Origin of the sequence: Okeania sp. SIO3I5, from assembly GCF_010672085.1 — a bacterium.
Lineage (GTDB): Bacteria > Cyanobacteriota > Cyanobacteriia > Cyanobacteriales > Microcoleaceae > Trichodesmium.
The window spans coordinates 56,194-105,256 of the sequence record NZ_JAAHHT010000007.1 but is presented as its reverse complement, the minus strand read 5'-3'; the positions used below and the strand labels follow the sequence as shown (position 1 = coordinate 105,256).

The window sequence follows — 49,063 nt, the reverse complement described above, 5'->3', positions numbered from 1 at the left end:
TTGCATAAATTTCTAATATTGCACTGCGCAAATAGGTTAGGAAATTTATAAATGCTCAAACGAGCGTCAGGAATTAAGGCATGAATTTTGACTTTTGAATTTGGAATTTTCAAACGTCCCTACTTTTACATAAATTTCTAATATTGCACTGCGCAAATAGGTTAGGAAATTTATAAATGCTCAAACGAGCGTCAGGAATTAATGCCTGAATTTGGAATTTGGAATTTGGAATTTTAACTTGCTTAATCCTTTAAAGTTGAACGCATAGTCGGGAACATGATCGCATCCCGAATGCTTTGAGTATTAGTCAACAACATCACTACACGATCGACACCAATACCCATTCCACCACAGTTAGGCATTCCCAACGACAACGCCTGAATAAAGTCTTCATCCATTGGGTGCGCTTCATCATCTCCCGCTTCTCTTTGGGCGATCTGTTCCTCGAAACGTTGGCGTTGATCTTGGGGATCGTTTAACTCGGAGAAACCATTGGAATATTCGGTGCCGTGAATAAACAACTCAAATCTTTCCACAAAACCTGGTTTACTATGATGTCTTTTTGCTAACGGACTCACTTCAACAGGAAAATCAATTATAAAGGTAGGTTGAATTAAAGTTGACTCTACTTTTTGGTCAAAAACTGCATATAAAAGATAACCTAAACTTTGCGTTTCTAACTTGGATAATTTGAGGTTTAATTTTTCTGCTGCTTTAATAGCTTCTGGCAATTCTAAGTTGTCAAAATCTAGTCCGGTTTCATCCTTAACTGCTTCTACCATTGTTTTAACTTGCCAATGTTTGCCAGTGAAATTAGGATACTTTTGACTATGGTCATATTGGCGCTCTAAACTAATAGTTTCACCTTGATATTCTATCTCTTTTACATCACCTAAAACATTGGTTATACTGTAACAAATAACATCTTCTACCAAGCCCAAAATTTCAAAGTAATCTGCATAAGCTTGATAAACTTCTAGGGAAGTAAATTCAGGATTATGGGTACTATCAATTCCTTCATTTCTAAATACTCGCCCTAACTCAAATACCCGTTCAAAACCTCCACAAATTGCTCGTTTCAGAAATAATTCTGTAGCAATTCGCAAATATAAATCTACATCTAAAGCATTATGATGAGTCACAAAAGGTCGAGCAGCAGCACCACCATAAATTGACTGTAAAATTGGTGTTTCTATTTCATAAAAACCTGCATCCCAAAGATAAGTACGAATACTTTGCATAATTTGACTCCGCATTCTAAAACGCTGTAAAGATTCAGCATTTCCAGCTAAATCCATTTCCCGATGACGGCGACAAATTTCAGGGTCATTTACACCATAATAAGAATCAGGAAAAGGAATAATAGCTTTGGAGAGAATATCTAGTTTATTTACCTGAATTGATAACTCACCTCTATTAGTACGACAACCTATTCCTTCTGCACTAATAAAATCTCCTACATCTAACAATTTTTGAATTTGTTTAAAGCTTAAACCAGGGTCGCCCTTAACTAATTTTTTCTCAATTTTTAGTTGAATTTTTCCAGTTTCATCTGTTAGGTTAATAAAACCAATACTACCACTATCACGCTTAGAAGTAATTCGGCCACAAACTTTTAATAATTTTTCATCGGGGTCTGTTTCTCCTGCTTCTAATTCCTTTGCGGGTGGAGAAAATAAGTCGATAACTTGTTTCGTGGTGTGCGATCGCTCTACAGCTTTACTAGGATAGGGATCTATTCCTTGGGCGCGTAATTCATCGACTTTTTGTGAACGAACTTCTACTTCATTCCTGGTTTCGCTTTTAGGCATTAGTGATTTTACTCTCTAGATGATTATTGAAGTTAGTATCATACCATATATTTCTGCTTTTATAGTAGTTCTTGAAGAATCCCCCCTGCCCCCCTTTGAAAGGGGGGAGCAAACAAAAAGTCGCCCTCTTTGAAAGGGGGGAGCAAACAAAAAGTCCCCCTCTTTGAAAGGGGGGAGCAAACAAAAAGTCCCCCTCTTTGAAAGGGGGGAGCAAACAAAAAGTCGCCCTCTTTGAAAGGGGGGAGAACCTTCAAAGTCTCCCTCTTTGAAAGGGGAGAGAACCTTCAAAGTCTCCCTCTTTGAAAGGGGGAGCAAACAAAAAGTCGCCCTCTTTGAAAGGGGGGAGAACCTTCAAAGTCTCCCTCTTTGAAAGGGGAAAGAACCTTCAAAGTCTCCCTCTTTGAAAGGGGAGAGAACCTTCAAAGTCGCTCTCCTTGAAAGGGAGAATAACCTTCAAAGTCACCCTCTTTGAAAGGGAGAATAACCTTCAAAGTCCCCCTTACAAAGGGGGATTTAGGGGGATTGTAAAGTAACTTAGATTAAAGTAATTTCAATTTATCAATAACAGCAATGAATGAGGATTAAAAATTTATATAATAGTTGAAGATTCAGTAAAAATTGATATAATATTTACAGATTTAGGAGGAAAAAAATTATGAAAAGTGCAGTTGATATAGCTAGGTATTTTTTATGTTGTGTTGATAGAGAAGCAGGTGATACAATCTCTCCTTTAAAACTACAAAAACTTGTATATTACGCACAAGCTTGGAGTTTAGTATTTAGAAATAAACCTCTGTTTTTTCAAGATATTGAAGCGTGGGTTTCTGGACCGATTATTTGTGATGTTTGGGATGAATATAAACCTTACCATTATCGGGATATTCCACCACCTGAAGAGTTAGAAATAAAGTTTGCCAAAGATGAAGTAGAAGTTCTTGAGGAAGTATGGGATGCTTATGGAGAATTAAGCGCTAGACACTTAAAAGAATTAACGCATTCGGAAACTCCTTGGTTAAATGCTAGAAAAGATTTAGAACCAGCTCAACCATCGAATAATATTATTTCTCATTCAGAGATGAAAGCTTTCTATTCTGAAATGGTGGAGGCTTAATTCAGTTATCAGTTATCAGTTATCAGTTATCAGTTATCAGTTTAAAAATCCTAGCTTTATATTTACATACACAGATAAAAATCGTTGGATTTTGTCTGATTGGAATTCATCAGAAATTAATGACTTAATTCAAGGGTTAAAGAAAATAGAAAAGTATACTTGGGGGCAGATAAAAAAGCATGGTTCGACAAAACCTGGTTCATCAGTTGGAACAGGTTATAAATTAATTAGTATTCATCCATCTTTGCCAGAAAATATACCGAAAGATATTAAATTTTCAGAAATGAGAATAGATGAAAAAAAGCGAATTTTTGGATTTCGGGAAGATGCGGTTTACTATATAGTTTGGTTTGATAGAGACCATTCTGTTTGCCCTGAATAATTTATATCAAGCCAGGGATTGAAATCCTTGGCTCAAATTAATAATTAATAATTACCTCTTTTTATAAAGAACAGGATTTGCTAAAAGGAATTTTTTTCTTTTTTCTCAATGAATGGAGAGGCTTTATACCTTAATTTTTCGGTAAATATTAAGTTATTTCTAAGTTTTTTTAATGATTATTTTGTATTTGTTTTTACTCAGCATAATCCTTATTATTTTTGTCTTTATTAGATTTAGAGCAACACTAAAAATAAATTTATTATGATTTGATATATCATTTTAGTTCTTTCCTTTTTTCAATTTCAGCGATGGGTAAAAATAATTCGTCTTCGATTTTATCGCGCACTTCACGAGTAACGAAACAATCGCTCATTAAGCATTCTATGAGAATACCATTCGCATCATAATATTTTTGCAGTAATTCTATTTGTTCTTCATTAAATTGCATTTTTTCTTGGGTAAATTGCCACTTGTAACCAAGGTCTCTAGATTCCATCATTATCCCTCTTAATTCTTCAATCCAATCATAACCATATAAATCCCACCACCCTCTAATATTTGCTTTACTTGTTTCTAAACTAGGTAGTTTGTTGTTGAGGTTTTGAAGTGAATATTCAAGATTAGATTCAAGGTTAAAATTTAACAAGATATCCTGAATATATTCACAAACGGTATCATGATAGCGTGTGTTATAATACTGAGGAAAGTAGAAATTATTAATGATATCTTGATGAGCGTAATAAGCATGAGTAAATAAGCTCTGAAACTTCTTATCAAGCATTATGGAATTTTTAAAAGTATGATAATCATCTGGTGAAAAAGAGTGACGAAAGGAATCTAACTTGTAAGAATCTACTCCTCTAAGTTCTAAGAAATTAGAAACAACATCTGAAACTAGCCAGATCATTGCTCTGTCTGTATCATCAAGAGCGCATTCTTCTTCTAATTCCAAATAAAAAGTACGAATATGAGCAGTTTTTAATGGGAGCTTAATTGAACTAGCTTTTTGATGAGCCCAATTTAGAAATTTTTGTAATATTTCATCTGAAGCTAATAAATTATCAATTTTTTCCTTCATCAATAACAAAAATTCATCAGCATTTTGAAGCATACCAGCTACTAAGAGAAACACCTCACGCCAGCGAGTTTCACTAATATGATTTACCCAATTTTTTAAACCATTGGAAGTTGCATAAATTCCCCTTGCTGTAAAATATTCGTGAAAAGTTAAATGAGAAAAAGAATAAATACCACGCGCTCTTTCTACAAATAATCCATGCTGTGCTTCAATAGATTTCAACACTGCTTCACTATCTATCAACAAAGCTTCTGGATCGGTTTTAGCATCAGGTAAATTGTAAATATAAAGAGCAATATTTTCGTGTAATTCTCTTTGCTTAAAAAAGTAATCACCTCGTTCAAAAGTTTTCACAGCAACCTGACTAAGCAAATCTTCTTTTCGCCTCAGAGATAACCTTTTATAAACTTGGTCTCGTTCAATTCCACGTTTAGCATCCCACTTACTTAAAAGTACACCTACTCCTCTTTCATAAAGTTCAGAACGATTTGTGGGAAAATCCAAATAATCTTCAAATTCTAAACATAAAAGAGTTAACAATAAAGGGTTTGTAGCTAATTCTTTAACTGGTAGATTTTCCTCAAGTTTAGAAATAAATTTCTTACCTATCTCTGGATTTTTAGATTTAAACCAATTATTAGCAAAATTGTTTATTTGCTCATCATCAAAGTCCGCTACTTCTACATCTGTAAATTTCTCAAAGTTATATTCCCGTGCAGCGATTCGACAACTTATCACAAATTGGTTGTGAGAGTATCGAGTAGACATATCGCGAATTTGTTTTAATACATGATTATAATCTGCTTCTCTAACTTCATCTAAACCATCAAGTAAAATTAATGCTCTGCCATTTTTGCAAATGCTATCTATTTCTAGAGTAGAAACAGTATTATCAGAAAATATTTGAGTTATATATTCTAGTAAATCAGGTTGGTTCTCTGCCTCTGCAAACTGTCTGAGAGTAATAAAAATTGGCAGAAGATGTGTAAGTAAATCTCCGTCAATACATTGAATAGCTAAATATTTTAAAAATGTAGTTTTTCCTGCTCCTGGTTTACCTAAAACCATCAATTTTGAATAACGTTTAACAATTTCTATTCCTGGTATTCTTTCCTGACTAACTTTGCCAATTTCAAAACGTTCAAAATTTTCAGCATTGTACTCGTGATGAATTTGAGAAATATCTTTTCTTGTCCGACTGGTGATTTTTTCCAAGACATTTACGTTTGTATAAATATCATTTAAGCCGATAGATTGAGTCATATCTAATACTTTCATAGTGCCACAGTTGTCTAAAATAATTTCTCGAATATTTAGACGTACTTTGCCTACTAAATCATTAATATTTTCTAGGGAAAGCTCAACTTGATTAGATTCAGAGAAATTACTGGAACGATATTTATCTACCAAAAAGTTTAGTAGCTTAGTCCGTTTACCAGGTCCTTTACCTCCTATACTAAATTTCTTATACACATTGCTCATCCGAGTACGAAATGCTGAATCAGATATATGGAACTTTTGTGCTATTTCTGAGAGTGACTTTTTACTGCTAAAAACTTCTACAAAGACTTCTTCTTGTTCTGGGGAAAGTTCATATTCTCTAGCAATGTCAGTTAAAAATTCTTTTGGTAAAGACATCAGATAATTATTATTTCTATTCAAATAGTATTTCAAACTAGATCAACCATTATAAATCACAGATATTTAAAAGAATAAGTTTAGCCAAAAATTAGAGATATGTTAGCCTATGTCAGTCTATGTCAGTCTATGTTTTAAAGATATCTCCTAAAAATAACTGCAATAGTATATTCAGACATTCAAATTAGGAGATATTCAAATGTTTTTAAACACTAATTCCCATTGGGAAAATACTGATCCCTTTAACTGTCAAGGAGTTATTCTTGGCAAAGAGCAACATCGTTATTTACTCCTCAAAACCCTACGCCAAGCTCAAGAAAAAATCATTATTGTTTGCCCTTGGTTAACCCGTCATAGTCTCGACAATAATATGATTCAAGAATTCAAAAACACCCTTAACCGCCAAGTCAAAATAGAGATTGGTTGGGGATGGCAAAAAGATATTGGTAATATAATTATCCCTGGTAATGGTTGGTGGGAATTAACACCTGCTAATACTTGGAAATATAATGCTATGTTTAAGCTACAAGAACTTAAACGACTTTACCCTGAATATTTTCAACTCAAATTAATGGGAACCCACTCTAAATATTGGGTATGTGATGATAAATTTGTTGTAGTTACTAGCGCAAATATTCTCTGTTCTCAACCTGGAAAAACTAATAAATACTATGAAGAAACTGGACTATGGACAAATAACATTAACCAGATTAAAAATTTCATTAACTCTTTTACCCAAGTACCTAACTTAGCAACCAAAAAAGCTATCTAGAAAATCAATTAAAGTGGGCAAATATCCAATAGACTTCTTGCAGAAGTCAGGGAATAGGGAATAGGGAATAGGGAATAGGGAATGAAATTGTTGATTTCATATCTTGAATTTATTTCATTTTTGATTTTTGGAGATGTCTAATTTTTAACAGAAAATCAAGAAGCAGGTTTAATCGTTGCAGGATCTTGTGGTACTGCCATTATTATTTATGCTATTTCTCATGTTGCTGCTAAACTGATTCGCGGTATTCGTGGGTAGTATCAAATCCAGATGAAAAGTCGTCATTGTGACGATAGGAAGCAATCTCCTAAAACCCTGAGATTGCTTCCTTCCACGAGTGTAAGTCGCAATGACTTGGATATAGTAATTATCCGGATTTTATATCAGAGATTATTTTTAATTTTTGACTTCCGTGAAATGATCTAATACCAATTTTAAAAAAGAATGTTACGAATAGTAAGGGCAATAAAAATATTTTTCAGGATATGTCTATTTGACAAAAAAGATGGTTTACTACCTAAAAAATGGTATTGAAACGATTCATTCTGACTCCTGACTCCTGACTCCTGACTCTTAAAAGCATTTATCAAACTGGTATAAGTGCCAAAATTGCATAGATTTATCACACCTAACTCTATATAGAAATAACAAACAATTTCATCTATATCCATTTATAGATTTAGGAGAAATTGTTGATGTGTATTAAAAGGAGTCAGGAATAACAACTATGACTGCTCAGTACTGGAAGTTTGTAGAAGTTGCCACTAATGGAAAGTGTCGAATTCGGGAAATTGAAACTGCTAGAAATTTCTTACTTGAGCAATTTCCTGAGCTGGCAAATTTATCGGAAATCTCAAAAGATAAAGAGAGAGAAATTCAAAGCTATCTGATAGAAAGATGGCGAATTTATTCCCACGCTGAACTTTGTTTACGTTGTTTTATTTCTCATAAAATTCGGGAGCATTGTCTATATTTGGAAAAGCAGTTTGGAGTGAAACATGGCTTCACCCACAATGACTTATTTCCTATCTTACTTGATGATACTATTACAACCAACCAAACAAGTAGTTATCAATCTTTAGCTACTGAAATTTTGGCAACATTTAAACTTGATGGAGGAGGTAGTTTATCAACTTGGATAAGTTGGATAGTAAAATGCCATCAACCACTCAAGGATTTTTTGCTACAACATGGTATTTATCTAGCTACAGATTGGGGAATTCTTAATAGAGCTACTCCCAATGAATTAGAGTTTTTAGGATTGACATTAAAACAGCTTCAGCAAGATAAATTATTATTGGAAAATTACCATGCTGTTTATCGTCAAGATCGTTTACAAACTAGAGTTAGAGGTAAATGTCAACCACCAACATTAGGGCAACTAAAACGAATTGCTAATCTCTCGCCGAATACCCAGAATTTATCACCAGAAAATATTCTCAAAAAACTCCAAAATCTTGCCCAAGGTTTACGGGAATATAGGATAGCAATAAAAGGGGGAGTACCACCTGTTGTAAATATAGAAAATCCTGAAATAAATCAGACAATTGAACAAATTCCTGACCCCAATTCCGAGCAGAATGAACAACAAATTTTTTTGAAAGATTATACCCGAATAGTTAAAGATTGTTTAGATAGGTCTGTGGAACAGGTGATTGATAATCGTGTCATTAAATTCCAGAAAAAAAAGCCACCTAAACATCAGGATTTTATCATAGCACTGACACTGTTTTATCAAGGTATTGATATGGGAGAAATTGCATTTAAAATTGGCTATAAAGCACAGTATCAAGTTAGTCGTTTACTCAAACTAGAGGAATTTCAGGAGGATGTTGGTCAACAGATTCTTGTATATTTAAAGCCACAAGTAAAAGAATTGGCAAAATACTATACTAGCTCTGAAAGATTGCAAAATTTAGAACAACAATTAAACGAAATATTGAATGAGGAGGTAGACAAAATAATTCAGACTGCCAAAACTGAATCTGGTGGCAGAAAGACAAAAAGTCGTCAATTTAATAGTTTATTTGCTGATGCTGTTCGTAAATGTATTAGACTTCTTGCAGAAGTCAGGGAATAGGGAATAGAGAATAGGGAATAGGGAATAAAATTGTTGATTTCATATCTTTAATTTATTTCATTTTTGATTTTTGGATATGTCTATTAGTGAAGCAAAAAGTAGGTGTTCAACAATTAATAATGAATAATGAATAATGAATAATTATTTCTCAGGTTTGGGAAGGAAACTTTGACAGTAACTTTTTGTTTAAACTCAATTTCAAAGGTTGCTTTTACCTTCCCCAACATTACAGCAATTTCGGAGGCGCGTGAGGTACAAAATTTCATTTAGTAATTATGGTAACATAAGCATCCTGCTTGTTACAGCCTTGAAGGCTGTGTTACACTGTACCTCACCATCCTCATGCATTTCTGTAATAGCTTTTTACGCATCATTTCGCAGGAAATACTTACAAATAATCCAAGGAAAAAATTACTATGAGCTATAAACAATTTTCGGAATTTTCTCTAGAGTTTGAGAATTTTTCGACTGGGGAAATTAGCCTCAAATCTGAAAATATTGAGGCAGCTTTAGAACTGGTTAGTAATATCAAAGACTCTGAACAAAAATGGCAAACTTATATTCATGCTTTAGCTTTTTTTGCTTGTGAAGAATGGTTGGCAGAAAGAGCGCCTGAATTATCTATAAATAAAAATGACTGTTCAATTTTTCAACCAGAATATGCCAATTTAATTCCGGCTGTTTCTAATATTAAAGTAGGGGATTTTAAGGTCTGTTTGATAGTGGCAAATCTATCGGAACAGGTAAATATTCCCAATTCTATAATTACTTTGCCAGAATTTACTGCTCATTTTTATCTAGTAGTTGAAGTGGAAGAGGAGTCTGATTTGGCTGCTATTCGCGGATTTTTACCATACAATCAATTAGCAACGCAAAAATCACAGGAACAATCGGATAATTTTTCTCAAATATCAGTTAGTTTATTTAATAGTAAATTAGATGAACTATTGCTAAATTTACGTTGTTTAGAACCTACAGCTATTGCTTTACCGAAAGCTTCAGTAAATTTATCTGAAATGAGTAAAGAAAAGGCTAATACCTATTTATCCGATTTACTAAAACTGGTTAGTCAAAAAGCTGTAAATGTCAAATATTGGTGGCAAAACCAAACAGATGTAGTTGCCAATTCACTATCCTGGAATTTATTACCTGAACCGTCACTTTTACGGCAAAAAGTTGTGAGAAATCATGGGGAAAAATTAGAGCAAATTCTTAACCAAATTAACCATGACAATAGAATGAAAATTCCTACTACTATGGGGCGTGGTTATAAACAGTTTAATTTAGCTGGTAATGAAGTTTATCTTTATGCAGTTACCTGGTTAATTTCTGAATCTGAAAAAGAGTGGAGTTTACTGTTAATTTTGAGTAGTGCTGAGGGTGAAAAATTACCACCGGGGATAAAATTACGGATTAGCGATCGCACAGGTATTTTAATTGAAAAAGAGCAAAATCCAAACAAGGAAAATACTTATCCATACGCTCGTATAGTAGGTAATTTGAATGAAGAATTTTTGGTAACTATTGTGGCACCAAATAATCAGGAAAAAACATCTGTTGTATTTAAGTGGAATGAAATAAATTAAAGTAAACATTCAGCTTAAAAATGTAGGTTGGGTTGAACGACAGTGAAACCCAACAACTCCTAATCCGTGTATCCGTGGCATAATTCGTGTGAGCGAACCTATATATTATATGATTTCTCTTGCTGAAAATGAAGTGAAACCCAACAACTCCTAATCCGCGTATCCGTGGCATAATCCGTGTGAGCGAACCTATATATTATATGATTTCTCTTGCTGAAAATGAAGTAAAACCCAACAACTCCTAATCCGCGTATCCGTGGCATAATCCGTGTGAGCGAACCTATATATTATATGATTTCTCTTGCTGAAAATGAAGTGAAACCCAACAACTCTTAATCCGCGTATCCGTGGCATAATCCGTGTGAGCGAACCTATATATTATATGATTTCTCTTGCTGAAAATGAAGTGAAACCCAACAACTCCTAATCCGCGTATCCGTGGCATAATCCGTGTGAGCGAACCTATATATTATATGATTTCTCTTGCTGAAAATGAAGTGAAACCCAACAACTCCTAATCCGCGTATCCGTGGCATAATTCGTGTGAGCGAACCTATATATTATATGATTTCTCTTGCTGAAAATGAAGTGAAACCCAACAACTCCTAATCCGCGTATCCGTGGCATAATTCGTGTGAGCGAACCTATTATATTATTTCTCTTACTGACAATGAAATATTTTAATTTAGAAGTAGAAATTACATCTGTAAATGCAGATAATTTAGACAAACAAAACTGTTCATTTAAGTTATCTTGGCAAGATAGTCGCAGACTTTCTGCTACTCTTAAATATCCGACTAAACTGATAGAAAATTACGCCCGCTGGCAAAATGCTTATCACAACTACTACACTCAAAATTCACGGGGAAAAGTGATAGATGAAGGTGATATTCCAGCGCCAGAAATTGACTGGTTAGCAAAACTAAATGAGGAACAAAAAACTCTCGTAACCGAATTTAACGAATGGTTGCGTGACAAAAATTTATATGACATCAGAGAAGAAATCAAAAATGCTACTAACAAACCTAATTCCCACTGGATTGATATTTTTCTTTCTTGTAATTCTGAGGAGTTAGCACGTTTACCTTGGGAAGCGTGGGAAATAAGTGGTAGTTTTGGTGCATCAGGGAAAATTAGAATTTCTCGCACTCCTACAAATATCTTGGAAAAACCAGTGCAACCTATTCGTCGCAAAGCACGAATTTTGACAATTATTGGAGACGATAACTGTCTAAATTTTCAAGCAGATCGCGAAGCTGTAAAATCTCTTTCTCAGATGACAAATATTCAGTTTATTGGTTGGCAACCAGGAGTTAATATTGATGAGCTAAAAAATCAGATTTGGCAGGCGATCGCTGACTCTAATGGTTGGGATATTTTGTTTTTTGCTGGACATAGTGATGAAACTAATTTGACTGGGGGTCAATTTAGTATTGCTCCTGGTGTTTTTGTGTCTATTAACCAACTAGAAAATCCGTTAAAAATAGCAATCAAAAATGGTTTACAAGCTGCAATTTTTAATTCTTGTCAAGGTATTAGTATTGCTGAATCTCTGATTAGCTTGGGGTTAACTCAAGTTGTTGTAATGCGGGAGTTGATTCATAATAAGGTTGCCCATGAATTTATCATTAATTTTACTCAAAGTTTAGCAGCACATAAAGATATACATGAGGCTTTATTGGATACTTGTCGTATTTTTTGTCAAACTGAAAAATCTCTAACTTATCCTTCTGCTTATCTGATTCCTTCTCTATTTCGTCGCCCTAATTCGGAGCTTTTTAAAATTGAACCTTTTGGATTCAAACAATGGTTAAAAAGCTATTTACCAACTACCAAAGAAGCTATAGTTTTACTATCCTTTCTGATTATTGCTTGGCAGTTACCAATGCAGCAATTTTTGTTAGATTGGCGAATTTTTGTACAAGCCATTTATCGTCAGTTAACTGGTCAAAATTTGACTAATAAAACTCCACCTGTGCTGTTAGTGGAAATTGATAATGAGTCGATTAGGAAAGCAAAAATTACTGATACTACGATAATGGATAGAGGTTATTTAGCTAAATTAGTAGAAGAAATTTCTCAGTCAGAAGCAAAGATAATTGGCATTGATTATTTATTAGACCGTTTTAATGGTGGGGAAAGCGATCGCCTCTTAGCTACAGCACTTCAAACAGCAGTAAAAAAACAGAAATGGATTGTTTTTGCTAAATATGAGTATGGTGTAAATTCAGAATTTGCTAGTTTGAATTGGAGTCTAGAAGGAGATATGACCGTACTTGGTGATGGTAGATATTTAACGACTATAGATTTTTCTGGCTCAAATGATTTAACTTTCGCCTCTATGTTGGCATTGGTTTATCAACTAAATAATGACAATAAATATAATGATTTGCTATTACCTAACTTGGAAAGTAAAAATGATTTATTTAATCAGTTATCTGATTATCTGGAGCCAAAAAAAGTAGTTAAGAATGAAAAATTATTTTCTCCTGCTGCTCGCTTGAATTTACTGACGATTCTTTCTTATTGGTTGAGGCAAATGTGGCTCCATCCAATTGTGGATTTTTCTATTAGTTATGACCAAGTATATGACTCTATTCCGGCTTGGCAAATTTTGGAATCTAATAATTCTCTAATTAGGGATAAAATTAAAGAACAAGTAGTAATAATAGCTCCTGGTGGATATGAGAATGCCGGGGTAAAATTTGGGGAGGATAATATCGAGCATCCACCAATTGCTTTTCGTGATGAAAAATTAACAGGGGGTAAAATTCATGCTTATTTATTACATCATTTTTTGACTAATAGATTAGTTGTTCCTATCCCCGATTTATGGATGATTTTGATGGCTGCTTTTTTGGGAAAAAGTGTTATTTTGATATTGAATGATTGTACAGATTATCCACAAAAGCATAATCGGTGGGTGGTTGTTTTTGCCGTTGGTAATTTAGGATATTTAATGGTTAGTTTACAGGTTTATATTTCTGGCGCTATTTTGTTACCTATTCTGTCACCTTCGGCGATTTTCTGGATTTATTTTTTGCTAAATAAAAGGATGCGCTCACACGGATTATGCCACGGATACACGGATTAAGTTGTTATAAAATGTAGGTTGGGTTGAGCGAGAGCGAAACCCAACAAAGAGTTATAGCAAATCTACATTAGTAAAAGGGTATTTAAAAAAGTTGAATCTTTGCTATACATTAAATTACTGGTGTTGGGTTTCATTCTTCAACCCAACCTACGCTTGATAACTAATAACGGATAGCTCACACAGATTATGCCGCGGATAGCTCACACGGATTATGCCACGGATACACGGATTAAGTTGTTATAAAATGTAGGTTGGGTTGAGCGAGAGCGAAACCCAACAAAGAGTTATAGCAAATCCACATTAGTAAAAGGGTATTTAAAAAAGTTGAACCTTTGCTATACATTAAATTACTGGTGTTGGGTTTCATTCTTCAACCCAACCTACGCTTGATAACTAATAATTGATAACTAAAATGACAATAGAAAAGCTAGGAGAAAAATACCAAATTATAATTCCTCAAGAAGTTCGAGAAGTGCTAAATTTACAACCAGGCGATCGCTTGGAAATAAAAGTAGTAAATGGCACCGTTGTTATGACTCCAGCAACTAGAAAAGCTTCTCGTTTTTTGGGAAAACATCGTCAACTTTGGCAAAGAGAAAATGCTGTTAATTATATTCGGAAACAACGAGAATCATGGCGAGATTAGAAAATGTAGAAAATGTAGGTTGGGTTAAGCGACAGCGTTAGCGCAGCTTATCCGTAGGATAAACCCAACAAAAAATTATTGGTGTTGGGTTTCATTCTTCAACCCAACCTACGCCTAATAGATTAAAGAACCGCTATATTGAAAATTAAAAGGTGAAAATATGTCTCATAAATTTAAGTCATTTCTATTTTTTTTCCTGCTATTATTTTCTGTTTCTTTCTGGGTGAATTATTATCCTCTAAGTGGGAGACTTTTAGCTGAAACTTCCACTCAAGAAAAATCATCCACTCAAAAGATTTTTGATAAGCTACGGGAGTTTATTTCTAAAGCAAAACCTCCTGCAAAAAAAAAGGCAGGAGGGTCTCGTACTGATAATTTTTGTATAATTACTCCTTGGTTATATAAATTGCCTAACCAACAGCAACAAAAACCAAATTTTGTAGAAGTTTTCCAGGAGGAACCTATGTTTATTTGGCAGGGAGAAATAGCAGAAATTTTTATACAAGTTCCTTCTGAAAATCAGCAAGAAATCTGGGCAGAAAATATAAATAGAAAAAACCAAATTATTTATCAAGGTAAAAGTTTAGAGCGAGGCAAAATTTATGAGCTTTTCTTTCACAAAGGGGATACAACTAGCTTGCCTTTTCCTTTTAAAATTATAGATGGCGATCGCCGAGAAATTATTGAGTCAGAATTGAAGGTTTTGTCAGAAAAATATCCTGGTATTTCTGCTGAGGAAATGGCTTTATTACGAGCTAATTATTTTATGGAAAAAGGTTTATTTGGGGATGCTTATCAGGAGTTATTTTCTGTGGCAAAACCTTCCGCAGAATTGAAAGAAAATTTGGAGGAAATAAAAAAAGCTGAGTTTTGTCCTGAAAAAATAGTTACCCAATAAAAAAGATGGTGCAGAAACCGGGTTTATCGAGGAAATTTCGTGCAAAATAATAATTAGAGCAATAAACCCGATTTCTTGTTTGGGTGCGTAAGTCTGGAATTAATTAAATTCTTGGTTAACAATTATCCGAACTTCAACAAGCAACTCTGGTACTTTAGTCTGGACAATATCCCAAATCATCTCATCTTGTAAACTAAAATAAGCATGAGCTAAGACATCGCGCAACCCGGCAATTTTACGCCATTCAATTTGCGGGTAGCGCAACCTCATCTCTGATGGAATTTGTTTGACTGCTTCACCAATAATCTGCAAGTTTCGCACTACAGCATCAAAGGTGCGTTCGTCTGCTACAAATTCTCTTAATCCCATTCCCTCTGTGTAGCGTATGACTTTTTCACTCGCTACGATAATATCTTCAAAATATAGCCGTAAATTACGAGACATAAACCGCCTCTCGTAACACTGTTTCTTGTATTTGAGGTTTTAACATATTTTTCATCACTAAATCTATGGGTTGCCCTAAGTTATCTTCTAGATAAAATTTCAAATCCATGTAGCGATCGAATGTTACTACTCCATCAAATTCTACTAATAAATCAATGTCACTTGTTGGCGTTGCTTCATCCCTTGCTACAGAGCCAAATACTGCTATCGATTTGACTCCATATTGGACCAACTTTGGGTGATATTCCTGTAACAAAGCTAATAATTTAGATTTTTTCATTTTGCTATTGCTTGGTACTATAGCAATTGTTACAGTTATGAAGTACATTGACAATCCCCCTAAATCCACCTTTCTAAGGGGGACTTTTTGTTGACTCCCCAGCAATTGTTACAGTTCTGAAGTACATTGACAATCCCCCTAAATCCCCCTTTCTAAGGGGGACTTTTTGTTGACTCCTCCCTTACAAAGGGGGGCAGGGGGGGATATAAAACTGTTGTTAAAGAACTGCTAGAATACTCAATAGTAAATAATTGACAAGCTCAATTTTATTCAATTATAAAACTGCCTTAATTAAAAATGGTAAGTATGAGCAAGCACTGCTTCATAAAACTAATATAAAACGTCACAATTAGTGATGTTTTAATGTTTACTTCCTGCTTCAACTGAGGCCGTCGGCGGTTACTCATCCACAGGCATTCACGGTTAAGCCAACCGCATTTGTTAAGTCTATACTTAGATATAAGTCTTTGTCAATAGATATAATTAACATTTGGTTCTCCAATCCTCACTGGGCTTTTCCTAGTAGCGAGTGGGATTTTTGGAGAAGTCTACTAGATAGACTGCCAGTAATGTTTAAGCAGCGATTAGTGCAGAAGATACAAATGTGCGACTCATTAACTTACAAATGTGTGAAGAGAACTACTGTATTATATCGCTTACAGGTGACACAACAGTTAAATTCTAGGGAAGGCCAGAAACTAGCCGAAGCAATCTCTACTATCCAACTTAATAGAATGAGACGGCTTTGTTGCATAGTTTCCCCAGGCTAACTTCTATAAAGGAAAAGATAACTATTTTATGGAGAAATTTTGATTATGCGCCGTCATTTTAAGTCTGTTATTTTCCTATTGTCATTTTTGCTGTTGTGGGGTTTTCCCGTGCAACTGGTGGAAACAAATCTGAGAATGTCCTTACTTGCTCAAGCGCAGGAGGAAAGGAGTCAAGAGCGAAATGCTGAGGCGTTGCGACTTTATGAAGAAGGTCAGCAACTACTAAGTACAGGTCAGTTTCAGGAAGCGTTGGGGAAGTTTGAACAAGCTTTAGTTATTGTGAGAGAAATCAGTGAACGTCAAGGCGAAGGAGCTATTCTCGACAATATTGGGAGTGTTTACAAGAGTTTAGGTAACTACAAGCAAGCACTTAATTACCACCAACAATCCTTGAATATTCGCACAGAAATAAGCGATCGCTCTGGGGAAGGCACTACTCTCAACAATATTGGGTTAGTTTACCATAGCCTAGGTAAGTACGAGAAAGCACTAGATTACTATCAGGACTCTTTGAAGATTCTCCGAGCAATAGGCGATCCTTCTAGGGAAGGCACTACTCTCAACAATATTGGGGGTGTTTACGAGAGTCTAGGTAAGTATGAAAAAGCACTTAATTACTATCAGGACTCTTTGAAGATTCACCGAGCAATAGGCTATCTTTCTGGGGAAGGCACTACTCTTAACAATATTGGGCTAGTTTACCAAAGTCTAGGTAAATATCAACAAGCACTTGATTACTTTCAACAATCTTTGAAGATTGATCGAGCAATAGGCGATCCTTCTGGGGAAGGCACTACTCTCAACAATATTGGAAGTGTTTACGATAACCTAGGTAAGTATGATCGAGCAGTTGATTACTTTCAACAATCTTTGAATATTAGCATCGAAATAGGATACCGCCCTGGCCAAGCCGCTTCTCTGAACAATATGGGGTTAGTTGACAGGAGTATAGGTAACTACAAGCAAGCACTTGATTACTTTCAACAATCTTTGAAGATCAAACAAGAAATAGGCGATCGTTTTGGGGAAGCGACTTCTCTCAACAATATTGGTAGTGTTTACGAGAGTCTAGGTAAATATGATCGAGCAGTTGATTACTATCAACAATCTTTGAAGATTTACCGAGAAATAGGCGTCCGCTCTGGGGAAGGCACTACTCTCAATAATATTGGGAGTGTTTACGATAACCTAGGTAAATATCAGCAAGCACTTGATTACTATCAACAATCTTTGAATATTGACCGAGAAATAGGTACTCGCTCTGGGGAAGGCACCACTCTCAACAATATGGGGTTAGTTTACGAGAGTCTAGGTAAATATCAGCAAGCACTTGATTACTATCAACAATCTTTGAAGATTCACCAAGAAACAGGCGATCGCTCTGGAGAAGGCATCACTCTCAACAATATGGGGTTAGTTTACCAAAGTCTAGGTAAATATCAGCAAGCACTCTCTTACTACCAACAATCTTTGAATATTGACCGAGAAATAGGCAAGCGTGACACCAAAGCAAACACTCTTAACAATATAGCTCTACTACTAAAACAACAAAACAAACCTGAATTAGCCATTGTTTTCTATAAGCAATTCGTCAATACCATCGAATCTATTCGCCAAGACCTCCACCAACTACCTCAAGACCTCCAAAAATCTTACGAAGACACCATTGCAAACAGATATCGCGATCTCGCCAACATCCTAATAGAAAAAGACCGCATCCTGGAAGCACAACGAGTTACCGATTTGCTCAAACTCCAAGAAATCGCAGAATTTAACCGCCGTGGTATCCGTGGTAACGAAGACACCCGCACTGGTATTGAGCCACTATCCTTAGAAACAGAAATCTGGGCAGGTTACAAACAAATACTTAACAACAACAATACAAACCAACTCGGCACAAAACTTACCAGTCTCCGCATCATTCCCGAAACTGAGCGTACCCCTACTCAAAAGGAGCGCATCAAAGAATTAGAAAATCTGGAGCAAAAGTTAGTTCAACAACTCACCGAATACCTGGAAAGCAACTCAGTCACAGAAAAAGTAGCAACACTCAGTCAAAAAGCAAAAGAGCAAAGCATACACCTAGAATATTTTGACATCTTGCAAGATAAATTAGGCAAACTCGATCAAAACGCTGTCCTGCTATATCCTCTAGTTTCCGACGATCGCATTGAATTAATTATCACCACCCTAGACAAACCTCCCATCCGTCGCACCGTCAAAATCACCAGGATAGAATTAAATCAAGCCATATTAGAATTTCGGCAAGCAGTATCCAGCACCAGAAAAGACCCCACCATACCAGGGCAAAAACTGTACAACTGGTTAATTAAACCCATCGAACAAGACCTCATTGATGCCAACATCCAAACCATCATCTATGCACCCGATCGCCAACTGCGCTATATCCCCCTAGCAGGATTACACGACGGCAAACAATGGTTAATCGAACGTTGGCGCGTCAACAATATTACCGCCCTGAGTCTCACCAACTTAAACAAACTTCCTTCTCAAAAACCACAAGTATTAGCAGGTGCCACATCCCTCCCCTACAAAGTTGAAAAAGATTATCTACCGGAATCCTATGATTTCGATGGTTTAGATTTTGTGGAGAGTGAAGTCAAGCAAATCAAATCCATGATTCCCAATACCAAAGTTCTGATCAATCAGGATTTTACTCCCACAAATACAGTACCAGAAATGAGCAAATATCAAATCGTACACTTTGCCACCCACGGAAAATTTGTTTTTGGTAATCCCGAATTTTCATTTATCTTGTTTGGCAATGGGGATATTGCGACTCTCAGAGACATGGAAGACTGGAAACTCAAAGACGTAGAATTAGTAGTATTGAGTGCTTGCGAAACCGCACTTGTAGAGGGAGGAGGAGCCGAAATATTGGGATTAGGTTATGCAATTCAGAAAGCAGGTTCAAGGGCAGCGATCGCTACTTTATGGGAAGTCGAAGATGATAGTACAGAAACATTAATGACCACTTTTTATGAATTACAGAATAATAATCCAGACCTTACCACAGCCGAGGCGTTACGTCAAGCCCAAATTCGTTTAATAAACAGTAGCGATAGTAATCATCCTTATTATTGGTCTCCGTTTTTGTTAATTGGTAATGGATTGTAATCAATTCAAAATTCAAAATTCAAAATTCAAAACTTAAAAGTTAAATTCTCAGCACAGACTAAATTTGAGAGTATAAAAGTTTCAACCTCTCCAGTGCGGGCATCTTGCCCGCTAGTACCTATATTGTAATCAATTCAAAATTCAAAATTCAAAACTTAAATTCTCAGCACGGACTAAATTTGAGAGTGTGAAAGTTTCAACCTTTGTAGTGCGGGCATCTTGCCCGCTAGTACCTATATTGTAATCAATTCAAAATTCAAAATTCAAAATTCAAAACTTAAATTCTCAGCACGGACTAAATTTGAGAGTGTGAAAGTTTCAACCTTTGTAGTGCGGGCATCTTGCCCGCTAGTACCTATATTGTAATCAATTCAAAATTCAAAATTCAAAATTCAAAATTCAAAACTTAAAAGTTAAATTCTCAGCACAGACTAAATTTGAGAGTATAAAAGTTTCAACCTCTCCAGTGCGGGCATCTTGCCCGCTAGTACCTATATTGTAATCAATTCAAAATTCAAAATTCAAAATTCAAAACTTAAATTCTCAGCACGGACTAAATTTGAGAGTGTGAAAGTTTCAACTTCTCCAGTGCGGACATCTTGCCCGCTAGTACCTATAGCTGTTTTCAAGTCAATGAAACACATAAAAAAAACGACAACCCGGTAGGGACGTTCGCATTTTTGTTATGCAACGCCCCTACTCTCTGCTATGCTGATAACTGATAACTGATAACTGATAACTGATAACTGATTTCAACCATATCTTGCCAATAACAAAGTCAAATCATCATCAGTTCTCCCCGTCACCTTTGGCGATCGCAAAAATTCCTCCAACTGCTTAGTTGCCTCCTCCTCATCAGTCACCACCGTCATAAACTTAAACAACGGCGCAAAAAACGGACTATGAGGCAACCCTTCTGGCATTTTCAAAGCTAACATTTGCAACCCATCCGAAAAAATTGCCAAATGAACCGGTTTGTCCAACCAAACCTTCACCTGAGCAGTCTCCACACTTTGTTCCGAAATCAAAAAAGTAGTCTCATTAATATGTTCTCCAGTCTGGGGTACTGTCACCGGAAAAATATTCTCCTCTCCATCCCCTACCACCGCTGCACCATCACCCACTTGAGCAGCAATAGCTAACTCCGGTGTTGCCACCACCAAAATCAAAGTTGCAGCTAACTCCCGTGCCTCAACCTCTATCACCTGAGACTCAGACAAAACAGCATTTTTCGCTGCCCTCAAAGCATCAACCAACAAAAACTGCCAACCAACATTATCTTTTGGGAGCAGCTTTTGTTGGGAAATAGTTCCCACTGCAACATCCACAGCTATTTTTGCACCAACATCTCCCAAATTTGCCGAACCTGCACCATCAGCAACAGCAGCAACTAAAATTCCCTCTGGCAAAATTTGCCAATGATGTGCATCCTGACATGGTTGCCCCCGTTTCTCGTGACTCGTACCCGCCACCGATACCGATACCACTTGCCACTGACTTTGTGCTTCTATTGACATAACCTCATAATTTACTAACTTTTCCGCCGTTGCTCAAGCAAGGGATAACTTTACATATGCAACCCTCCCACACTCCCCACACATCCCACCCTTCCCACACTCCCCACACATCCCACCCTTCCCACACTCTAAACCGATCCCCAACCAGGAGGAGGTAATGCTACTTGTTCATCAACTTTAGAATGGGAAATTTGCTGCATACTAGCAGATAACCAGATAAACATTTCCCGAAAATCAAGTCCTCTCAGTTTTAGAGGTGTTCTCATAACTATTTCCCCCAACTTATCCATATTTGCTCCTTCTACACCCACCGCAAAAAAGGCAACGTGCTTGCTATCCTCCTCCTGTTTGATACGATCGCCTGCTTCCTTGACAACTTTTTCTGATTCTCCTTGAGGTTCCCCATCAGTAATCAAAAATACCCAAGGCCGGTAATAAGTTATACCATTGTTCCGATATTCTGACTTCCGGGCAGCAATCATATCTAGAGCTTTATGAATGGCAGTACCCATAAAAGTTTGTCCTTGAGCAGTCAATATTGGATTTTCAAATTGGTCCGCAGTAATAAAGTCTTGGACAATTTTCACTTGATTATCAAAGGAAATAATGGCAACCTCTACTCGTTTTTTCGCCAAATCATCAGTAATTAAATTATCTCGAAAAGTTTCCAACCCATCATTTAAAGCTTGAATAGGTGTACCTGTCATTGATGCGGAGGTGTCCAACAACAGCACACAAGGACAACGAGGTTCGGGATTTTCTGCAAATTCTACTGCTTCATCAAGTCTCATATTAATTTTTTTAGCCTTATGTTAGTTTTTTATCTTCATTTTTCTGTCTCTAATTCTGAGACTTTAGTTCCACAATATTAGAGTATAACTGAAGTCAGAAGTAATCGCTGAATAAGTTTGAGCATTTATAAATGTCTCCACACTACCACCAAAGTGAGAAAGTTAGGATAGATCAGCCATCTTTAAAATTACTTTTGACTTTTGACTTTTGATTTTTGACTTTCATATTCATATAGAATCGGGTTTACAGCGCTTTTCAGTTGAGTAGACCACTAAATTCATTGTTAGGAGTCAGGAGTCAGGAGTCAGGAGTCAGGAGTTAGGAGTTAGGAGTCAGGAGTCAAGAGTTATATAGAATCCGGGTAATTAGTTATCGTATTACTGAGGAGTAATGAGTAATGAGTAATGAGTAAGGAGTTAGGAGTTAGGAGTTAGGAGTTAGGAGGTAGGAGGTAGGAGGTAGGAGGTAGGAGGTAGGAGGTAGGAGGTAGGAGTTAGGAGTAAGAAAGGAAATGAAAATGCATAAATTTTTAAATTCGTATTCATGCTTAACATATTTTAGTTGAGGAAGTAATTTTGCGATTACTGTATAACCGGATTTTATATTAGGAGTGAAGAGTCAGTATCATTGTGGTTTATTCATATGAAAACCGGTTTAAGGAGTAGGGGAGTAGGGGAGTAGGGAAGATTGAATACTGAAAATTATAGAATTATCAACTTACAGCGCTTTTCTTTCTTGATGAACCACATATTCACATTTCAAACCTAGTAGGGACGTTCCATGGAACGTCCCTACTGTGGTCTACTGAAATGAAAACCGCTGTATGCTATATGACCGGATTCTATATGAACCCACAAATGTGCAGGGGCGGGTTTGGGAGAGTGCATGGCAAAATTATCAATGCTGTTGCTGTTGAACCGGCCCCTACCAACTTTGATTCTGACTCCTGAGTCCTGTCTCCTGACTCCTTTTTTCTGAACCCACAAATGTGCAGGAGCGGGTTTGGGAGAGTGCATGGCAAAATTATCAATGCTGTTGCTGTTGAACCCGTCCCTACCGACTTTGATTCTGACTCCTGAGTCCTGTCTCCTGACTCCTTCTTTATCTACTTTTTATGTAATTGTTTCAGGGAAAATTCCATATTTGCCGTAATTTCTTGGGCAGCTTGCTTTGGAGAATTACCAAGATAATCTTTAACTTCCAAAGGATCGCCGATATTAACCTGTACACCACACCGCCACGGTGGAGGCGCAGGATGATCATATAAAATACTAATAGGAATAATTTTAAGATTCGGTTGAGTACCACTAGATATTACCTGTAGTGCTATACGGGAAACTCCTGGTTGAATAAAATGAATTTCATTATCTTCAGGATATATTTTTCCTTCGGGAAATAGTACCAAAATTGCCCCCTCTTTCAGGAGTTTAACACTATGACGAATACTAGATATTCCTGGATTATCGCGATCGACAGGAAAGCCACCCAAACGCAGAATAAACCAACCTTGAAAACCTTCTGTTTGTTCTTGGGAAACCATATATCGCAGGTAACGTTTACTAACCAAACCTACCGTATAAGCCATAATTAGAGGGTCCCACCGAGAACGATGAGTCGGCGCAAGGATAATTGCTTCTTTGTTAGTAGAAAGTTTTTTTCTACCCCTGACTTTGATATTGAAATAAAAAGGTAACAGAATCTTACATACAAGAAAGTAAGTCAAGGGAGTTAACCAAGGTGAAAACCCAGAGATAATTTCTGGAGATGCTGGATAGTTTTGAGGTTTATTATTTTCAGTCATTACTGGTATAAAGGTAAGAATAACTTGGGGGAAAGAATATTTTTACTGTTGTACAGTATTTTAACTTTCCTTAGGGGAAGTCAAAGCTCTCCATCCCCCCTAACCCCCCTTGGAAAGGCGGAAGGGGAGCGTCCGGATGAAAGCCAGGGCCAGGATTCAGATACCTTCATAAGCTAAACGTTCATATGCCCTTGACAAGCTAGGAGCCTATATGTTATTATCAATGTCAAAACAGGGGGAGGACATCACCTCTGTCTAAACAGCGGTCAGGGTTTCCCAGACTGAAGAATCCCTATGGGTCCCGTAAGGGCAACGTCGGGAGTATGTCAACAGACTTTCTCAAGGTCTTAAGGGAAGTTCTTATACCAATTACCAATTGAATGCTGACGTTTATAATTTCTCAAATTATCGAAATTGAGGACCGCAAACCCAACAAACAAGTGCCCATCTTTTACCTTTAATAATTGGTGTAACTTCATGGAGAATAAAAGAAGGAAATAAAACCATTGTTCCCCTAGCTTTTGGCAATTTGTCAGTTTCTCTTTGAGTGTACAACTTCAGTTCTGAACCTTCATAATTTTGGGGGTCAGAAAGTTGAACGGAAATAGAAATTTTACGATAATAATGAATTTCTCCATTGTCTATATGTTTATTGTAATGATCCTGAATACTTGCCTGATTTTCACTAGCTTCATAACATAAAAGTTGTAGATGATCGGCAATACCGTAAATCTCATAATTCCACCACTTATTGTTAGCATATTGAACACTATTTATTAACCTTTCCCAAAGCCATCTTGTTGACTCTGAATAACTCACACCCCACGCACTTACTTGACGAAATTCAGGCTTCATTTCTCCATCTACAGTTGGTTTTGATGGCTTTATTTGTTTTGATAAAGAAATCACCTTTTTACATTCTTGTGCTGTCAAAGCTCCCCAATTTTCACCGGGTTGACAAAAATGCTCTTTTTGACTAGCGTCATAGCAAGCGTATTTAATTTGACGATATTTTTGCTGAGGAGAAATCCAAACCATATTCTTTTAACTTTACTCTATCCTATTAAAACGATTTATAAACCTTTGGTGTAGGGTATTGAAAAATCAGTTTCTTCAACCCTACTACCTATTCTCTATTCCCTAATTAAATTTGGGAAATTATCTGAACTGAGGACCTGTTACCCAACCAATAAGTGCCCATCTTTTTCCTTTAATAATTGGTGTTACTTCATGCAAAATAAAAGAAGGAAACATAATCATTGTTCCTCTACTTCTAGGTAATATTTTGGGATTTTCTTGTACATATAAACTTAGTTCTGCACCCTCATAACTATTAGGATCAGATAATTCCACAGAAAAAGAAATTTTCCGAAAAGAGAAAGGATATTCATTGTCTATATGTAGATCGCAATTATCTTGAATCTGATCAGAACTATTTGTGCTGTCATAACAAATTAGTTGTATAAATTCTAAAATTCCGACAATATCATAATTCCACCAAGAGTTATTTGCATATACAACATTATTAATTAATCGTTGCCAAACCCAATTTGTTTCTTGAGTTTGAGATATTTTCCAAGCACTAACTTGACGATAGCTGGGGTTAGTAGCTGGAACTATATAATTTTGACCTGTTGCTAAATTTTGTGAAAGTGAAATAATCCAGTCACATTCTTGTGCTGTCAAAGCTCCCCAATTTTCACCGGGTTGACAAAAATGGCTTTGCTCACTAGCATCGTAACAAGTGAATGCAGCTTGATTATATTTTTTCTCGGGATACATCCAAAACATTTTTACAGTTACAAACCCCTAACTTATGCAAATAATTAATTCAGGACTTACGCAAATTTTTAGACAGTACGCTATCCGTAGAGGGCGAATGCCATTCGCCCCTACTACATAAGGCGGTTCTGCGTAAGTCCTGTAATTGATCTTCTTTTTCAAAATCCCTATCTCCCCATCTCCCCATCTCCCCATTTCCCCATCTCCCCATCTCCGTTAAATAGATCCATAACGTTCTTCTGCCCAAGGTTCACCACGTTTGTGATAACCATTACGTTCCCAAAAACCTAATTCTTCATTGTCTAGAAATTCTAGCCCATTAATCCACTTTGCACTTTTCCAAGCATAGAGATGAGGAACTACTAAGCGCATAGGACCACCATGTTCGGGAGGTAATGGTTCACCAAATAGAGTGTGAGCAAAGAAATTTTCTTCTCTCAGGAAGTCAGACACAGAAATATTAGTAGTGTAACCTCCATAGCAATGTTCCATAATATGAACAGCTTTCAGCTCGACCTCCAAATGACTCATAAAATCTGTAACTTTTACTCCTGTCCACTGAACATCAAGTTTTGACCAATGAGTAACACAATGAAAATCTGCTGTGAAGTTATTTTGTGGCATTGCCATTAAGTCTGACCAATGAAAAGTGACAGGTTTAGCTAAACCCCATACTTTTAATTCCCATTTGTCTTTACTAATATTGGGAGTGTCGCCATAAGTCAATACAGGGAAACCTCCAGCCATATATTGACCAGGAGGAAAGCGATCGCTTAGTTCTGGTTCTGGTTTGCGGAAAAATTTACCTAACATGGTTAACAGCTTTTAGTAACTTACTTTGAATTACTTGAATTAACTATTTTAGTTTCTTTTAATACTAAGATACTATAATTTTGTCTGGAATTGCTTAGTTCACTGATGAATAAATTTTTAATTGTTTCTTCTTTTAGTTAATAATTTCAACTTTCATTTTTGTTGCTGACTCGAATTAGTCAATCCTCTTCTTTTCAAGAATAGGTAATTATTAATTATTAATTGTTGAACTATGTCACGAATTCATAAACGCCATAAATAAGATGAACATTACCTATATCATTCCCTTAAGTCTTTTTTTTCTAGCTATTTTTGTCAGTTTCAATACTGATGTCAAAACCTTGGATGGCATTCCTAGAATATTGGCACCGTGCATAGCGATCGTTGGATTAATTTGGTTTTTTAATATGGTTCCTTGGTTATTTCAGGTTGGGTGTGTACTACTGTTACTTGCTTTCAAGAAAACTTACTTACCAAATAACTAAAGTCTTTGGAAATCAAAAATTTTAATTGTCTGCTAATTTTTCAAAATATTTTCAGAAAATAGTGTTAGGGTAGAGACATTCCACTGGAATGTCCAACTTTTATGCCCTAACTACAAAATCTACACCATGTGGATATAAAAATAAATAAATGGCAATTTTTACCAATCTTGTGAATTTTGAGATTCATCCTTAATTAGTAACCAATCTGTTCCTAACTGTATAGTTACATCTGACCTTAAATATCCTGTACTTTCCACAAAAATTTCTCCAAAACCAAGAGACTTTTGAACTGCCTGTGCAGCTTCAATATCTCCTTTCTGAGCAATAATTCGAGTTACTTCTAAAGGTTGACTCCAGGGTTTAGTAACTTTAACATTCCAATAACCAGAATTATTGAGAGACCTAACTAATTCATCTACAGTTTCCCAATTATCAGTGCTATCTTGAATTGCTACTCTAATATAGTTAGAATCTAAATCTTCTACTTCCCAACGATTATAACCAAAGTCAAAGTGTTTAGCTATCATATTATCTAGGGTTGTTAGATCGGGCAACCAATAACTAGCTTTATATTTTTCAGGATTACTAAACTCACCAGGCACCATCAACATTTGTACATTAGATCGCTCAATCTTAGTAGCAAAATTCATTAAAGCGACTAATTCCTCTACACTCAAATTTGTATCAATGTGAGACTGAATTACTGACAGAATTTTTGGCAGTCGGGATAGAGTTTTCACATTAACTGACTGTTCCATAAAAGCTCGCATTAGAAGTTGCTGCCGTTGGACTCGCCCAATATCCCCTAAATTATCATAGCGAAATCTCATAAATTGTAGAGCTTGGTCACCATTAAGATGTTGTTCGCCCTCTTTCAGATTAATATACAGATGTTGACTATCATCTTGATATTTCATGTCTTGAGGTACATGAACTTTGACACCCCCAAGAGCATCTATCAATTTTTCTACCCCTTGTACATTTACCCGAATGTAACGATCTATTCCTACTCCTCCCAAAAGTTCACTAACAGCTTTTGCACTTTTGGCAGGCCCACCATAATAATTGGCAGCATTAATCTTAGTTAACCCTCGCTCTTCTACATAAGTTCTAGTATCTCTAGGAATAGAAAGTAAAGTTAACTTCTGATCTTTAGGGTCAAACCTTACTAGAAGCATCGTATCAGATAATCCTTTAAAAGAATTAACCAAAGCATGATATCCTAAGTCTTCATCTTGGGGATATTCTTCTAAGTCTGATGTTAATACCTTAATTCCCAATAACAATATATTGACAGGCCGAGTTAACTCTGGCAATCTCATATTGCTTTTGGCCAAGTCTTGTTGAGAAAATACTGCTTCTTCTTCTGGAGATAATTTCTGCTGCATTAGTGGAGTGCTAGAAAGAGATACTGCTAATAGAGCGCCTGCTGTAGCAGATATCATTGCCACTCCAGCTAAACCTAAACCTAAACCAAACCAACGTCCTGGACTAAATTGGGAAGGTTGTTTCTGCTGGTTTTCTGTTGTTGAATCTTTACTAGCGGTTGAATTTAAAAATTTATTAGCGGGCACTGGTTTCCTCACACACTAAATATTAAAATAACGTTTTTTGTTAGAGAAACTTTGCTGAAAATTTTAATTTTCAACAGTTTAATTGGATCTTCAACAATCATAAATGTTTACCTACCACTTTTTCTGCTATCTGGCTAATTCCTGGTAACCATAAGGGTTGTCTTTTCCAGACCCGAACCATTAGTCCGAAAGTAATTATAAAGTAGCTAGTGGTTAGTAGACTATTTATTAATAACAAGGTGACAGTTCCAGATTCCCCTATTTCAGATCCTAATTGCAATAAAATATTTCCTAATAACCAAATCAAGGTTAGAGTCACAATTAATCTGCTTACTGCTCTATCTTGTGGACTAGCTTTTTGACGAAACAAAATCCACATTGCGGGAAAGAAACCTAATATTGGAGTTACTAATAAAAATAGTTCTTGACGGTTGATATGAGGATTTTCAAGTTGCTCGGTATTTTTCATTTTTAGTTATTTTGGTTATTAGTAAAAGTGTCAGGATTCAGCTATTAGCATTCAGCTCTCAGCTTTTTAATAAATGAAGCAAGTATTAGCTTAATTTTTACCACATTTTTAACCTATAATAAATTGAAGCACAAGAACGACTAGCTGACTGCTGAATGCTTAGGTAAAAGTCAAGTTTTGGGCAGTATTGACATAAGTAAAATTTGTGAGCTTATGCTTAAGCTAATGTACATTTATCTTGGGAATAGTAAAGATAACGGGAAAATAGAAAAGGGAAATACTAAGAAAATAATTTTTCTCCAACTAATAAAATTTGAATTTTTATATAGCATTTCCCAGAAAAAGTGAGGTACAGTTATTTTTCTTCTTTTCTACTCTCTGTTTACCGAATAATTAATAATTAAATAATTAAATAATTCAGCTTTGTTAGCCTCCCCTTGGATAGGGAAAAAAGCGGTTGGCAAGGGTCTCAGTCCGTTAGGATGGGATGGATCTGTGACCGGCGCCATATCCAATAAACCAAGAGAAATAAATTTTTTCCTTTTAGTCAATCCTCTGCCTTTTAAGGAGAGGTAATTATCCATTATCCATTAATGAATCAATTACTACTCCCTAAAAAAAACAAATTTTGTACCTCATAATTAAGATGGGAATTGCTATATATAAAATGTAAGCATTCAGCTCTTAGCTAGCCTCTTTTCCTTTCCTGCGGAATGCTGCCTCTTCCAGAGGAGCTGCGCTAACGCAAACGGAATGCTCCGCAAACAGAGGAGTTTCCCTAACAGCTTCATTACTTTTAAAAGAGGAAAAAGCCGTTGATATTTTCAAAGAATTAAAAGTATTGATTAAAGTCTATCAGCTAACCTTAATAGTCTAGTATATATAGCTAAATTGTTTATTGAAAAGCTGATATCTGACTGCTAATAGCTGAATTCTTACTATAAAATAAATATAGCGTTTCCCAGAAAAAGTGAGGTACACCTATCTTTTCTTTATTTCTATTCTATATCCCTATTCCCTGTTCTTTTTTCCCTAAAACAAATTTTGTACCTTACCAGTATGGGAATTGCTATATATCCTCAATAGTTATTGATAATTTTCCTCAAACTTTCAATTACAATCACAGTCTATTAGAGACTAAATAATGGTTGGATCAAATTCCTCCTTAATCAAACTTAAAAATTAAACAAGGACTTCTTCATCTATAATATTATGAAAAAATAATTAAATTAGTGTTAAAATTTCAAGTAACCCATAATAAGTAGGAGAGCATTTACTCTAATGACAAACGGAAATAAGAAATCTATTGTTATTGCCCCATCTATATTATCCGCAGATTTTAGCCGTCTAGGAGATGAAGTCCGAGCTGTAGATCAAGCTGGTGCTGACTGGATTCATGTTGACGTAATGGATGGCCGTTTTGTACCTAACATTACTATTGGTCCATTAATTGTTAAAGCACTACGCCCTGTGACTCAAAAACCTCTTGATGTCCACTTAATGATTGTGGAACCAGAGAAGTATGTTGAAGATTTTGCCAAAGCAGGTGCTGATATTATATCTGTTCATGCAGAACATAATGCTTCACCTCATTTGCACCGAACTCTAGGCCAAATTAAGGAGTTGGGTAAGCAAGCGGGTGTTGTTCTTAATCCTTCTACACCTCTAGAATTAATTGAATATGTTCTAGATTTGTGTGACTTAGTATTGATTATGAGTGTTAACCCTGGTTTTGGAGGCCAGAGTTTTATTCCTGGAGTAGTACCTAAAATTCGTCAGCTCCGTCAAATGTGTGATGAGCGGGGACTCAATCCTTGGATTGAAGTTGATGGTGGCCTGAAAACTAATAATACTTGGCAGGTATTAGAAGCTGGTGCTAATGCTATTGTTGCGGGTTCTGCTGTATTTAAAGCTGATGATTATGCAGAAGCAATTAATGGTATTCGTAATAGTAAGCGTCCTGCTCCTGCTACTGCTACTGCTCCTGAACCTCAATTAGCGACTGTCTAATAACAAAAAACACTGTTTAATAAAAAATTATTTTAATTAAAAATGGGTTGTACAATCCATTTTTAATTTTTTTGAGCAATTAAGGAATAAGAAAAAAGGTAGGGGTTTGGATACAAAACCCAAGCAAGAATGGGATTTGAAAATAAACCCCTAGAACTTTTTTTTCAGAGTTCTACAAATCATTTATTAGTGTTATATAACCTTAATTTATTGACTAACTTTAGCTAAAGTATCCTCCATCTGAGATACTTTTACTGCACCAGAAAAAGTTTCTCCATTCATTATAAAAAATGGCGTACCAGAAACACCAATTTTTTGAGCTAATTTAACATCTGTTTCGATTGAAGTAGTTGCTGCTTCAGATTGGCGATCGCTATTAAATTTATCTATATCTAAATCCAAATTATTAGCAATCTCTAAATAGAATTCTTCTCCTAATTTATCTTGTTGTTCAAATAAAGCATCGTGATATTCCCAAAACTTTCCTTGTTGTTGAGCTGCCCAAGCTGCTTTTGCTGCCGGAATTGCTTGGGGATGAATTCTTGCTAAAGGTAGATGTTTAAATACTAATGTCACCCTATCTTGATGCTTATCCATAAATTCTTTGAGATTTTCCTTTGCTTTGGCACAAAAGGGGCATTGAAAATCAGAGAACTCAAACAATACAATTTTTTGAGCAGTAGAACCAAGAGTTGGAGACTCACCAATTTGCTCTTGAGGATTATTTTTAAACTGTTGTAATGTTTCCTGTAGACTAGCTTGTTGTTCTTGCTGTTGTTGTTGTTGATAAGCTTGTACTGATTCAATAATTGCTTCTGGATTATCGCGAAGAATCTGTAATACTTGTTGTTCTAATTCTGGGTTTGTTGGATTATTTGTTAATTGAGCGGAAGAATTACAACCACTTATAGTAAGACAAGCAGCAATAGCTATAGATAGTAAGAATAATATTCTCATAATTAGAAAAATCTATTTTGTAAGTTAGTGTAATGCGAATTTTTTTTCCCCGTTGGCGTTTTCGGGGGGATCGATGGTTGTAAAATCCCAACGTAAAACTTGTCTATAGCTTTATCTAGAACAAATAGATTGTTTGCCAAAATAGTCTGAATTTTGACAAACCAACTAAATTAATAATCTTTAGATACGCTTTCTAAATTATATTAATAGTTAAATTCTAATCTAAAAAACCCATCAAACCTTCACTATCAATCTGATTAGAAGCAACTGGACGATTCATCAATGTTTGACTAACTTCTAGATGATTAGTACCAATTGGACGAACTCCAGAGGCAGTCATTGTACCATGAACTTCTAATCCACTAACTACTACTGGACGAATTCCAGAAGCAGACATTGTGTGGTTAACTTGAAGGCCAGTTGAAATTATCGGACGATTGGAAATTGTGCGAGTATATTTAAGATTAGTTGTACCAATAGGACGATTTCCTGGTAAGGCTAATTTTCCAGAGTCTTGAGTTCCTTGCGCTTGTTTTTCTTGTACTGGTTTGGTCTCTACTTGTAAAGTGGTGCGTTGTTGAGACCCTTGTTCCAATTTTGTTGGTTGACTACTTTGAGTGTTGGTTTTACTGCTAGTATCAGTAGTTTTATTAGTTTCTGTCATAGTTCCATTAGTGCTCATAATTTTACATCTCCATCATTATCATTAAGTTTGGTTTATCCACATATAATCAGAACCACTACTTTTGACTTTTTGGCCTTTTGACAAGAATAATTCTTAAATTTTAATAAACCTGTAATTATTTTAACCATACTTAAAGCAAAAAGGATACTTTTGTTAAAAAATGCGACGTTGCATAAATGCGCTGTGGAATGGGCATCTTGCCCGTTATTCATATTTGTGGAAGTGGAACGGGCATCCTGCCCGTTATTCATATTTTCGGACAGGCAGGAACAGGCAGGATACCTGTCCCCCCCACTGAAATATTCATCCCGAAATTTCAGAAACGCCAAAAATGCAATATCTAAATACCAAGCGTGATAGATGTTTTGTTACATAAGATAGGGACTTGTATGCAACGAACATCTCTACGGAAGTAAAGAAGAAGGAGTAAATTTTGAGAAAAAGGGGAAAATAATAAAGATAGCTGTGTGAACTGATAACTGATAACTGAAATGACTATGCCAACAAAAACTCCTACTCTTATAGCTCTTGACTTTGATGGCGTTTTATGCAATGGGTTGATTGAATATTTTCAAACGGCCTGGCGTACCTACTGTCAAATTTGGCAACCATCGGATGAAATACCTAATAATGATTTAGCAGAAAAATTTTATCGGTTACGTCCTGTTATTGAAATTGGTTGGGAAATGCCTGTTTTAATTCGAGCTTTAATATTAGGTATTGAGGAAGAAAAAATTTTGGATGAGTGGCAAACGATCGCTGAAAAAATTGTTACTGAAGAAAATCAAAATAGAGCAGAAATAGGTAGTTGTTTAGATCGTAGTAGGGATGAATGGATAGCAAAAGATTTGGAGGGGTGGTTGTCTTTACATGAATTTTATCCAGGGGTAATAGAAAAGCTAAAAAAGTTGATGGTATCTGAAGTTAAACCAGTTATTGTGACAACTAAAGAGGGAAGGTTTGTTCGTTCTCTGTTGCAAAAGCAAGGTGTTAATTTACCTGAAGCAGATATTATTGGTAAAGAGTCTAAACGTCCGAAATATGAAACTCTGAGAATTTTACTGGCAGAATTAGGTAAAGATGCAATTATTTGGTTTGTTGAAGATAGATTGAAAACTTTATTATCGGTACAAAAACAACCAGATTTAAAAGAAGTAGAATTATTTTTGGCAGACTGGGGTTACAATACTCAGAAAGAACGAGATTCTGTAGCTCAACATCCACCTATTCATTTATTATCTTCTGCTCAGTTTTGTCAGGATTTTTCTGCATGGAAATAAATGAATTTATAATTCTGAATTCAGAATTTTAGAAGTTGTTTTTGTAGGGATAATTTTCAGGAACACTCCCAAAAAAAATTCTCCTTAAAAGGTAGGGTTTTAAAGAATTGATAATTCAGAATTAAGAACTTATACCATTTCGACCTGATGTTGCGCTTAATAAAAGATAACAGTTATTAGTAAAGTTAAAGTCTGGGTAAGAATTATTAAGTGCATTGTTACAGAGAAATGGTATTAGAATTGAGAAGTGTTTTTTCAAGAGAAAATTTTGAATAATACTCCAAAAATATTTAGGGTTTGGTGATGAAATCTCAAAGCATTTACAGATCAAGGTACTTGCCTTTTTTTGGTCGAAAAAAGTACCTATTTTTTGCTCTCGTGATCTGCAAAAACCGAGGATGGGTTATATCATGTTCGGTTGAATACTTATAAATAATTATCAAGGAGTCAGGAGTCAGGAGTCAGGAGTCAGAATTTCTGGAGAAAGGAGTCAGGAGTCAAAATTTCTGGAGAAAGGAGTCAGGAGAAAAGTAGAAGTATAATATCTTTTCCCTACTCTCAGCAGCTCAAATTTTATTTATAACTGATGATCCGAACATGATATTAGTAGACAACAGCAGCAAAATTGAGGAAGAATTGTTCTGACTAAATCCTCCGTAATCCACCATTTCTCCTGACTACTAACTACTGACTACTAGAAAGAGCAAAAACACTTTTGAGCGCCAACCCTATTTAGAATTCTGAATTTAGAATTCTGAATTTAGAATTCTGAAGTTGTTTTTGTAGGGGGAATTTTGAGGAACACTCCAAAAACACTTCTCCTTAAAAATTAAGGTTTTAAAGAATTGAGAATTGAGAAGTTGTTTTTCAAGGTGGAATTTTGAGAAACACTACAAAAAACATTTATCCTTAAAAATTAAGGTTTTAAAGAATTGAGAATTGAGAAGTTGTTTTTCAAGGTGGAATTTTGAGAAACACTCCAACAACATTCAGAACTTAGAATTGAGAAGTGGTTCTTCAAGGAGAAATTTTGAGAAACACTCCAAAAACATTTCTCCCTAAAAGGTAGTGTTTTCAAGAATTGATAATTCCGAATTTAGCAATGAGGAAGGTACCTTAAAAATTAGGAAAAAACTTGAAATTGGGAAATAGTATTATTCTACTAAGTTACAACAATTTTCATCAAGATAGAATACAAAATTAATAGCTACAATCTTTAGTAGGGAAGTTAAATGGAACCTCCCTACTTTCATCAAACAACAACAACTTAATTCTCTAAAAAATAGGAAACTAAAATTATGCTAGACCTAACAAAACTAGCGCAACAAATGCAAGGAATGAGTCAACATCTGACAAAAGAGGCGCTCGCTGCTCAAAATAGATTAGAAATAGCTCAACAATTATTAGAAGAAGCAAAAAATGAACAGGAAGAATTATTAGAATTAGAAGAAACTTGGAGCGATCGCCTACTTTTTAATCCTGCTATTCCGATAGAATCTTTAGATACTTATCCTCTCATTAATCTGCCTCCAAAAAATCATACAGTCTTCGCTACGGACGGTTCTCAAATAGCACCAAGTCACCATGAAATTGCTTATTGTTATTTGCTAAATATTGGGCGAGTAATGCTGCATTATGGGGAAAGTATTTATCCGCTTTTAGATAGTATCCCAGAAATTTTCTATGAAGCAGATGACCTTTATATTTCTCGACAATGGGGAATTAAAACTGAAGAATGGATGGGTTATCGACGGACTATTTCTGAAGCTTTGGTTTTGGCAGAATTAGGTTGTGAATGGGTGAAAAATAATTCTCATAATTTAGGTTCCCCAATATTAGCAATGGTTGATGGTTCTCTGATTTATTGGTTCTTAGAATCTTTGCCTTCTGAACCACGGAATAGAATTTTAAATCCGATTTTAGATGCTTGGAATAAATTAAAATTAGCAGGTATTCCTGTGATAGGTTATTTGAGTGCTTCTCGCAGTAATGAAAGTTTATCTTTTTTACGTTTAAAGGGTTGTGTTTATGATGAACCTGATTGTGTAAGTAATTGTCCGAATGTTGGGCTAGGAGGGTTTGGTTTTACCGAAAAAGCACCTTGTCAGTCATTTGAACCGTTGCGAGATGTAATATTTTGGGGTTCAATATTACGACCTGGGCAAAGAAGTCCTTTATGGCAATCTTCCGCTAGAATTTTGGATTTATATGGGGATAATACTATCTATTTTTGTTATGTGAATGTTGGTACTGAAGTTGCCAGAATTGATATGCCGGAATGGGTGGCTGAAGATGAAGAAATGTTGGAGTTAGTGTTAGGAATGATGTTGGCTCAAGTGCAAAAAGGTTATGGTTATCCGGTGGCATTAGCTGAAGCTCATAATCAGGCGGTGGTTAGGGGAGGCGATCGCTTAAGTTTCTTTGCTTTGTTGGAGCAGGAAATGATTAAAGCTGGTTTGAAAAATGTGGGAACTTCTTATAAAGAGACTCGGAAGCGGGGTAGTATTGCTTGATTTGAGAATTCTGTGGTGAAATAATAAACTTGCATAATTAATAATAAGGAATTTCCCCAATTTTTGCCAACAACATAGAATGGATTCATTTATGACTGGATAAATATTCCTGATGGTACAGAAACTGCTGTTGCTAAATATCGTCAATTTAGCTTAGTAGAATATAACAACAATCTGATGATTGAAGCTTTACCACCGATTTTATCTACACCAGAATTTATTGATTATTGATAAGGGCTAAAACTTTCTCTAGCATTAGCCCAATAAAGACTATTTCTTAGAATTATTATTTGGGTCTTCCTTCCAGGTGAGTTTGACCACATAATTACACTCAACACCAACTGCTGTTAAAATTGCCCCTGCCTTTGCACTGAGTTTTAATCCGAATTCTACAGCAATCTCACTTGGAGGATTGCTTAGGTTTGATAATTTTCTTATTATAGCTTCTGCTACTGGTTTAACATTGTCTACGGCTTCAGAAAGTGTTTTTTGGGATTTAGCGACAGCATCAGCAGTTCTACCTACAGGAGCTAATCCACCGGGCATTGGTTCAACTACTTCAACCAGGATTGTATGTTCATCGTCAATTTTGTACTCTATAAGTCTATTTTGATTACTCATTGTATTTATACCTATGTTTGTAAGTCAATGTGTTTGTAAGTTAATGGAATTACAATTAGAAACAATATTCATCTTATCATTCCCGCACTTTCTTGATGCACTAGCGTTTTTTCACCCCTAACTTACTGAAAGGATGGTGTTTAAAGCTTTTTTTGCGTTACTTATAAATTTAGTAATAGAATTAAATTCTGAAATTTTCTTTTCTAGATCACTTATTTCTCGTAGTTTGTTAGATGTAAGTGATCCTATAGTATTAGGAGGTTTTTTCATAGTTTCAAAAGCAGTACTCATATTAGCTGGACTACCAGAAATAAGAGCAAGACCAAAGTTTAATGCTAACTCTCCAAATACTAACCATCCCTCCTTCCTCTCAAGGTCTTCCAGTTCTTTATTTAGGCGCTCTTTTTCCGCAATGACTGAGTTAAGCTCTGTTTTCAAGGAATCCTCAGATGAAATAATTTCCTGAAGTTTAGGAACTGCTTGCATTATACATAGTTCGCCTGAAAGCCATGCAGCGATAGATTTTTTACCTAAATCGGCTTTTTTGTTGTCAAGAATTTGGAGAATTTGGTTGTGAGATTCAGAACCAATTTTTTTGAAAGCTAGCAAAAGCGCTTTTTCAAAAGAAGGAGAACATGGTTTTTCTAACAGCTTTAACAAATTTTCTACAAGAAAACTACAATGTTTGAGCCTTGAATCCAAAAGTAGTATCGATTCTGTGGCAATAAAAGGATTACGTGTAACTATTACTTTTACAATATTAAGTAAATCCTCTTCTTCTTCAGGTAATAAATAATAAAAATAACTAACAGATTTCATCCATGAATCTTGTACATAAACATTATCTTTATCTGGTAGCATAGGTATTTTTGTTGGATTATCAACCATATGGTATGCAGCAAAATAATCCATAAAAAACTCGTCTGAAAATTTGTAACTATCTCCTTCGCACTTAAGTAAATCAGCTTTTACACAAGCTTTAATAACTATATTGAAAGTAGAAACTTCATTACGCTTGAAAAACTGTTTAAAAAATCCAATGGTCTCTTTTAACATTTGATTGTAGGAAACAGTAAATCTCTGATCTGAGACCAGCAAAAAGGCTAGATGTCCCATAATCGTTTTCATTGCTGAAAAATCAGGTAAATTAGGCTGTTGAAGCCTTTCTCTCTTCCATACAATTTTTGCAAAATCATCTAAAATCAGCGCTTCGGTACTAGGAATATTACCACCACTATCATATATTTGAACTAGACGTTCTACAAAGTAAGGTCTGCTCAAAACACAACTTAGTTGTTCTGTGCTGCGGATTAAACTTAAAAAATCTTCCAGATTTACTTGGTTTTCGTTATACTTATTTATATAGTTAATAAGTTTAGTTGCAATAAGAATCCACGAATTTTTCTCAAGCTTGCCAATTGATGCTGTAGGTAAACCCAAATCCAACTCATTACTATATGAAGAGTTTCTACAGGCAAAAATTGCATACCTGGGACTAGATTGACCTTGAAGCCAATTCTTAATAGCATCTCGCTTTTGTAACTTATCTGAACCCATCTCATTCAAACCATCTAAGAATACAATAGCTTTGCCAGTAGCTAGCATTTCTTCAAGGTCTGCTTTTAAAGTCCAATTCTTTTTTAGAAGATTCTTCAAGCCAATGGAATAACCGCTAGTTGAATTGTCTTCATTTGGTTTTATCCATTTATCAGATAGATCAACAAAAATCGGTATAAGCCCATTACCAGTATTTAATCGCTTTTGTGATAATTTAATTACAGTATGCTGTAACGAAGTAGTTTTTCCAGCTCCTAAGTCTCCTAAAATCACAAACCTCGAATGAATTGAAATAACTTCTTCTATTTCTTTTTTTTCTTCTGTAGTTGCGTAACCATCATTAGTGCGTTTATTTGATACTGAGCTATCAAATTCACTAGACCATTTTATGCCTTTATCAACAAAAGGTTCAGGTTTGACTGTATTGTAAGTTACTGTAATAGTGAGTGGAACATATGCAACTATCCCTGAAAAGTTTTGCATATTGTTCACTAGCTGTGAAAGATACTGAACTTCTGTTGTAGCAGCTAGTTTCACAACTTCAGGCCAACATTGCTGTATAACAGATGCCGAAATCATAGTAGCACCGTGAGATTCTGGGAGAATATCTGCTTTATTTATTATCCCAATCCATCCATTAAGATTGTCATCCCATACAGGCGTACCACTAAAACCTTTCTTTATAAAATACGCACTACTTGAGTTGCATTCTACTTGGATTAAGTCATCTGTGTGTTTGCCACGAATTTCACCATAAGACCAAACTCCATTATCATAATAATTTGGAAAACCAAATACTTTAAATTGATGTCCAGACAGTAAATTATTGTTTAGGAACTCATTAGAAGTACTTTTAATGTCTTGCTTGGCTAAAATCTCAAGTCCTGCAAAATCTATATTATCTTGAGGTTGTATTTTAACAACTTTAGCCTTCAGAGTTACTGGCTCTCCTGAACTGTAAATAATAACATTTAATGTGCTGCCAATAATGCTATCGTCATCAAATGATTTGTCAATAACTGATGTGATTACATGAGCGCAAGTTACTATATGTTTACTGTCTACAAGTAAGCCTGCTCCCTCTGGGACACCATCATCGTGACAAATACATACAATGGACTTTATAAGTTCGTTTTCCACAGAAGCCTCCTTAAAACTATAACTGATAGGACTTACGCAATAACTTTTAAAACAGATATTTTTAATATTTTTATCTATTTTACCTATCTATAGTATTTCTTTTTTACTCCAACTGTTTAAACCCACATTCCGCACAAGAAACCAATGGCCCTGGTTATCGGTATCAGATTGATGCGACATTTGCTGATGTTTATTTAGTATCTAAATATCAACGTAACTGGATAATTGGCAGACCAGTCATTTACGTCGTCATAGATGTATTTAGTCAGATAATAACAGGAGTTTATGTAGGATTGAACGTCCATCATGCTTAGGTGCAATGATGGCTTTAAGTAAGGCAGTCACAGATAAAGTCTCATTTCGTCAACAACAATTCCAGCATTAGTTCCACTTTTAGAAGACTCTGAATCTAATGTTCGTTGGAGAACAGCAAATGCTTTAGGTAAAATTGGCTCGCCAAAAGCAGTTCCAAGATTAATCTCACTCTTAGAAGACTCTGACTCTGGTGTGCGTATGACTACAGTAAATGCTCTAGGTAAAATTGGCTCACCAAATATAATTGTTGAATTAACCGAAAAACTAAGAAGCGATCGCTTTGTCAAACAAAGTCTATCTGAAACTACCAACATTATTCAAACTATCCAACAACGCATTAAATACTACAAAATCACTCCCAAAAATACCCTTGTTTAAAAAACTTTATATCAGTTTTATACATCAGTTGCTTCTGGAGCTAAAGTTTCTTTCTTAGTCGTAGGTTGGGTTGAGGAACGAAACCCAACAAATTAACTGCAAAAGTCTCCAATGACTTAATTGTTCAGTAATGATTCAAAAGATTGCCGTAAAGATTTAATATCTCCTACCCTTGCCACTAAAAGGTTACCTTCTCCAGCATCTTTCAAGCGAGAATTCCAATACTGAATACTATCAGCATTATTCATCCAAAAATTAATCACCGTTTCTACAACTCTATCTACTCTCCAACTACGATGAGCAGAAACAGTTTCTACAGATTTTAGAAATACATCTAGGGAACACTTACGGTTTCCTAGATATTCTACATTTAAGTTATTTTCTACTTGTAATTTTTGTTGCTGATTAAAAAAATGTAGGACTGGAGAAATACCTAAAAGTTCAAAAGTGTATCGCATCTATCCTTTTCCTCCTCATAATTTGTCAAATTATATATAGCAATCTCTTTGAGTTGCGATCTATTGTATCCTTTAAATAAATAGGCACAAGTCAAGTTATCATAACTAATTTAGGATTACTATAAGTGGTGTTAAAATTAGCAGTCTTTTAAGGTGAGTGCTAATTTATCCAACTCTATAAACCAGATGCAAAACTTTTATTTATTGCCTGATATATCGTCAAAGTTTAATGACTTACCTTTAGCACTCATCATTGACGATTGCTAATAGTTTGCACGATAGAATTTTGCGGTTTAAGAGTTTATTGATGATTTAGATCATACTAATTTAGTCAAGCAGTTTTTGTCAAATTATTTACATTAAAGACAGTATATTTTTTACATAACTTTACATTTGATGATTTTGACTCTTTTTGAGAAATGGTATTAAGGAGTCATAATCTCGGTTGTGTAAAAAATATTTTGGAATTAAGAAATAAGAAACAGTAGTAAGAGTTTGACACTAAATTATCTGTATTTGTTTTTTTTAGAAATCCAGCACTGGTTGCTATAGTTTTATTTACTGTAGTGAAAGTTAGTTGTTGTAGTTATCAGATAAATCTGTATATATTTGATTTCCTACTGCTTTTTTTGAGGAAAAAGCGATCGCAGCTTAAATATAAATCCTATACCAGCAGATTGTGATTTAATAAATACAGGACTTACGCAAAGGCACTATATATAGAGTATTGGTGCGTTAGCGGTAGCATAACGCACCCTACCAATAGCGTTCATGCGTAAGTCCTAAAAAATATATAGCGCTACGCATTAAGATTAGGACATTTATAAATCCTGTTTGCGGAGTATTTCCCTATAAGAAAAACCCTTTGAAACTCTACTATTCCCTATTCCCTAGCGCTATATAGCGTTTCCCAAGCTTTCGGAGGTACAGTTGTTTTTCTTCTTTATCTATTCCTACGGAATGAGAATTACTACTGCCTATTCCCTGTCCCCTGTTCCCAGATCCGCTGTTCCCTGTTCCCTAAAACCAAAGAATTTTGTACCTCACGCTTTTTGGGAATTGCTATATAGATAAATTTGATTAAGTCCGGTGACATGATTACCACAAAAGAAATTAGGAAAAAGAAAGCATCTTTTAGAATTACCTTTACCTTAATCTAGTAATCTAGTAAATCAAGATATATGTACCTCAAAGATGTAGGATTAAAGATTAGAAAATTTAATCTTTCTCAACCATAGTAGTCAATAATAGAGAGGAATCACTTTGACTAAGCATCCAAATGGTATACCAGCACACGGTGGCCACCTGATTAATCGGATTGCCACACCAGCAGAACGACAAGAATTCATGGAAAAAGCTGAAAGCTTACCAAAGATACAATTAGACAAGCGAGCTCTTTCAGACTTAGAAATGATAGCTATAGGAGGTTTTAGTCCTCTCAATGGTTTTATGGAAGCAGATGACTATGAAAGTGTAGTTACAGATATGCGCCTGAAAAATGGACTACCTTGGAGTATACCTGTAACATTATCAGTCTCAGAAGAAGTAGCAGATTCAATTAAAGAAGGAAGTTGGGTGCGCCTAGATTCTCCAGAAGGAGAATTTGCAGGAGTTTTAGAATTAACTCAAAAGTTCCGCTACAATAAAGCCCATGAAGCAACCAATGTTTATCGTACAGACGAAATTCAACATCCAGGAGTGAAAGTCGTGTATGATGCTGGCCCAATAAACTTAGCAGGTCCAGTCTGGTTATTAAAACGTCATCCTCACCCATTATTTCCCAAATATCAAATAGATCCAGCCGAGTCTAGAAAACTATTCCTGGACAAAGGTTGGAATACAGTAGTTGGTTTCCAAACCCGTAACCCCATCCACCGTGCCCACGAATATATTCAAAAATGTGCTTTAGAAACAGTAGATGGTTTATTTCTACATCCTTTGGTGGGTGCTACCAAATCAGATGACATTCCTGCTGATGTCAGGATGCGTTGCTACGAGATTATGTTAGAAAAATACTTTCCTCAAGACCGGGTAATGATGGCCATTAATCCCTCGGCCATGCGTTATGCTGGCCCACGGGAGGCAATTTTTCATGCTTTGGTGCGGAAAAACTATGGTTGTACCCACTTTATTGTTGGTCGAGATCATGCTGGGGTAGGGGATTATTATGGAACTTATGATGCTCAATATATCTTCGATGAGTTTGAACCTGGAGAGTTAGACATCGTTCCAATGAAGTTTGAACACGCTTTCTACTGTACTCGGACTAAAGGTATGGCCACAAGCAAAACAAGTCCAAGTACAAAAGAAGAACGAATTCATTTATCAGGGACAAAAGTACGAGAAATGTTACGTCGGGGTGAGTTACCACCACCAGAATTTTCAAGACCAGAGGTAGCGGCAGAGTTGGCTGATGCAATGAAAGTATCTCAGGCAAATTAACAGAAATTTTTCTGGTATGGCCCTCAAGTGTGAGAGATAATTATAAAATCGAGGCGGGTTATATAAAGCTATATATTAGTCAAAGATAAGCTTTCTACTCGCCTCTAAGAGTTAAGTGCAAACTCTGATTTTGGCAGTTAAGCCAGTTGACATACTCCCGACGTTGCCCTTACGGGACAAAGCGGGATTCTTCAGTCTGGGAAACCCTGACCGCTGTTTAGACAGAGGTGATGTCCTCCCCCTGTGTTGACATTGATAATAACAAAATTCTCCTAGCTTGTCAAGGGCCTATGAATGTTTAGCTTATGNTGACGAAATATATCAAGAAGATGCTGAATTACAAGAATTAACAGTGACTGCTTGAGCAGGTTTTCGAGAAAGATGAAACTAAAACGAGGTATGATTATTGTGCTTAATCTTGACCCGACTCTAGGTTCAGAAACAGGAAAGATTAGACCTTGTATTATTGTTACGAATAATACTTATAATGAGCGTGTACCTGTTATTCAAGTTGTCCCTGTTACAAACTGGAGTCAAAAAAAGGCAAGGATTAAAACTAATGTAGTAATTGAACCATCTTCAGTTAACTGTTTAAGTAAAAAATCAATAGCAGATTGTTTGCAAACTAGACCAATTGATTACTCTTTTCGCTTAGTAAGTATTAGAGGTGAACTAGAAACAGAATTAGTCCTAAAAATTGATCTGGCTTTAAAAATTGTCTTTGCTTTATAGAGTACATTGTTTTAGCTTTAAATATTAACTTTTACTATTAGCAATCGACATTAAAAAAGAGGAAATTATTAAATGGTTCAGTTAATTAATTATCAAAATATCATCAAACAAATCCTAACTGATTATCAAACAATATCAGCGCAGGTTCCAGATCCTGATATAGATGAGGTATTAATGTTTGATGACCAAAGAAGTCAATATCTTTGGTTTAATATTGGCTGGAAAAATGATAGACGAATTAAAGCAATTTCTGTTTATATTCGGATTAAAAATGAGAAAATTTATATTGAAGAAGATTGGACGGAGTCAGGAATTGCTAATGAATTATTACGGGAAAATGTACCGAAAGAGGATATTGTTTTAGCTTTCCACGATCCTGAAACTCGTAAGTTAACTGAGTTTGCTGTTGTTTAAATTATAGGGTTTTATTGAAATAATGCCAGCAAGAGATGTTTACCACTATGCAGTTAAAAATGCTTTAATTAAAGACGGTTGGATAATTTTAGCCGATCCTTATAAAATCAAATATAAAGATGCTGAATTATTTGCCGATTTAGCAGTATAAAAACCTATTGCTGCTGAAAAAAAAGGAAGGAAAATTGTTGTCGAAATTAAAAGCTTTTTAAGTCCTTCTCCAATGAGAGATTTTGAAACAGCTTTAGGGCAATATATTTTGTATCGAAATTTAATCAATCTTATTGAAGCAGAACATCAAATTTATTTAGCAATTAAAGACAGTGTTTACGAAAATTTTTTTCAACGGGATTCAATTCAAGATATTTCTAAAATTAATCAATTACTTTTGATTATTGTTGATATGGAGCAGGAGGAAATTTTACAATGGATAAATTAGAAAAATATCGTAATTCTATTAAAAAGATATTAACCGAATATCACGAATGGGTTTCAGGTTCAGCAAATTTAGATCGAGAAAGTTGTCTTGTTTTTGATGAGATACACGATCAATATTTTTGGCTGTTTATGGGTTGGGAAGGCAAGAAAAAAATCAGAAATATTCAAGTTCATATTCGGATTAAAAATGAGAAGATTTATATTGAGGAAGATTGGACAGAGTCAGGAATTGCTAATGAGTTATTACGTGAAAATGTACCGAAAAAAGATATTGTTTTAGCTTTCCACGATCCTGAAACTCGTAAGTTAACTGAATTTGCTGTTGTTTAAATTATAGGATTACATTTAAGATAGACGGTACGTTATACCAATTCACTTTAAGGATGTCACAAATAGTTTCAAACTTTAAATGTCAAATAATTGCCTGAAACTGTAGGGAAGTGTCAAAGTTTTTAGCCTATCAAATCTGGCATTCTGAATTCAGAATTTAGAATTCAGAACTCAGTGAAACGGTATTGCATTTAACTAACATACTCTACAAAAGTAATGCGATATTATGGGATGCCTTAACGAAGTCAGAAGTTAGAAGTCAGAAGTCAGAAGTTGTTTTTGTAACGGGGATTTACGCCCCGCTCCAAAAACATTTCGCCGATCCAGGCGGGACTTTAAACCCAATTATTTTGGTAAATTTTATGTCGGTACTTCTACTAATTTTGCTATTTCTTCTCCAAGACGTATAAAATGCTTAGGATTTAAAGTAAGTAACCGATCTACTTCTACTTTAAAAACAACTTGAGCAATTAAACCATCATAAATCCCACCTCCTGTTAAATTCAAAGTTACCATTTTATTAATAACATTTTGATAATCTTCAGTAGAGAGAGAAATTACTTCAAATTCTACTAAATTTTCTCTGATTAATTGTTGTGCAAGTTGTGAGGAAACAGCAGGTTTTATAGGAAGACGAGTTAAAACGGAATAGAGTTCTGCCAAAGTATGAGTGCAAATTATTCCTTGAATATTTCCAGATTTAACTTTTTTTAATTGTGAAAGACAAGCTGAATGTTTAGGATGATTAGTCCATAATGCAGAAACTAAAACACTTGTATCAAATAAAGCTTTTACCACGATGTTAATTCATTAATTCTTTCTGTTCTAAGTTCATCAATGATTATTTCTGTATTACCTATCGGTTCAGCTGTAAAGACTAATATTCCATCTTCATAGTAGGTTTCTAATTCTGGTTTTAAGGGTTGAATAATAAGTTGGCCATTTTCAACTTTTAAGAATAACTTAGTTTGATTGTCAATTCCTAATTGTTGGCGTATTTTTTCAGGGATTTCGATACGACCAAATTGATCGACGGTGAGTTGTTCCATATTATAATTACCTGCTATAATTTGGGTTATGCTTTTTACTGCATCATATCGTTATTCGGCGATTAAGTCAAATTATTATACCACTTTGAAATTAGATGTTCATCCCTCGATCTGGTTAAAATAAAATTTATGAATACTGAGCTAGCTTTGTGGAAAGTTGTTATTAATCTACCTGAATCTCTGAAGACTGAATTATTGCATTATGCAGAATATTTACAAGAAAAATATCCAAATAATCAACAATCTCAGGACAAAATAGAAACTGTTCGGGGTTATGATAGTTGGGCAGGTCAAATTATTATTTCAGATGATTTTGATGAACCATTAGAAGATTTGGCGGAATATATTTCAATAATTAATAATTAACAATTAATAATTAATAATTACCTCTTCTGTAATAGAAGGATTTGTTAAAAAGGAAATTTTTTTCTTCTTACAGCGCTTTTCAGATTGATGAACCACGTCGTCACAGCCAGAACCTTGTAGGGACGTTCCATGGAACGTCCCTACTGTGGTTTACCCAAATGAAAACTGCTGTAAGGGGAGATTGGATATGGTTAGATAACCCAAGTCAGGGAATAGGGAATAAGGAATGAAATTGTTGATTTCATATCTTGAAGTTGATTTAATTAAAATTTTTGTAAGAGGTATAATATAAATAATCTTGCCTTGGCAAATTTGGTATAAAAGCTCTCAAATTAATATTTCAAGCTTATGCCTTCTGATAACTGATAACTAATAACTAATAACTGAAATGACTACAATCAAAGAAATTAAAGCAGCAATTCAATCTCTTTCTCTTGATGATTTTACTTCTTTAAAAAAATGGATTATGGAATCAGATTGGGAAGACTGGAATCAAGAAATTGAAGCTGATTTCAATTTAGAAAAAAAAGTTCAAATTTATACTGATGGAGCTTGCATTAAAAATCCTGGCCCTGGTGGTTATGGAATTATTCTGAGTGTTAATGAAGATCGAAAAGAACTTTCGGGTGGTTATAGTTATACAACTAATAATAGGATGGAATTAATGGCAGCTATTAAAGGTTTAGAAGCTTTAAAGTTTCCCTGTGAAGTTGAGTTGTATTCTGATAGTCAATACTTAGTTAATACCATGACAAAAAATTGGAAACGGAAAGCCAATATAGACCTTTGGGAGGAACTTGATGAACTTTGTAGCCAACATCAAGTAAAGTTTTTATGGGTAAAAGGTCACTCAGGACATCCAGAAAATGAACGTTGTGATTTTTTAGCAAGAAAAGCAGCAAAACAGCCTAATTTACCATCCGACTCTGGTTATTAAAATCTTTTCTCTAAGCTAGACTAGAATAGGCATCTCCATAAATCAAAAATAAAATTAATTATCCTACAGAAATAATCAATTATTTTCCCCTATTTCCTATTCCCTCTTTTCTGAAATAGTTTTGTAAAAGCTAAGTGTTAATTACTAAGAAAGAATTGGTTATTGACAATTACTGGTGATGAACCTAAGACTAGGAAATGTTTTTCTAACTTTTCCCTGTTCCCTGCTATTTTTGCTAGAAACATGAATGATAAACCGACGGACTATGCTGCTATTATCCGAGCTGGAAATCAATTACCATCTCCTCCAGAATGGTTAAAAAATGGTGCGAAAATTTATTCTCCTGAACATGGAATAGGTCAAATTACAGCAGTATTGGGAAAACGTTTAATTGTAGATTTTTTAGAATGCCATAAACCAGTACATAGCTGTACTGCGTAAGTCATCAAGTGGTTAATTCCTCAATGAATTGCTGTAGTGAAGTTGTTTAATCCATTTATCTAATTGTTCGGTATTTGCCAAACCCAGACAAATTTTCATATTAACTCCTGGTTGGTAGCAAGCATCAACAATTGACTTTTTTTTGAACTTCAAAAAGGTTTCTAATTCATCTAGACAACTTTGTTGAAGCACTGAAGTTTTATCTGAGTCACAAACTCCATATAAATGACTTTTTCTGTCTTCAGTTGGTTTTTCTGCCCATGCTTGATCAAAAGCTTGATTAAGTTCAGTTAAAGAATTTTCAGTTGTTTCTGTACTAACAAAAGCGAAGGCGGGCGTAGCTGTAACCGATAAGATAATAATGGTTAGCAGTGTAATCAGCCATTTGCGGTATTTTCCTGTTGATAATTTTTTTAAAAGTTTCATTGATTGTTGTTGGTTATTGTTGTGTTTTTTTCTGGGAAGTAAGGTACTGGACAGTACAAAGTTCTCAGTAGAAAAAAACATTCCCCGCTAAAAAGTTAGGGAATGGTAAATACTGAATGATTCGGTAGTCCTGTAGATGTAGTGATATTTCTAACTAAACCCCTTTCACTCTCAGGAGTCTAACTGCAAAAATCACTACTTGTACACCACTACCGAAGAAGGAATGGCATTCACTCCCATTAATATAATGATTATGAATGCCAATAGATTTGAATGATCGTTCTTGTTGATAGCTATTGGCCTTTCTAATAGACACCGAATATACAGAAACCGTAATTCTTGATCATCGTTATTGCCTATGAAACAGCACTTCTACAACCGTAAATTATGCGCAAACTCCAACACATGAGCCGAAAATGCATAGCCCGTAGCATTGTTTACCGCCAGGACAGCAAGATGCCAAAATACCAGTTGCTTTGATAGCGCTTGCAGTAACTTGACGATTTATGGGTTGAGATTGAATGGGAAGATTCATCTTTGTTTATCCTTATTTGAGAATTGATTGTTTGTTTTTAGGTGTCACGAATGTGAGGTGCGATCGGGAAAAGCCCTC

At 35.3% G+C, this 49,063-nt stretch carries 44 protein-coding genes and 1 pseudogene; 23 read left to right on the top strand and 22 right to left on the bottom strand.

All coding sequences use genetic code 11. The features are described 5' to 3' along the window. Positions 1-242 precede the first annotated feature (242 nt). Positions 243-1,811, bottom strand: coding sequence for a lysine--tRNA ligase (gene lysS, locus F6K40_RS02980; RefSeq protein ID WP_293131154.1), 1,569 nt, complete (start codon positions 1,809-1,811; stop codon positions 243-245). Between the two features lie 655 nt (positions 1,812-2,466). Between lysS and F6K40_RS02975 the strand changes: the two genes are divergently transcribed. Both F6K40_RS02975 and F6K40_RS02970 read left to right on the top strand, forming a co-directional pair. Further along, a complete protein-coding gene (locus tag F6K40_RS02975) occupies positions 2,467-2,922 on the top strand; it encodes a Panacea domain-containing protein (protein WP_293131151.1) in 456 nt (151 codons plus the stop codon). Next, the gene (locus F6K40_RS02970; RefSeq protein ID WP_365669944.1) at positions 2,900-3,304 is read left to right on the top strand and encodes an MAG6450 family protein; all 405 of its coding nucleotides are present in this window, start codon (positions 2,900-2,902) and stop codon (positions 3,302-3,304) included. The genes F6K40_RS02975 and F6K40_RS02970 overlap by 23 nt, the downstream gene beginning before the upstream one ends. A 274-nt stretch (positions 3,305-3,578) precedes the next feature. Here the strand turns inward: F6K40_RS02970 and F6K40_RS02965 are convergent, their stop codons facing one another. Further along, complete coding sequence (locus F6K40_RS02965; protein WP_293131147.1) at positions 3,579-6,020, bottom strand: NACHT C-terminal helical domain 2-containing protein; 2,442 nt, start codon at positions 6,018-6,020, stop codon at positions 3,579-3,581. Between the two features lie 199 nt (positions 6,021-6,219). Here F6K40_RS02965 and F6K40_RS02960 point away from each other — a divergent pair, with 199 nt between their 5' ends. From F6K40_RS02960 to F6K40_RS02935, 6 genes are all read left to right on the top strand, one after another. Next, entirely contained in the window at positions 6,220-6,792 is a 573-nt protein-coding gene (locus tag F6K40_RS02960; protein ID WP_293131144.1) for a phospholipase D-like domain-containing protein, read from the top strand. A gap of 727 nt (positions 6,793-7,519) precedes the next feature. After that, positions 7,520-8,872 (top strand): hypothetical protein, encoded by a 1,353-nt coding sequence (locus tag F6K40_RS02955; RefSeq protein WP_293131141.1) that lies wholly within the window; start codon positions 7,520-7,522, stop codon positions 8,870-8,872. A gap of 416 nt (positions 8,873-9,288) precedes the next feature. Next, a complete protein-coding gene (locus F6K40_RS02950; RefSeq protein WP_293131139.1) occupies positions 9,289-10,458 on the top strand; it encodes a DUF1822 family protein in 1,170 nt (389 codons plus the stop codon). A gap of 634 nt (positions 10,459-11,092) precedes the next feature. Then, entirely contained in the window at positions 11,093-13,552 is a 2,460-nt protein-coding gene (locus F6K40_RS02945) for a CHASE2 domain-containing protein (protein ID WP_293131136.1), read from the top strand. Between the two features lie 412 nt (positions 13,553-13,964). Beyond that, the gene (locus F6K40_RS02940) at positions 13,965-14,198 is read left to right on the top strand and encodes an AbrB/MazE/SpoVT family DNA-binding domain-containing protein (RefSeq protein ID WP_293131133.1); all 234 of its coding nucleotides are present in this window, start codon (positions 13,965-13,967) and stop codon (positions 14,196-14,198) included. Between the two features lie 160 nt (positions 14,199-14,358). Continuing rightward, positions 14,359-15,096, top strand: coding sequence for a hypothetical protein (locus tag F6K40_RS02935; protein ID WP_293131130.1), 738 nt, complete (start codon positions 14,359-14,361; stop codon positions 15,094-15,096). Positions 15,097-15,195: 99 nt separating this feature from the next. Here F6K40_RS02935 and F6K40_RS02930 read toward each other — a convergent pair whose 3' ends face one another. Both F6K40_RS02930 and F6K40_RS02925 read right to left on the bottom strand, forming a co-directional pair. Continuing rightward, positions 15,196-15,540, bottom strand: a complete 345-nt coding sequence (locus F6K40_RS02930) for a HepT-like ribonuclease domain-containing protein (RefSeq protein WP_293131127.1) — start codon at positions 15,538-15,540, stop codon at positions 15,196-15,198. Continuing rightward, positions 15,530-15,820 (bottom strand): nucleotidyltransferase family protein, encoded by a 291-nt coding sequence (locus F6K40_RS02925; protein WP_293131124.1) that lies wholly within the window; start codon positions 15,818-15,820, stop codon positions 15,530-15,532. The genes F6K40_RS02930 and F6K40_RS02925 overlap by 11 nt, the downstream gene beginning before the upstream one ends. 467 nt (positions 15,821-16,287) lie before the next feature. Between F6K40_RS02925 and F6K40_RS02920 the strand changes: the two genes are divergently transcribed. Next, positions 16,288-16,590, top strand: coding sequence for a hypothetical protein (locus F6K40_RS02920; RefSeq protein ID WP_293131121.1), 303 nt, complete (start codon positions 16,288-16,290; stop codon positions 16,588-16,590). A 45-nt stretch (positions 16,591-16,635) separates the two neighbouring features. Beyond that, complete coding sequence (locus tag F6K40_RS02915) at positions 16,636-19,728, top strand: CHAT domain-containing protein (protein WP_293131118.1); 3,093 nt, start codon at positions 16,636-16,638, stop codon at positions 19,726-19,728. Between the two features lie 752 nt (positions 19,729-20,480). On the opposite strand, the gene F6K40_RS02910 is transcribed toward F6K40_RS02915, so the two are convergent. The 7 genes from F6K40_RS02910 to F6K40_RS02880 form a co-directional block, all read right to left on the bottom strand. Next, a complete protein-coding gene (locus tag F6K40_RS02910) occupies positions 20,481-21,245 on the bottom strand; it encodes a PP2C family serine/threonine-protein phosphatase (protein WP_293131115.1) in 765 nt (254 codons plus the stop codon). 4 nt (positions 21,246-21,249) lie between these two features. Then, on the bottom strand, positions 21,250-21,372 hold the full coding sequence (locus F6K40_RS02905; protein ID WP_293131112.1) for a hypothetical protein: 123 nt from the start codon (positions 21,370-21,372) through the stop codon (positions 21,250-21,252). A gap of 1 nt (position 21,373) precedes the next feature. Then, positions 21,374-22,036 (bottom strand): vWA domain-containing protein, encoded by a 663-nt coding sequence (locus F6K40_RS02900; RefSeq protein ID WP_293131109.1) that lies wholly within the window; start codon positions 22,034-22,036, stop codon positions 21,374-21,376. A 1,106-nt stretch (positions 22,037-23,142) separates the two neighbouring features. After that, entirely contained in the window at positions 23,143-23,838 is a 696-nt protein-coding gene (locus F6K40_RS02895; RefSeq protein ID WP_293131106.1) for a lysophospholipid acyltransferase family protein, read from the bottom strand. Positions 23,839-24,243: 405 nt separating this feature from the next. Then, complete coding sequence (locus F6K40_RS02890; RefSeq protein ID WP_293131103.1) at positions 24,244-24,876, bottom strand: 2OG-Fe(II) oxygenase; 633 nt, start codon at positions 24,874-24,876, stop codon at positions 24,244-24,246. Positions 24,877-24,996: 120 nt separating this feature from the next. Further along, positions 24,997-25,629 carry a 2OG-Fe(II) oxygenase family protein gene (locus F6K40_RS02885; RefSeq protein ID WP_293131100.1) on the bottom strand — a complete coding sequence of 211 codons (633 nt, stop codon included), beginning with the start codon at positions 25,627-25,629 and terminating at the stop codon, positions 24,997-24,999. A gap of 207 nt (positions 25,630-25,836) precedes the next feature. Beyond that, positions 25,837-26,433 carry a sulfite oxidase-like oxidoreductase gene (locus F6K40_RS02880; protein WP_293131097.1) on the bottom strand — a complete coding sequence of 199 codons (597 nt, stop codon included), beginning with the start codon at positions 26,431-26,433 and terminating at the stop codon, positions 25,837-25,839. Between the two features lie 263 nt (positions 26,434-26,696). Between F6K40_RS02880 and F6K40_RS02875 the strand changes: the two genes are divergently transcribed. Then, positions 26,697-26,918, top strand: coding sequence for a hypothetical protein (locus F6K40_RS02875; RefSeq protein WP_293131094.1), 222 nt, complete (start codon positions 26,697-26,699; stop codon positions 26,916-26,918). 158 nt (positions 26,919-27,076) lie between these two features. Here the strand turns inward: F6K40_RS02875 and F6K40_RS02870 are convergent, their stop codons facing one another. Next, positions 27,077-28,492, bottom strand: coding sequence for an LCP family protein (locus tag F6K40_RS02870; protein WP_293131090.1), 1,416 nt, complete (start codon positions 28,490-28,492; stop codon positions 27,077-27,079). Positions 28,493-28,589: 97 nt separating this feature from the next. After that, the gene (locus F6K40_RS02865) at positions 28,590-28,961 is read right to left on the bottom strand and encodes a hypothetical protein (RefSeq protein WP_293131087.1); all 372 of its coding nucleotides are present in this window, start codon (positions 28,959-28,961) and stop codon (positions 28,590-28,592) included. Positions 28,962-30,242: 1,281 nt separating this feature from the next. On the opposite strand from F6K40_RS02865, the gene rpe reads away from it, so the two are divergent. Continuing rightward, positions 30,243-30,971 carry a ribulose-phosphate 3-epimerase gene (gene rpe, locus F6K40_RS02860; RefSeq protein ID WP_293131084.1) on the top strand — a complete coding sequence of 243 codons (729 nt, stop codon included), beginning with the start codon at positions 30,243-30,245 and terminating at the stop codon, positions 30,969-30,971. A 207-nt stretch (positions 30,972-31,178) separates the two neighbouring features. Here the strand turns inward: rpe and F6K40_RS02855 are convergent, their stop codons facing one another. The 3 genes from F6K40_RS02855 to F6K40_RS02845 form a co-directional block, all read right to left on the bottom strand. Beyond that, positions 31,179-31,928: a DsbA family protein gene (locus F6K40_RS02855; RefSeq protein ID WP_293131081.1), complete on the bottom strand. Its 750-nt coding sequence runs from the start codon at positions 31,926-31,928 to the stop codon at positions 31,179-31,181. A gap of 217 nt (positions 31,929-32,145) precedes the next feature. Further along, a complete protein-coding gene (locus tag F6K40_RS02850) occupies positions 32,146-32,610 on the bottom strand; it encodes a hypothetical protein (protein WP_293131078.1) in 465 nt (154 codons plus the stop codon). Between the two features lie 35 nt (positions 32,611-32,645). Next, on the bottom strand, positions 32,646-32,864 hold the full coding sequence (locus F6K40_RS02845; protein ID WP_293131075.1) for a hypothetical protein: 219 nt from the start codon (positions 32,862-32,864) through the stop codon (positions 32,646-32,648). Between the two features lie 246 nt (positions 32,865-33,110). Between F6K40_RS02845 and F6K40_RS02840 the strand changes: the two genes are divergently transcribed. Both F6K40_RS02840 and F6K40_RS02835 read left to right on the top strand, forming a co-directional pair. Beyond that, positions 33,111-33,893, top strand: coding sequence for an HAD family hydrolase (locus F6K40_RS02840; RefSeq protein WP_293131241.1), 783 nt, complete (start codon positions 33,111-33,113; stop codon positions 33,891-33,893). A 1,298-nt stretch (positions 33,894-35,191) separates the two neighbouring features. Continuing rightward, positions 35,192-36,406: a DNA double-strand break repair nuclease NurA gene (locus F6K40_RS02835; RefSeq protein ID WP_293131072.1), complete on the top strand. Its 1,215-nt coding sequence runs from the start codon at positions 35,192-35,194 to the stop codon at positions 36,404-36,406. A 270-nt stretch (positions 36,407-36,676) separates the two neighbouring features. Here F6K40_RS02835 and F6K40_RS02830 read toward each other — a convergent pair whose 3' ends face one another. Both F6K40_RS02830 and F6K40_RS02825 read right to left on the bottom strand, forming a co-directional pair. Further along, positions 36,677-37,027, bottom strand: coding sequence for a CU044_2847 family protein (locus F6K40_RS02830; protein WP_293131069.1), 351 nt, complete (start codon positions 37,025-37,027; stop codon positions 36,677-36,679). 117 nt (positions 37,028-37,144) lie between these two features. After that, entirely contained in the window at positions 37,145-39,724 is a 2,580-nt protein-coding gene (locus F6K40_RS02825) for a serine protease (RefSeq protein ID WP_293131066.1), read from the bottom strand. 357 nt (positions 39,725-40,081) lie between these two features. Between F6K40_RS02825 and F6K40_RS40590 the strand changes: the two genes are divergently transcribed. Further along, positions 40,082-40,417, top strand: a complete 336-nt coding sequence (locus F6K40_RS40590) for a HEAT repeat domain-containing protein (RefSeq protein WP_365669941.1) — start codon at positions 40,082-40,084, stop codon at positions 40,415-40,417. Positions 40,418-40,533: 116 nt separating this feature from the next. Here the strand turns inward: F6K40_RS40590 and F6K40_RS02815 are convergent, their stop codons facing one another. After that, positions 40,534-40,875, bottom strand: a complete 342-nt coding sequence (locus tag F6K40_RS02815; RefSeq protein WP_293131060.1) for a hypothetical protein — start codon at positions 40,873-40,875, stop codon at positions 40,534-40,536. Between the two features lie 1,263 nt (positions 40,876-42,138). On the opposite strand from F6K40_RS02815, the gene sat reads away from it, so the two are divergent. From sat to F6K40_RS02790, 5 genes and pseudogenes are all read left to right on the top strand, one after another. Next, positions 42,139-43,317, top strand: a complete 1,179-nt coding sequence (gene sat / locus F6K40_RS02810) for a sulfate adenylyltransferase (RefSeq protein WP_293131057.1) — start codon at positions 42,139-42,141, stop codon at positions 43,315-43,317. 381 nt (positions 43,318-43,698) lie between these two features. Beyond that, the gene (locus F6K40_RS02805) at positions 43,699-44,049 is read left to right on the top strand and encodes a type II toxin-antitoxin system PemK/MazF family toxin (protein ID WP_293131054.1); all 351 of its coding nucleotides are present in this window, start codon (positions 43,699-43,701) and stop codon (positions 44,047-44,049) included. 72 nt (positions 44,050-44,121) lie between these two features. Next, positions 44,122-44,463 carry a XisI protein gene (locus F6K40_RS02800; RefSeq protein ID WP_293131051.1) on the top strand — a complete coding sequence of 114 codons (342 nt, stop codon included), beginning with the start codon at positions 44,122-44,124 and terminating at the stop codon, positions 44,461-44,463. Positions 44,464-44,485: 22 nt separating this feature from the next. After that, positions 44,486-44,902: pseudogene (locus tag F6K40_RS02795) on the top strand (XisH family protein). Continuing rightward, positions 44,890-45,231, top strand: a complete 342-nt coding sequence (locus tag F6K40_RS02790; protein ID WP_293131048.1) for a XisI protein — start codon at positions 44,890-44,892, stop codon at positions 45,229-45,231. The pseudogene F6K40_RS02795 and the gene F6K40_RS02790 overlap by 13 nt, the downstream one beginning before the upstream one ends. A 360-nt stretch (positions 45,232-45,591) precedes the next feature. Here the strand turns inward: F6K40_RS02790 and F6K40_RS02785 are convergent, their stop codons facing one another. Continuing rightward, positions 45,592-46,029: a type II toxin-antitoxin system VapC family toxin gene (locus F6K40_RS02785; protein ID WP_293131045.1), complete on the bottom strand. Its 438-nt coding sequence runs from the start codon at positions 46,027-46,029 to the stop codon at positions 45,592-45,594. Beyond that, complete coding sequence (locus tag F6K40_RS02780; RefSeq protein WP_293131042.1) at positions 46,023-46,280, bottom strand: AbrB/MazE/SpoVT family DNA-binding domain-containing protein; 258 nt, start codon at positions 46,278-46,280, stop codon at positions 46,023-46,025. Before F6K40_RS02780 ends, F6K40_RS02785 begins: the two co-directional genes overlap by 7 nt. 129 nt (positions 46,281-46,409) lie before the next feature. Between F6K40_RS02780 and vapB the strand changes: the two genes are divergently transcribed. The 3 genes from vapB (at position 46,410) to F6K40_RS02765 (ending at position 48,024) form a co-directional block, all read left to right on the top strand. Continuing rightward, the gene (gene vapB, locus F6K40_RS02775; RefSeq protein ID WP_293131039.1) at positions 46,410-46,646 is read left to right on the top strand and encodes a type II toxin-antitoxin system VapB family antitoxin; all 237 of its coding nucleotides are present in this window, start codon (positions 46,410-46,412) and stop codon (positions 46,644-46,646) included. 388 nt (positions 46,647-47,034) lie between these two features. Beyond that, positions 47,035-47,583, top strand: coding sequence for a ribonuclease HI (gene rnhA / locus F6K40_RS02770; RefSeq protein WP_293131036.1), 549 nt, complete (start codon positions 47,035-47,037; stop codon positions 47,581-47,583). A 243-nt stretch (positions 47,584-47,826) separates the two neighbouring features. Then, positions 47,827-48,024 carry a hypothetical protein gene (locus F6K40_RS02765; RefSeq protein WP_293131033.1) on the top strand — a complete coding sequence of 66 codons (198 nt, stop codon included), beginning with the start codon at positions 47,827-47,829 and terminating at the stop codon, positions 48,022-48,024. 12 nt (positions 48,025-48,036) lie between these two features. Here F6K40_RS02765 and F6K40_RS02760 read toward each other — a convergent pair whose 3' ends face one another. Then, positions 48,037-48,450 (bottom strand): hypothetical protein, encoded by a 414-nt coding sequence (locus F6K40_RS02760; RefSeq protein ID WP_293131030.1) that lies wholly within the window; start codon positions 48,448-48,450, stop codon positions 48,037-48,039. Positions 48,451-49,063: the final 613 nt, after the last annotated feature.

Bases quoted from the DNA above. Each gene is read 5' to 3' on its own strand.
- F6K40_RS02760 (WP_293131030.1), bottom strand. From the start codon at position 48,450: ATGAAACTTTTAAAAAAATTATCAACAGGAAAATACCGCAAATGGCTG.
- F6K40_RS02800 (WP_293131051.1), top strand. From the start codon at position 44,122: ATGGTTCAGTTAATTAATTATCAAAATATCATCAAACAAATCCTAACT.
- F6K40_RS02900 (WP_293131109.1), bottom strand. From the start codon at position 22,036: ATGAGACTTGATGAAGCAGTAGAATTTGCAGAAAATCCCGAACCTCGT.
- rnhA (WP_293131036.1), top strand. From the start codon at position 47,035: ATGACTACAATCAAAGAAATTAAAGCAGCAATTCAATCTCTTTCTCTT.
- F6K40_RS02855 (WP_293131081.1), bottom strand. From the start codon at position 31,928: ATGAGAATATTATTCTTACTATCTATAGCTATTGCTGCTTGTCTTACT.
- F6K40_RS02780 (WP_293131042.1), bottom strand. From the start codon at position 46,280: ATGGAACAACTCACCGTCGATCAATTTGGTCGTATCGAAATCCCTGAA.
- rpe (WP_293131084.1), top strand. From the start codon at position 30,243: ATGACAAACGGAAATAAGAAATCTATTGTTATTGCCCCATCTATATTA.
- F6K40_RS02845 (WP_293131075.1), bottom strand. From the start codon at position 32,864: ATGAATAACGGGCAGGATGCCCGTTCCACTTCCACAAATATGAATAAC.
- F6K40_RS02890 (WP_293131103.1), bottom strand. From the start codon at position 24,876: ATGGTTTGGATTTCTCCTCAGCAAAAATATCGTCAAATTAAATACGCT.
- F6K40_RS02895 (WP_293131106.1), bottom strand. From the start codon at position 23,838: ATGACTGAAAATAATAAACCTCAAAACTATCCAGCATCTCCAGAAATT.
- F6K40_RS02915 (WP_293131118.1), top strand. From the start codon at position 16,636: ATGCGCCGTCATTTTAAGTCTGTTATTTTCCTATTGTCATTTTTGCTG.
- F6K40_RS02955 (WP_293131141.1), top strand. From the start codon at position 7,520: ATGACTGCTCAGTACTGGAAGTTTGTAGAAGTTGCCACTAATGGAAAG.
- F6K40_RS02850 (WP_293131078.1), bottom strand. From the start codon at position 32,610: ATGAGCACTAATGGAACTATGACAGAAACTAATAAAACTACTGATACT.
- F6K40_RS02935 (WP_293131130.1), top strand. From the start codon at position 14,359: ATGTCTCATAAATTTAAGTCATTTCTATTTTTTTTCCTGCTATTATTT.
- F6K40_RS02975 (WP_293131151.1), top strand. From the start codon at position 2,467: ATGAAAAGTGCAGTTGATATAGCTAGGTATTTTTTATGTTGTGTTGAT.
- lysS (WP_293131154.1), bottom strand. From the start codon at position 1,811: ATGCCTAAAAGCGAAACCAGGAATGAAGTAGAAGTTCGTTCACAAAAA.
- F6K40_RS02880 (WP_293131097.1), bottom strand. From the start codon at position 26,433: ATGTTAGGTAAATTTTTCCGCAAACCAGAACCAGAACTAAGCGATCGC.
- F6K40_RS02940 (WP_293131133.1), top strand. From the start codon at position 13,965: ATGACAATAGAAAAGCTAGGAGAAAAATACCAAATTATAATTCCTCAA.
- F6K40_RS02875 (WP_293131094.1), top strand. From the start codon at position 26,697: ATGAACATTACCTATATCATTCCCTTAAGTCTTTTTTTTCTAGCTATT.
- F6K40_RS02910 (WP_293131115.1), bottom strand. From the start codon at position 21,245: ATGTCAATAGAAGCACAAAGTCAGTGGCAAGTGGTATCGGTATCGGTG.
- F6K40_RS02805 (WP_293131054.1), top strand. From the start codon at position 43,699: ATGAAACTAAAACGAGGTATGATTATTGTGCTTAATCTTGACCCGACT.
- F6K40_RS02815 (WP_293131060.1), bottom strand. From the start codon at position 40,875: ATGCGATACACTTTTGAACTTTTAGGTATTTCTCCAGTCCTACATTTT.
- F6K40_RS02835 (WP_293131072.1), top strand. From the start codon at position 35,192: ATGCTAGACCTAACAAAACTAGCGCAACAAATGCAAGGAATGAGTCAA.
- F6K40_RS02925 (WP_293131124.1), bottom strand. From the start codon at position 15,820: ATGAAAAAATCTAAATTATTAGCTTTGTTACAGGAATATCACCCAAAG.
- F6K40_RS02865 (WP_293131087.1), bottom strand. From the start codon at position 28,961: ATGAAAAATACCGAGCAACTTGAAAATCCTCATATCAACCGTCAAGAA.
- F6K40_RS02965 (WP_293131147.1), bottom strand. From the start codon at position 6,020: ATGTCTTTACCAAAAGAATTTTTAACTGACATTGCTAGAGAATATGAA.
- F6K40_RS02765 (WP_293131033.1), top strand. From the start codon at position 47,827: ATGAATGATAAACCGACGGACTATGCTGCTATTATCCGAGCTGGAAAT.
- F6K40_RS02960 (WP_293131144.1), top strand. From the start codon at position 6,220: ATGTTTTTAAACACTAATTCCCATTGGGAAAATACTGATCCCTTTAAC.
- F6K40_RS02950 (WP_293131139.1), top strand. From the start codon at position 9,289: ATGAGCTATAAACAATTTTCGGAATTTTCTCTAGAGTTTGAGAATTTT.
- F6K40_RS02885 (WP_293131100.1), bottom strand. From the start codon at position 25,629: ATGTTTTGGATGTATCCCGAGAAAAAATATAATCAAGCTGCATTCACT.
- vapB (WP_293131039.1), top strand. From the start codon at position 46,410: ATGAATACTGAGCTAGCTTTGTGGAAAGTTGTTATTAATCTACCTGAA.
- F6K40_RS02830 (WP_293131069.1), bottom strand. From the start codon at position 37,027: ATGAGTAATCAAAATAGACTTATAGAGTACAAAATTGACGATGAACAT.
- F6K40_RS02840 (WP_293131241.1), top strand. From the start codon at position 33,111: ATGCCAACAAAAACTCCTACTCTTATAGCTCTTGACTTTGATGGCGTT.
- F6K40_RS02790 (WP_293131048.1), top strand. From the start codon at position 44,890: ATGGATAAATTAGAAAAATATCGTAATTCTATTAAAAAGATATTAACC.
- F6K40_RS02930 (WP_293131127.1), bottom strand. From the start codon at position 15,540: ATGTCTCGTAATTTACGGCTATATTTTGAAGATATTATCGTAGCGAGT.